The organism is Clostridium sp. K04 (assembly GCF_019734375.1).
Lineage (GTDB): Bacteria > Bacillota > Clostridia > Clostridiales > Clostridiaceae > Clostridium > Clostridium saudiense.
Genome location: NZ_JAASHD010000012.1, coordinates 57672 through 109472, shown reverse-complemented (window position 1 = coordinate 109472; position 51801 = coordinate 57672). Strand labels below are relative to the sequence as shown.

The following is a 51801-nucleotide window of genomic DNA, read 5'->3' as shown; positions in this document are numbered from 1 at the left end:
TTCTATAAATTTAAATTTAATTTCATATGATATCTTAGCTTTTCTTCCCATAAAAATTGCTCCCTCTATAGTAATGACAGTTTTATTATTTTAACTGTCTACTATAAAGGGAGCATATCAGTCCGTGTACTTCTATTATTATTTTATATTTCGGCAAATAAAAATCATATCTATAATTCTCTATCCATTCAAAGTACTTTTTATTAAATTGCGCTATATACTCAATATTCAATTGTGTTAATATGCTAGCAACAAACTTCTCTGGATAACTAAAACCATCACTACACCTAGGACATGAGAAACCTCTAATATACAAATCAGCAACTCTCATACTTTTTTTATAATTACAATCCAAGCATTTACACATTATACTTTTATGACTTTTATTTGAATACTTTATTGCATCAGAACTATTAACCAAAAATTTAATTAAATGTGGCGCTGTAATGGAAATATCATTTATTCCAGGCATTACATCACGTCCACTACATACTGCACATCCCACACTATTTAACAAATGTTCTTCTCTAATCCACTTTTCATATCCATCAACATTACAATGGTATTTATAATATTTTTTATTCTCCTGTATAGTTCTAACCTTTTTCCGTACTTTATCGTATTTTTCAATTTTCTTAGTCCTAATTTCACGCTCTATAATTGTAATATTTCTATTCTCATCTACAAATTTTGTGCCTATTTCAATTTTAAACTCCTTTGTGTAAACATTTAGATAGCTACCCAATGACCCTCTTTTAAAATCTCTAAATCTAATTCGATACGTTTCAAAATTTTTATATTTTATTATTAGAAACTCTCCATCTAAATCACAAATTTTAATTTTACCTTTAATGTTTTTATAGTTAAAATCCACGTAACATCCTACGGAATTTTTCCAATCAATGACCTCTTTATTACAATTACTTCCTCTACCTCTTTTCCTTGGTAATGAATCTAAACATACATATCTCTCCATCATCCCACCCCCAATACAATATTCACCAATTAAATTATAACTCATTTATTTAATATTGCTCAATGGTGATGTTTTTCTACTCAACTCAATAATTGATTCATCCTGTATACTCTGTAGATATATCTTTGTAATATCTATTGTACTATGTCCTAGTAACCTTGATAAACTGTAAACATCCAATCCATTTCGCAATTGAGCCTGTGCATAGTAGTGCCTAATTGTATGTGGCGACACTCTAATACCTTTGATACCTTCTCCACATATCTTTACTATTCGCTCTATTCCCTCCACTGTGAGGGGTCTGCACCTGTAGGATAGAAAGTAGTTATCATAATGCAATATATTGTCCTTCAAATAACCTTCTCTCACTCTTTCGTACTTTATCAGCAATTTCTTGAGCTGTGGTGATATTGGTACTATTCTTTCTTTTCTGCCTTTACCACGCACAAATACAACAGTTTCTCTCACATCTCCTATTCTCAAGGCACACAACTCACTGTTTCGCAATCCTGTATCAACCAACATTGATATGATAGCCTTGTTCCTAATCTCCCTAAAGCTATTGCCCTTGTAGTAATTCAGCATCTTCTTTATTTGTTCATCGCTAAAGCTTTTTATTAATGGCTTCTCTTCCTTCAACCATCCAATTTTTGAAGCTACATTCCCACTATATCCTTCTTGATAACAGTATTTGTAGAAGCTTCTGATATTCTTCAGTATGGTGTTAATATACGTTGTGCTCAACCCTCTTGCCTTCAATTGGTTGAGATACTCTTTTATATGCTGTGGTCTAATTTCCTCTAGCTCCTCAATCTGTTGCTCTACTGTTAAATGCTTTGTAAATTTCAATAGATTGTTTTTATATCCCTTGATAGTCCTTTTAGTGTAATTCCTACATTGGATTTCGTAAATATACTCTCTAACTGCATCTTCTAATAACATAAAAAATACCTCCTGTTATTACATCAGTAACAACAAAAGGTATGTCATAGCCAAATGACTATGGTTTTCCTTGGGTATTCCATAGTCAATTCAGTTTTCACCCATTTCTAGAACTACTAAATTTACTTAAAAGTCCTATTCATCCCATCCTTCTGGGAATTCAGCATTGTGGTAAACTTCTTGAACGTCATCATCATCTTCAAGTAAATCTAACATCTTTTGGAATTTCTTAGCTGCATCTTCATCAATTTCAGTATATGTATCTGGAATCATTTTAACTGCTGCTTCTAAGAATTCTAATCCTTCAGCTTCTAAAGCTTCTCTTACTGTACCAAAATCTTCTGGTGCAGTTGTGATTATGAATACTTCTTCTTCATCACTATTGAAGTCTTCAGCTCCAGCATCTAATGCCATCATCATTAATTCTTCTTCATCAAGGTCTCCCTTTTCTATAACAATTTCACCCTTTTCTTGGAACATAAATCCTACACATCCTGTAGTTCCCATGTTTCCACCACCTTTAGTGAAAGCACTTCTTACATTTCCTGCTGATCTATTCTTATTATCAGTTAAAGTATCAACAATAACAGCAACTCCTGATGGTCCATATCCTTCATAAACGATTCTTTCATAATCAACTGCTGATAACTCTCCTGAAGCTTTCTTTATTGATCTTTGTACTGTATCATTTGGCATATTAGCTGCCTTTGCTTTTGCTATTGCATCTCTTAATTTAGGGTTGTTATCAGGATCTGGTCCTCCATTTTTAACAGCTATCATTAACTCTCTACCTATCTTAGTAAAGATCTTCCCTCTTTTAGCATCTGCTTTACCTTTTTTGTTTTGTATATTATGCCATTTTGAATGTCCTGACATTATTTCATCCTCCTAAATCTTAAAATAATCTAAAAATCTTTTTTATTATATCATAATGAAAAATATTAAACAATTTTTGTGTAAATATATGAATTATAAAATTTTAAATAATCTATTTTCTTCCTTAAAATAAATATCTTTTTCACTCTTTTCAACAATAATCTTTCCATTACTTGCTTCAATTGCTTCTTTTTCAATTTCATCTGCAACTGAAACTTCTGCCAAAATATGAACTATAACCTTATCAGTATATTCAGTATCTTCAATATGCCAATTGTTTTGACCACAGAAATACTGTACTTTACCTATCATATCATAATCTAAATGTAGAGATACTTTTACACCTTGAACTTTCTCAACAACTCCACCGGCTTTTAATGCTATAGATGCTCCTTTTGTATATGCCCTAGTAAGCCCCCCTGCACCAAGTAATATTCCACCAAAATATCTTGTTACAACTACTGCACAATCTGTTATATCAGACTTCTTCATAACCTCTAATATTGGAATACCTGCTGTTCCTTGTGGTTCTCCATCATCACTATATCTTTGTATTCCCATATTTTCGCCTATAACATATGCCCAGCAATTATGTCTTGCTTGTTTATGCTTTGACTTTATTTCTGCTACGAAAGCTTTTGCTTCTTCCTCATTTTCTACCCTTTTAGCATATCCAATAAACTCTGATTTTTTTTCGATAAAACTATCTTCACCATATTCCCTAATCGTTATATATGCCACTGTTGTAATTCCTCCTTAATAATGTCAATTCCCCTTAATATTTCATCTTCATTAACTTGAGAAAAGCCTATCTTAAAATAACTTTCTCCCAAATTTAATCCCCTATAAAATATTGTTCCTGGAGTAATATAAACACCTTTTTCCTTTAATTTATAAAATAATTCTTTTGATTGTATATTTTTATTTTTTATATTTAAATAAAAACTTAATCCTCCCCTTGGATCCATAAATGCTACATAATCCTTAAGTTTTTCATTTAATAGCTTTTTCATTAATTCATATCTTTTTATATAACCATTTTTTAAATCATCTATATATCCAATCCAATAGCCTTCTTTAATATACATCTCTAATGCTCTTTGCATTAGTGTAGATGTTGCTATATCTGTATTAATTTTAGAATTTTGAATACTTTCTCTAAATTCCTCTGGACATATTATATAACCAAGTCTTATTCCAGGCAAAAATATTTTCGAAAAACTCTTTATATAAATAACCCTATCATTAGTATCTAAAACTCTGAAAGGTTCATGCTTTATATTCTCATCAAATATTAATTCTGATAAATAATCATCTTCTATTATATAAAAATCATATTTATTAGCTAACTCTAAAATTTTAAGTTTTTTTTCTTTACTATAACTAATACCTGTTGGATTTTGAAAATAACTCATAGTATAGAAACATTTTATTTTATTTTTCTTAAGGACTTCTTCAAATTTTTTAATATTTATACCATCTTCCTCAATTGGTATTTCAAATACATTAGCTCTTCTAAACTTAAATACAGATAATGCACCAGCATAAGTTGGCTTTTCAACAATAACATTATCATTAATATTTAAAATGGCCTTAGATGCAATATCTATTCCTTGCTGAGCCCCTGATACAATTAATAAATCTTCAACATTTAAAGAATTATCCCAAAATACTTCATTAATTGTGCTTCTTAACTGTGAATATCCAAAAGCTTCTTCTTTAATCAAAGCTTCTGCTCCATCTCTATCTAAAACTTCATTAATAACTTTTTTAAATTTATTTATTGGGAAATTAACTATTCTTGAACTTTCTCCAGTAAAATCTATAATATTGCTATCATATTTATTTTTTATCAACTTTATTTCCTTAGAATACTCTTTCTTAAAATAATCTACAATTTCTCTCTTTTTTGCAAATGTTCCTGACCCCATCTTTTGATATGCATAGCCTTCAGAAACAAGCTTATTATAACAATTTACCACTGTTACATTATTAACCTTTAAAGCTTTAGATAATTCTCTTATAGGAGGAAGTTTATCTCCATCTTTAATAATTCTAGAATTAATCAATTTTTTAATATTTTCTGCTATTTGAACATATTTAGGTTCATAATCATTAAAATCAATACTATACTTTTCCATATTATCCCCCAATAAATTAATACCTCAAATCGTACTCATACAATTTATTATAAAAAATTTAATATCCTAGGTCAAATAAAAAGGTTGTATCAAAATGTAAACTTATCTGATACAACCAACTATTTAACTTAACTAACTATTTATCATTAATAGCCTCAAATGTATTTTGAATAAATACACCTAATGATAGTAAAACACAAATGAATAGTGAAATCCCACCAACATAAGGTATAAATGTAATTATCTTTACAATTAAAGTAAATATAATTGCTGAAAGATATTCATTCATATTTTTTAATATAAATCTACCAAGTATTATACCTGTAAACACTGGTGCTAAATATATAAGTATTCCATAAATAATTAAACTTATTACAGAAATAGGAATTCCAACAATTGTAATACATAATAAAACTGCAGCTATCGGTAAAACAATTAAAGTTGCAAATCCAATTAAGAATGGTAACCAACCTCTATGCTCTAGTTTTTCACAAGCTCTATTGTTATACCTACTACAAAATAAAGTTATTAATATACAAAAAATTATTGCAGTTATAAGACTTATAATTTTCCCTGCAATATTAATTCCAGCAAATAAACTTTCATTGTCATAATCAGTGATTATTTTATCAAAGGTAATTTTACTACTATCAAAATCCCCTAATATAATAGGTTCTTCTTCTCCTCTTACTTCAAATGTTCCATCTACCCTTGCATTTTCACCAATTATTAATTTGCTACAATTAACTTTTACGTTACCAGTAACTGTTCCATTTATTGTAACTGTATCAGCATTAACAAATAAATCTTCTGCTTCTCCATTAAAATTTACATCTCCACTTGCTACATATATACCTTTTGCTTTTGTTCCCTCTTTTATTTCAACACTAGCTGCGGCAGCATTTATATTTCTTTCTACATTTGAATTAATTAATATTGTTGCTCCAGCAACTCTAATACTTCCCCCTACACTTTCTGTTTCAATAGTAATGTTATTTCCAGCTGCAAGAATATCTGCTTCAACCTTCCCTGCAAACTTTAGATTATTTCCTATTGCATATACGTCAGATTGTGCATCTAATGTTTCATTAATATTATTATTTGTAAAAAACTTATTTGATGCGCTATCTAAAGTATCTGCATAAACACTAAATGAAAAACTGCTTACTAATAAAAATCCAATAGCAAATAGTATAAAGCGTTTTAAATTTACCCTCATTAATAATTTACCTCCTAAATTTTCCTATACATTATAGTATATCATACTATAATGTAAATTTCTTCATAATCCAAACTGCTACACTTCCATTTTTAACTTTAAAATTACCATATCCATCATTATCAATTAAAACTTCTTCATCACTTCCCCCTAGTGCATCAATAAACTTTTCACCGGCATATTTTTTACTAATATACATTTTCTTTTCTCCACCTAATCTATTAGTAAGCAAAACTGCCAATCCTGAGTTTTCAACCTCATCTATTCCCTCTCTGGTCCATCCAATTAAATTTTTATCATTAAAATAATCATGCTGTTCTCCATAACTTAAGTTTTTCCTAATCTTCAATAAAATATCCAAACATTTTCCAATTCCATAATACGCAGAACTTGGAATCCCATAATAATCTCCATAAAATACACAAGGATATCCTTCAATTCTTAATAATATTAGTGAATATGCAATTGGCTTAAACCAAGGTTCTACCCAAGATTGCAAAGAACTACCTATTTGCGTATCATGATTATCAACAAATGTTACTGCCTTTGTTGAATTTCTCTCGACAAGTGTTCCTTTAAAAATATTTCTCATATCAAAATCCCCATTACTCCTTGAGGCCTCATAAAAATTAAAATGTAAAGGGACATCAAATAAGGACATTACATTTTTAGTATTTTTTATATAATTTAATAAAACATCTACATTTGAATGCCAATATTCACCCACAGCAAATAATTCTTTTCCACTTTCTTTTCTTAAATACGTAAGCCAATTAACAAAAAAATCATAACTAATATGTTTAACTGCATCTAATCGAAATCCATCAACACCAGTAAACTCTAAATACCATTTGCCCCAAGATTTTAATTCTTCTATAACCTCTCTATTTGAAAAATCTAAATCTGCGCCCATTAAATAGTCATAATTTCCATTTTCATTATCAACATACTTATTCCATTCTTTGCTTAAAAACTTATATATACTATTTCTTTTTGTTTTATCATCATAATCAATTCCATCAAAATCACTCCAATCCCATTTAAAAGACGAATACTTATTATTTCTTCCCGGGAAATTAAACCTTGTCCAAGCTTTAATAATTTTTGCTCCACTAACTGGTATATTCCTATTAAAAAACTCCTCTTCACTTGCTTCAACTTCTTCAACATCATCTCCACCCATTTTATGATTTACAACAATATCAGCATAGCATTGAATATTATTTTCTTTTAACTTTTTAATGGCCTGTAGATATTCATCCTTACTTCCATACTTTGTTTCAACTGTTCCCTTTTGATTAAACTCTCCTAAATCATATAAGTCATATGCCCCATATCCAACATCATATATTCCACCAATACCTTTATATGCAGGCGGAAGCCATAATGCAGTTATTCCTAACTCTCTCAAATTTTCTGCTTCATTTAATGCTTCATTCCACAATTTACATTTTGGCAGTAAGAACCACTCAAAATATTGCATCATAGTTCCATTAAACATGTAAAACCCTCCATAATTTACTAACTTCATTATAAAATTAATTAATATAAAAGATGGCCCTAATATTGTTAAATATTAATTATTCCTTTAAGTACCTATGAATGGATTTTTGAAATTTAGTACTATTAAAATAATTAATATTTTTAAAATAACAATATTAGGACCTATGTTAAAAAGAGACTACTTAAAATTTATTTATCTCATTGTTACAAACATGGATAATCTCACCTCATCTTTAGTATATTATTGAACTCCTATTTATGGACACTTATACTAAAACTAAGAATCTTTTAATCTTAAGTAATCTCTTATTAACTATTACATTATTATATTTATGATGTAATCCTTTGATTTATTATAACTTTCGTCATCAACTTCAACAATCATAAAAGTACCATCATCTCTATATTCTTCTTCTAAAACTCTTCCATTTCTATGAAGAAAAGAATTCATGTCACTTCTATCGTATGGTATTAAATACTCACACTTCTTCATTTTATAAGGAAGATTTTCTTCAATAAGCATTAATAATTCTTCTAAATTAATACCTTCTCTTGCTGAAATTTCTATTGTATCATATTCTGCAGTTGCTTCTTTAATTGCTTCTATCTGCTCTTCTGTAGCCTTATCAATTTTATTTAAAACTAATAATGTTTTCTTATCCTTAGCTCCTAATTCAGCTAAAACTTCTTCAACTGCTCTAATTTGCTCTAAAGCTGTGTCGCTTGATGTATCAACAACATGACATAAAAGATCAGAATATATAACTTCTTCTAATGTTGATTTAAATGCCTCTACTAAATCATGAGGAAGTTTTCTTACAAAACCAACTGTATCAGTTAACGTAATTACTCCCTTATTTTTAAGAACTATTGCTCTAGTAGTTATATCTAATGTAGCAAACAACATATCTGCTTCAAAGACTTTTTCTTTGCCTACAACTTCCTTTTGAGCTGCTACATCACAAAGAGCATTTCTTAATGTTGATTTTCCTGCATTTGTATATCCAACTAAAGATACCTTTGGGATACTTTCCTTATTTCTTTTCTCCCTTTGAGTTTCTCTTATCTTTTTGATTTTCTTTAATTCATCATTTAAATCATATATTTGTTCTTTTATATGTCTTCTATCAGTTTCTAACTTCTTTTCACCAGGTCCTTTAGTACCAATACCTCCACCAGTTCTTGACATTATAGTACCTAAACCTTGAAGTCTACTCATTCTATATTTTAACTGAGCAAGTTCAACTTGAATCTTAGCTTCTCTAGACTTTGCTCTTCTTGCAAATATTTCTAGTATAAGCGTTGTTCTATCAATTACTTTAGCTCCAATTGCAGCTTCTAAGTTTCTTACCTGTGATCCTGATAATTCATCATCAAAAATAACTACATTAGCTCTTAACTTTTGTCTTAATTGGGCAATTTCAAGAACCTTTCCTCTTCCAATATAAAATGCTGCATCAATTTTACTTCTGCTTTGATATACACTTTCTAGCACTGGTATATCACAAGCTTTTGTTAATTCCTTAAGTTCTTCTAAACTTTCTCTTGTATCAGAACCAACTAAGATTGCCTTTTCTTCATCATCTTCAATTATCTCTTTTTCTTTTACTAAAGAATCAATATAGCTTATTTTATTTAAAATATGAATTTTTGTAATTTCCTCTAAAGATATATTACCAATTTCCTCATAATCTAATTTATCATCTGTAACTGTAAGCATTCCTAATGAGCAATCTAAAATTTTATCTTCATAAATTCCAATTGCTACAATAGCATCCAGCTTTAATTTAATTAATGCACTTATATCTAGTGCAGACAAATTACTCATTCCATTTGGATGTGTATGAATAATTCTTACTCCTGCTAATCTCTTTTCACGAATATCTAAAGCTTCAATTTCAACAGATGTTGAATCACCAATGGCTATAGATTTTATGTTTCCCCTTCTATCAATAGCAACACTTACTTCTCTTTCAATAAATGCTGATACTCTAGAAATAACTTCGATTATTTCCCTTGAGCAAACTTCATCCTTCGGGCATTTTACTTTATATAATCTATCTAATTCTTCTATAGCAGATTTTTTTACTCCATCTATATTTCCATATATCATATTTTCACCTCAATTTAAACATTGTTTATATATCACTTTAACAAACTCATTAATATTTTGCCCTATGATATGTAAACATATAATTTTTCATGAAATTTTATTCAATTCCATATTTCACTATATTTTATCTTATTCTAATTTAAATGTAAATAATTCTATCCTTTAATAGTTATCAAATTTTGAGTTGCAAAACGTATAAAAACTTGTTAAAATTTATATTATTATTAAAAATATTGTCTAAAAAGATATATATTTTTTAGTTTCTTTTTAATATCTGATTATTAGAATAGTTTTTTTCATATAATAATATAGTAATTATATCGTAATGGAGGGTTTTAACATGGAAGATAAAAAACGTAATATTCTTTTCTCTGAAGAACAAATCAAAGCTAGAGTAAAAGAACTAGGTGAAGAAATAACAAAAGACTATGAAGGTAAGGAAGTTTATATATTACCTTTATTAAGAGGAAGCTTTGTTTTTGGAGCTGATATCTTTAAAGCTTTAGATTTAAAAGCAAAAGTTGGATTCATGACAACTTCTAGTTATGGTCATGGTGAAACTAGTACTGGTACTGTAACTGTTGTAAATGATATTCCAGATAATATTGAAGGCCTTGATGTAATAATAGTTGATGATATCATGGATACTGGATATACAATGGAGTTTGTTATAAACCATGTAAAGAAATTAGGTGCTAAATCTGTTAAAACTTGTGTTTTACTTGATAAACCTTCTAGAAGAAAAGTTGATTTAAAACCTGATTATTGTTGTTTTGAAATAGAAGATTTATTTGTAGTTGGTTACGGATTAGACTACGAAGGTTACTATAGAAATGTTCCTTATGTATTTAATTGGGAAAGCAAATAATTAATAAACATAGTTAAAGCTAGTGATTACAATGCCTTCACTAGCTTTTATTTTAATAAAAATTATTTATTATCTGTTTTATTTTGAAAACTTTCATTGTCAATTATAAAACGTTCATGGATACCTTCACCAATTTTATCACGTTCATCAAAAGCTTCGACCTTAAATACAAGCCTTCTTCTATCAACTTCAATTAATTCACTTTTTGCAGTTACATTCATTCCAATTGGTGTACTAGCAAGATGTTTTACATTCATTAGTGTTCCAACACTACCTTTTCCTTCTTCTAATTCACCTTGAATGCTTTTATAAGCTGCCTCTTCCATAAGCGCAATCATTGCAGGAGTAGCATATACCATTAACTCTCCACTTCTTAAAGTCTTAGCAATATTATTTTCACTAACAATATCTTTAGCCTCTCCTATTATTCCTACTTCAATCACTTTATGTCCTCCTCAACTGTTTATATTATTTTTCTATTAAACCTTATTTATAAATATTTTTCAATAATACTTTGAGTCCCCATATCCTCAAATCCATCTTTAGCTAATTCTTCATACATCTCAAGTACTTTGTTAAGTATAGGAAGCTCTTCTCCCTTTTCATCCATTACCTCCTTAGCAATTTTCATATCTTTTATAAAATGCTTATTAAAAAATCCTGGTGCATAATCTTTTTCAATCATTTTATATCCATTATTTTGCATTTGCCAACTTCCTGCTGCTCCTTTAGATATAGCATCTAAAACAGTTTTTGTATCAAGTCCTACTTTTTTTGCATAAATAATTGATTCAGCTACAGCCGCAACTGTCCCTGCTATAGCAATTTGATTGCATGCTTTACAATTTTGTCCACTTCCTATTTCTCCAAGATATATTATATTTTTACCTAAACACTCAAATAAGCTATACATAGAATCAAAATCTTTTTTGTCTCCACCAACCATTATTGATAAAGTTGCATTTTTTGCTCCAATATCTCCACCAGAAACAGGTGCATCTAAAACATTAAATTTCTTACCTAAATCATATATCTTCTTAGCTAATAAAGGAGATGAAGTTGTCATATCTATTAAATATGTACCTTCTTTTGCATATTTGAATATGCCTTCTTCCCCTAAATACACTTCTTCAACATCCTTTGGATATCCTACGATAGTAAATACAACATCTGCGTTTTCTACACATTCTTTAATAGTACTAGTAACTGTAATCCCAAATTCTTTTAAAGGCTCACATTTAGAAAGTGTTCTACTAAATGCATAAACATTATACCCATTTTCTGCTAAGTTTTTTGCCATAGAACTTCCCATAACGCCTGTTCCAATCCATGCTATATTCATATTTTTAATTCTCCTTTTTATTTCCATATTATTTATATTTAAATTATATGTCATACTTTATATTAAAGCAATTTGGTATTTAATAAGATAATTAATAAAACATTGAAGTTATAGTGTAATTAAATTATATCCATTTACATAGTAAACCTTATATAATTAAACATATTTATATTTTATAAAAATAAAAAAGTGGCTTTCACCACTTTTTTAAATTAATTAGATCCATTCATATTTATTGCTGTATCTGGTATTTTCCCTACTATTATAGTATCAGAAACTGGAATCTGAGTTGTAACTTCTATTTCATCACTATGAAACGGTACAACAATTCTCATTTTCGCTTCTACATTTAAATAAATTTTATGTCTTGTTTGGTTAATTCCAGCGCTTTCAAACTCTGATTCATATGATGTTGTTATATTACCTACTTGTTGCATTTTCACTGTAATTTTAGGTCCTATATTATAAAACATAATATTATTAGTTAAATACCCTAATGGTATTTTAACCCCCAAATCACCAAGTTCAGATAATTTTTCATCACAATTTAATACGACTTGAGATGCTAAATAATTTTGTTTAACAGTATCTGCTCTTACCATAGTTATATTTCCTTCACTATCTTTTTCTATGTTTATAATATCCTCATAATTAAAATCCTCAGAAAAAACCTTAACACTTTCTTCATTTATAATTCTTACTGCTTCAGACTTCATCTTAACTTCTCCAACACTAAGTACAGATGCTAATATCCTCTTGCTAAACATATAAAAAACTCCATTAAACACCATAATTAGCAAAACAATTATTAACAATCCATATGGAAACTTACTTCGCTTAGTATTTATTTTATAATGATACTTAGGTTTCTTTGTATAATACTTCATACTATCACCCTAATAGTTATTATTTTACTATTACAATTAATATGCTATAATTGAATTGAATATTATATTTTATATAAATAAAAGGAGGAACTAATGGCTAAAGATTCTAATAAATCAAAAAATCCAAAAGAAAAAGTAGTTAAATCCAAAAACACGAAAAAAAGCTTAAAGAAAAAGCCATCGAAAATTAAAAGATTTTTCAAATACTTTTTCCTTACAATATTAATTCTAGGATTATTAATCGGTGTTGTAGGCGTTGGATATGTAGTCGCTGTAATTAAGACAACACCTTCATTAGATGTAAATGCTATTTATAATTTAAATCAACCATCAGTATTATATGATGATAAAGGTGAATTTATAGATGACTTACCATCAACTGAAATTAGATATATTATTTCTTATGATGAAATGCCGCAAAATTTAATTAACGCATATATCGCAATAGAAGACGAGCGTTTTATGAGCCATGGTGGAATTGATATCAAGAGAATATTAGGAGCCGCTGCTAGAGATGTAATGGTAATATTGGGTAAACAAAATGGAATACATGGTGCTTCTACTATTACTCAGAAATTAATAAAAAATACTATTTTATCATCAGAAGCCGCTTCAGAATCTAGTTCAATAGATCGAATTAATAGAAAAATAAAAGAAATAGTTCTAGCTGTTCAATTAGATAAAGAATTAAGCAAAGAAGAAATTATAAGAACTTATTTAAACACTATCCCTTTAAGTGGTCATATTTATGGTGTAGAAGCTGCTTCAAGATATTTCTTTGGTAAACATGCAGAAGACCTTACATTACTAGAATGTGCTTATATTGCAGGTATTACCCAAGCCCCTACTACTTATAGTGCTTATAATACTGGTGCTTCAAATTATCCTAATGGATATATTAACAGAACTAAAACAGTGTTAAGCAAAATGCTTGAATTGGGTTATATTTCTCAAGAAGATTTTGATGTTGCTTATGCAGATGCTGAAGCTAATAACTTTAATTTTAAAAAACTAAATACTGACTCTCAAGTAAATCATGAATGGTTTGTATACCCTGCAGTTGAGCAAGTAAAAGAAGACTTAATTGAAAAATACAAGTATACAGAAGATGAAGTAGAAAAATTATTAGTAAACGGTGGATTAAAAATTTATACTACACTAAATGTTGAAATGCAAAATGCAGTACAAGAAATATTAAATGATAGATCAAACTTACAAGTAGATGATACTTCTGTTGATGAAACTGATAGTGATGGTGTTCCATTATTACAAGCATCAGCTACAATAATAGACTATAAAACCGGTCAAGTTAAGGTACTTATTGGAGGTCGTGGAAATCAACCACCAACTTCACTTAATAGAGCTTATTTTGACTTAAAATCTATAGGATCAACTACTAAACCATTAACAGTCTATGGACCTGCCATTGATACAAAATTAATAACTGCAGGTACTCCACTTGACGATACTTCAGTTTCAGATGAAATACTAAAAAAATATAATTTTGGATCTGTAGTTCCTAAAAACGCTAATGGTTCTATGGCTGGATATGTTACTGCAAGAGAAGCATTAACATATTCAAAAAATCTAACTTCAATTAAAACTGTTGATATGCTAGGTTTAGATACCGCTCTAGATTATGGTGAAAAATCTGGGCTTAAATATGCATCTGAATCTCATACAATGTCTGCATTAGCACTTGGTCAATTTGAACAACCAATCGGAAACAGAGATGGTGGTAATACTACTATTTTAGCTTCAGCATATGGAGCTTTTGGAAATAACGGTGTAAGATATGAACCAATACTTTACACTAGAGTAGAAGATGCTAGTGGTAATGTATTATTAGAAAAAGAACCTGAGACAATTAATTTATTCTCACCTCAAACATCATATATTATTTATGATATTCTAAAAGGTTCTTCTAGTAGTGCAGAATTTAGCGATATTCCTGTTGCTGGTAAGACAGGTACAACTAATTCTTCAGATAACTTCTGGTTCGCTGGCTTAACTCCATATTATTCTGGATCTGTTTGGATTGGATATGATAATCCAAAGAGAATGAGTGGTAAAAGTTCTAGTGCTGCATCTTTATTTGGTAAAATAATGGCTGTAGCTCATGAAGGATTAGAATATAAAGATATCGATGCTCCTTCTGGTCTAGTTCAAGCAAAGGTTTGTAAAGATTCTGGTAAATCTCCTACCGACCTATGTTATGAAGACCAAAGAGGTAACAGGGTTAAAACTGAGTATTTTATTAAAGGTACTGAGCCAAAATCAGTATGTGACGTCCATGTTAGCGTTGCTGTAAATAGCTCAAATAACAAACTAGCTACTGAAAATACTCCTGCTAGCCTTTTAGTAAATAAAGTATTTATCAAAAAACCTAATGCAAATCCAAATGCAGATGATTATCCTTTTGTTGTACCAACTCAAGAAGATGATACACAAGCAGAAGAGTATATTGACCTATCTCAAATAGGATTAAGAGCAAATATGGATTTATTAGATGCTATTGTTATATTAAATAACAGAGGAATCAAATACTCATTCAATGGCCTTTCAGTTTCTGGTAATATTACATCAGGACAATATACACTAGTTTCATATACAGAAAAAATTAAGTCTGATGAAACTGTAGAACTTAAAATAAAAGCTACTACTAATACTCCTGATGAGGATATTGGTAATAATGATAATACTAACGATACTACAAATGATAACACTAGCCCAGAATCTGATACAGATGTACAAAGAAACTCTATAACAAATATAATAAATGGAATATTTAATTAATAAAAAATAAAGGCAGTCCTTGAACTGCTTTTATTTTTTTAGTTTTTTGAATCTCAACTTGCACTCTTATTCATTTTTTTTTAACAATTATGTCATTTTTATATTTTAAAACTGTTTTTTTGAATAATTCTCTTTGTCTTCTTGCATTTTTTCCTTTTTCATTGTATACTATAGAAAAAGAACGCGAATTATCTCATAACGAAGGAGGAAAAATATATGGATTTTATAAATGATTTTATCTTATCTATTAATGATTTTATTTGGACTTATATCCTTATTGCAATGCTTATAGCAATTGGAGTATATTTCACATTTAAAACTAAATTTGTTCAATTTACTAACTTTAAAGAAATGTTTAAATTACTTGGCGAAGGTACTAATTCAAAAGAAAAAAGCAAAGGACAAGTCTCTTCATTCCAAGCATTTTGTATAGGTACTGCATCAAGAGTTGGTACTGGTAACTTAGCTGGAGTTGCTTCAGCAATTGCTATAGGTGGTGCTGGTGCTGTTTTCTGGATGTGGCTTATTGCTCTAATAGGTTCAGCTTCAGCTTTCATTGAATCAACTTTAGCTCAAATCTATAAAGTTAAAGATGGTGATAGCTTTAGAGGTGGCCCAGCATACTATATGGAAAAGGGATTAAGGAAAAAATGGATGGGTGTATCATTCTCTGTTCTTATTATTGTTTGCTTTGGATTTGCATTTAACTCTGTTCAATCTAATACAATTACAGCTGCATTTAGTTCATCATTCAATTCAAATAAACTATTAATCGGTATTATATTAACAGCATTAACATTAATAATAATATTTGGTGGAGTAAATAGAATAGCCAAAATTTCAAGTATTTTAGTTCCAATAATGGCTGTTGCTTATATAGTTATTGCTTTATTCATCATAGTAATTAACTTCAAAGAAATACCAAACTTATTTAAAACTATATTTGAAAGTGCTTTTGGATTTAAGCAAGTAGTTGGTGGTGGTATTGGTGCAGCTTTATTACAAGGTATAAAAAGAGGTTTATTCTCTAATGAAGCTGGTATGGGATCTGCTCCAAATGCTGCAGCTACTGCTACAGTATCTCACCCTGTAAAACAAGGTTTAATTCAAACTTTAGGAGTATTTACTGACACATTAATCATTTGTACTTCTACAGCATTTATCATTCTATTATCTGGAGCACCATTAGATGGATCTGTTAAAGGAATAGAACTTACTCAAATGGCATTAATTTCTCAAGTTGGTTCTTGGGGTGGAACATTTATAACTATCTGTATATTATTATTTGCTTTCAGTTCAATTATAGGTAATTACTACTATGGTGAAACTAATATACAATTTATCTCTGATAAAAAGATATACTTATATATCTATAGAATCTTAGTTGCTGCAATGGTTCTATTTGGATCAGTTGCATCAATGGATTTAGTATGGAACTTAGCTGACGTATTTATGGGCTTAATGGCTATCTTAAACTTAATTGCAATAGTAATGTTAAGTAAGATTGCTATCTCTGCATTAAATGATTATATTGCCCAAAAGAAAGCTGGAAAAGACCCTGTATTCTATGCTTCTTCTATAAAAGAACTTGGTGATGAAGTTGAAGAATGGCAAGAAGATGCTGAAGAATATATAGCATAAAAAAAAGCTTTATCAAAACATAAGTTTTGATAAAGCTTTTTTAGCAACTACTAAATACACTTATGCATAATGTTATATGTATTTATTTTTTCTTATACCACACTGCACAATTTGAATTACTCCTAACTAAATATCCTCTTAAATAAACTAATCTATTTATAATTATATGTGAGTTATTCAATATTTACCGTATAATTGTATTGTATTATACAAAAAGGGGGTATATATATGGATTTTGGAGAGATATATAAATATTCTGAAGGCCATACATTTCATGAAGCCGATGCGAACTTTAAAATTATAGAGTTTGATTTATTAAAAATATCTGAAAATTGTGTATTAGCAAAATATAAATTGAAGAAAGAATTTATTAAAGATAACATAACCATTAAATCTATTAGAAGTTCAATATGGACATATAATGATAAATACTGGAAAATTATTTTTCATCAAGGAACTTTGATAAAATAACTTTTACTAATACACTATTAAAATAGAGCTATAAATGTAAATACATTTATAGCTCTATTTTATGTTATTTTATATTATTCCTACTATTTCATTAATATCTTTAATACCTTGATCTCTGCAGAATGCTTCCATTTCTTCGATAATTTCTTTTCCTGCCATTGGATTAAAGAAGTTCACTGTTCCTATTTGAATTGCTGAAGCCCCTGCCATCATGAATTCTATGGCATCTAACCCTGTTGTTATTCCACCTAAACCTATTACAGGTATTTCTACTGCCTTAGCAACTTCATGAACCATTCTTAAAGCTACTGGCTTAACTGCTGGTCCTGATACCCCTGCATATACATTATTAAACACAGCTTTTCTCTTGTATGGATCTATTGCTAATCCCTTTAATGTATTAATTAATGATAAAGAGTCTGCTCCTGCTTCTTGACATTTAATAGCCATATCTACGATATCTTCTGCATTAGGAGATAACTTAACCATAAGTGGCTTATCAACTATCGCTTTAACTTTCTTAACAACCTCATAAGCAACTTCTGATTTAATTCCAAAAGCCATTCCTCCACTCTTTACATTTGGACATGATATATTAAGTTCTATCATGTCAATAGCTGTTCCTCTAAGCTTATCTAAAGCAATTTCATAATCTTCCATACATCCACCACCAACATTTGCTATAATGTTAGTTCCTAATTCCTTCATCTTTGGAAGTTCTTCTGATATAAATCTATCTATTCCTGGATTTTGAAGGCCAACTGAATTCATCATTCCTGATGGAGTTTCAAAAACTCTTATACCATCATTTCCTGCCTTTTCATTTAAAGTTAATCCCTTTGATGAAATACCTCCTAAAATTCCTACATCATAAAAATTGTTATATTCTGCTCCAAAACCAAAGGTTCCTGATGCCGCTATTACTGGGTTTTTAAAATCTAATCCATTTATATTAACTTTTAACATTTTATCTTCTCCTTTGGTCTTTTATAATTCTACATAGTATCCATCAAATACTGGACCATCTTTACAAGTTCTTTTATTTCCATCTTTAGTCTTACAAGTACACACTAGACATGCTCCTACTCCACAAGCCATATGTTTTTCCATTGAAACATATACTTTTACTTGCTTTTCTTTACACATTTCTACAACTCTTTTCATCATAACTTCAGGACCGCAACATAATACTGTATCATATTTATCTAAATCTAATATTTCTGTTACAAATCCCTTATGACCATATTTTCCTGTATTTGTAGAAACAAAGCTTTTATCAACAAATTCATTTATTTCATCTATTAAATATACATCATCTCTAAATCCTGCATAAAGATCCATTTTTATATCTTTATTCTTTTCTCTTAGCCTTTTAGAAAGTTCTAACATTGGTGCTGTACCAATTCCTCCACTTACTAAAGCAACTCTTCCATAGTCCTCTTCTAAGTTAAATCCATTACCTAAAGGCCCATTTAAACTTATTGTATCTCCCACTTTTAGCTCTGCATATTCCTTAGTTCCAGCACCTACAACAGCATAAACAAAAGTAAGTGTTTCCCCATCAGTTTCACATACACTTATAGGCCTTGGAAGAAGAGTTGCTCCATTATGCTTAAGCATATAAAACTGACCTGCTTTTGCTTCATTTTTATCTTCAACAACCATCTTAAAGATTCCATTTTGAATTTCTTGATTTAATAATATTTTTCCTTGTGTGTACTTCATAAACTCCATCCTCCTAAAGACTATTAACTGCGTTTCTTATTTCATCTCTCATTCTTATAGCTTCTCTTCTTGCACAAGCAGCAAATTCTTCTGGTTTATTTTCCTTTTTATATGCTAAAAGAATAGCTCTTGATGAGTTTACAACTCCACCATTTCCATCTCTTAAGTATAAAGCTACATCTTCTGCCTTTCCACCTTGTGCACCATATCCAGGTATTAAGAAGAACATATCTTTATATCTTTCTCTTATTTCCTTACCTTCTTCAACATGAGTACATCCAATAACTCCACCTATTGCTGAATATCCACATTCACCTTTTACAGACTCACCCATTTTAGTAAGCTTATCACCTACAACTTTATAAACCTTACTATTATCTTTTGTATCTATATTTTCTATATCTTCAGCCCCTGGGTTTGAAGTTCTAACTAATACAAAAACACCCTTATTTCCACTTTCCATATATGGCATATATGGTTCTATACTATCCATACCCATGTATGGACTTAATGTAATAAAGTCTGCTTCAAAATCCCCACTAAAATGCCCCTTAGCATATTGAGTTGCAGTTGCCATTATGTCTCCTCTTTTTATATCTGCAATGATAATAGCATCTCTTTCTCTTAAATATTCTAGTGTTTTCTTATATGCCATAAGTCCAGCTAATCCTAAAGCTTCATAATATGCTATTTGAACTTTAAAGCAAGCTACAACATCTAAAGTTTCATCTATAATTGCTTTATTATATTCAAATATTGCATCTTCTAATGATCTTCCTTCTAAAACATGTGTAGGTATATACTCAACAGCTGTATCTAACCCTAAGCACACAACTCCTCTTTCTTCAACTCTTTTATATAATTTATCCATTATAAAACTTTTCATATTCACTTTCACCTTTCTCCACTTATGATAATACTAAACCTATTTACTATATATTACTTTACCGCCTCTTATAGTCTTTATAACTTCTCCAAAGTATTTTCTTCCTTGGAAAGGAGTATTTTTACCTTTAGATACAAATGTTTCTTTGTCAATTGTTACTTCTTTATTTAAATCAACTAATACTAAATCTCCATCTTTTCCAACTGAAATTGTTCCTTTGTTCATTCTAAGGATATTGGCTGGATTTTTAGACATTAATTCACTTAATTTATTTATAGATATATTATTATTTTTTACTAATTCTGTGTAACAAATACTAAACGAAGTTTCTAATCCTACCATTCCTGGCGCACCATTTTTCTTATCTTCTTCAGTATGCGGCGCATGGTCTGTACCTATACAGTCAACAGTCCCATCTTTAATTCCTTCTATTATTGCATTAACATCTTCTTTTTCTCTTATTGGAGGATTTACTCTATAATTACTTATATCTGTTGTTAATCCTATATGATGTGGTGTAACCTCACAAGTTACATTTCCACCTTCATTTTTAGTTCTTCTTATTGCATTAATTGATTCAACTGTACTCACATGGGCCATATGTAATCTTGCACCTGTTACTTTAGCTAAATACAAATCTCTTATAGTCATTAAGTCTTCTGCAATTCTCATATCTATTTTAGAAAATGTTTTGTCTTCAGCATGAGACATTACAATCCAATTGCTTTCTTTTGCTTTTTCCATAGCTTTCATCATAACACTCGAGTCCATAACCCCAACGCCATCATCAGTTATAGCCACAAGTTCTTTATCATCATTAAAAGCTTCTAAGTGTTCTATAGACTTTCCACAAAAGTTTTCTGTAATTGATACACATTGATGAACATCAATTAATCCAACTTCTTTAGCTCTATTTCTAACATACTCTACAACTTCTTTTGTTGAGCAAATCGGATTAGTATTTCCCATTAAACATACTCCAGTATATCCACCTTTTGCTGCAGCTTTAGAACCACTTTCTATATCTTCCTTATGCGTTAACCCTGGCTCTCTAAAATGAGCATGAGTATCTATAAAAGAAGGCATCACTGTATATCCCTTTGCATCAATCACTTCAATACCCTCTTTATTTATTTCTTTACCAATTTGATTAATTATTCCATCTATTATTAATATATCGCCTTGAAAATTTCCATTTGCATCTATGACATTAGCATTCTTTATTAATAAACTCATAACTTTTATACCTCACTTGGATTTATAATTTGTTCACAATATTCACATTTATAGCTTCCTTTTTCTCTATCTAATAACTTAAAGCTATGTGGTATATAATTTTCTACCGAAGTAATACAATTAGGATTTTGGCATGTTAATATATCTTGAACTTCTTCTGGAAGTTCTGGTTTAACCTTACTTATAATAACTTCATTTCTTACTTCATTTATTGTGATACCTGGAGAAAGTAATCCAAGCACTGTATAATTTATATTTTCTAAATTTTCGATTTTTATTATATCTTTTTTACCCATTTTTTTGCTATCAGCATTTATAATTAACGCAACTTGATGTCCAAGTTCATCTAAATGTAAATATCTAAATATTTTAACACCCATGCCAGCTTTTATATGGTCTAACATAAATCCATTTTTTATACTAGTTATTTGTAGCATTACATTACCTCCAACAACTTAACTATTAAAGCCATTCTTACATACATTCCATATTCTGCTTGTTTAAAATATACAGCTCTGTCATCACTATCAACTTCTGTTGCAATTTCATTTACTCTTGGAAGTGGATGCATTACTATCATATCCGGTTTTGCTTTTTGCATTTTTTCATTATTTAATATATAGCAATCTTTTAGTCTTAAATATTCTTCTTCATTAAAGAATCTTTCTTTTTGGATCCTTGTCATATATAGTATATCTAATTCTTCAATTACTTCTTCTATATTTTCTACTTCTCTAAAAGATATATTATTTCTTTTTAGCACTTCTTCTCTTATATATTCTGGAATTACTAATTCTTTTGGAGATATAAGTATAAATTTAGTATCTTTATATCTAGACATGGCCATGATTAAAGATTGAACTGTACGTCCGTTTTTTAAGTCACCACATAATCCAATTGTGTGTCCTTCTAATTTTCCTTTTTGTGATTTTATAGTTAACAGATCTGTTAATGTTTGAGTTGGATGTTGATGTCCACCATCTCCTGCATTAATAACAGGAACTGATGAGTACATGCTTGCAACTTTTGCTGATCCCTCTTTAGGATGTCTCATTGCAATTATATCTGAATAAATTGAAACCATTCTGATTGTGTCTGCCAATGTTTCACCTTTTGCACTAGAGCTTGAGTTTGGTTCAGAAAATCCTAATATTTTTCCTCCTAATCTCATCATTGCAGCTTCAAAGCTAAAACGAGTTCTTGTACTTGGTTCATAAAAAAGTGTGGCTAAGATTTTGCCATCACAGATATGTGAAAATTCTTTTGGATTTGAAATTATTTTTTCTGCTAATTCGAAAATTTCATTAAGCTCCTCTTTAGAAAAGTCCATAGGGCTTATTAAATGTTTATTTTTCATTTATAGTCACTCCTTTTTAACATCACGGTGTTAAATTTAAAGAATACAAAAAACCTTCCTTAAAATATAAGGAAGGTATAGTAATCTTATAATATGGGTATTATTACAACTTCCTTATGAATCTCTCGGATTCTCTTAAAGGTTCTTTTTTGTTAGAATAACATTACATTCAAATTTTGTCAATGTAATTTAATTCCAGTTGTTCATTACCTCATCCCACATCATTTTACCACATTTAGCTAAAGATACAGTTCCATAAACACTATTTGGTATATCTTGAGATAATACTGTAAAAGTGAATTTTCCTTTTGGTAATTCTAAGTAAGCAGTATCATTCTCAACACCTTTTTTGTCTCCAGTTTTACTTGATATCTCTATTTTTAAATCATCAGGAATGTATAATGCTAATTTATTTTTAATTTGCTGTCTTCTTAAAATATCTATAAGCATCTGACCATTATCTTTTGATAAAAATGTTCCATTGGCTAAGTGTTTCCATATTCTTGATAAATCATAAGCAGTAGTTATGTTTTCAACATCAGTAATTGCTGTTCTTTCATCATTTGTCTTTCTATTTAACCTTGTATTCTTTAATCCCATAGCAATTATATCTTCATTAATTTGTTCCATTCCAACTATATCTATAATTTTATTTGCTGCAGTATTATCACTTTGTATTAACATTATTACAAGAAGTTCAAATACAGTATATTCTCTTTCATTAAATTCATGAATAATTCCTGTTCCGTAAACCTTATCTCCACTTTGGATTTTAACCTTATCCATAAAGTCCACTTTCTTATCTTCTACTGCTTTAATTAATGAAACAGCTATTGGAAGTTTCATACACCCAGCGGCAATCATAGGAACGTTTTCATTGTATCCATACACATAACCACTTTTTAAATCTTCAAAAAAGAAACTATATTTCCCGATTCTTGATTCTAAATATTTCTTTATCTCTTTCATAATACCCTCCTAAATCCACTGATCAATAAATTTCTCTTACTTTAATATAAGTATATCATATTGTCAGAATATTTTGAAGTATTTCACTAAAATTTTTTCCATTTTTGCACATCATTCAAATCTATCTAACTTAATTTAAATACTTATAATCTTAACCTTAAAAATAGTGACAATACTACAAAAAATAATCACACAATATAAAATCATTTTTTGCATTTGTCACTATTTATATTCTTCAATATTTATTTATTATTCTGCAAAAGATATTCCTATCTTTTTAGCAACTTGTACTAATTCACCTTCTGGATTTACTTTCTTAGTATTTTGTCCTATTACATTTTCTAATGTATCGCTAGTTATAGTATCTCCTTTTAAGCAAACCATTCTTCCAAACTTTCCTTCCATCATCAATTCAACAGCTGCTACCCCGTATCTTGTTGAAAGAATTCTATCGTAAGTAGAAGTATTTCCCCCTCTTTGAACATGTCCTAAAACAGTACATCTTACTTCATGTTCTTTAATTAACTTTTCTAAGTCATCAGCTAGTTTATTACCAATTCCACCTAGTCTTATTGGATCAGGACTATCTGCAACTATCTTAGATACTACAACATCACCGTCTTTAGGTTTCGCTCCCTCTGCTACTACTATAATAGTAAAGTTTCTTCCTTGCTCTTCTCTTTCTTTTACTTTTGCCGCAATTTTATTTATATCATATGGTATTTCTGGTAAAAGAATTACATCTGCTGAACCTGCTATTCCAGATTCTAATGCTATCCATCCTGCATTTCTTCCCATTACTTCACAAAGCATAATTCTATGGTGTGATTCTGCTGTTGTATGAAGTCTATCTAAAGCTTCTGTAACTACATCTATTGCAGTATTAAATCCAAATGTCACATCAGTAGATGCTAAATCATTATCTATAGTTTTAGGAACACCTATTACATTAATACCTTTTCTAGCAAAATCTCTAGCTGATGTTAATGTTCCATCACCACCAATTACAACTAAAACATCAACACCTTCTTTTTTCAAATTTTCAACTGCTACATCAGATACATCTCTCTTAACCATTACTCCATTTTCTTCTACAAGATAATCAAATAAATTATCTTTATTTGAACTATAAAGAATGGTACCTCCTCTATGTAGTATACCCGATACTGAATCTAAGTTTAAAGAAACAAAATCATTATTATATAATCCTCTATATCCAAATTTATACCCGATTACTTCGATACCATAATTTAATATTGCTGTTTTTGTTACGGCTCTAATTACGGCATTTAGGCCTGGACAATCTCCACCACCTGTTAATAAAGCTATTTTTTTAATTTTTTGTTCCATTTTAAATTCCTCCCTACCCATATACTTAAACCAATAATATTTCAGCATTTTTTTCAAATAGCCTACCTATTACTACATAGTTTTTCATAAAATTCAGAATATTCCTTCTTATAATATAATATCATATATTCAAATAACTGGAAAGATATTTTTTAAATTTGTACTTTTCTCCAAAATAAATGAGAGATGATATTTATCATCTCTCATTTTTCTAATATGCTAATTCTAATCCTTGAACATCTACTATTGTATTTTCATCATTAACATACTTATCATATACTTTTTTAATAGCATTATAATTATTAGTAATTAGTTTTTTTGATTCACTATCAATAGAACTTGGCATGTCATTGTATGCTGATTCAATATTTGAATATGCTCTCCATACATCTTTATCTACTGTAATATAATAACATGCTGCATTATTTAATGCTAAAACATCTTTTTCATTAAGCGAATATGCTTTTCTTATATTTTCAATAGCTTTATCATATTCCTTTTCATTATAGTAAATAGTACCTAAAGCTCTATAATAATCACTTTTATCTTCATCTATAGCTATTGCTTTATTTAAATCTAAAATTGCATCATCAACTTTATCCATCTTTAAGTTTAGAAGTGCTAAATCATAATATAATTCATCATTATTTTTATTTAAAGTTAAAGCATAATCATAATAATACTTTGCCTTATCTAAATTAGATAATTTATCTTCATATAACTTAGCAATATTTACAATTAAATTGTAATTATACGGTTCATTAAATATAGCTTTTCTAATATAACCTTCGATTTTATCTGAATTTTCTGTAGCAATTAATATATTAGGCATTAACATTCCATAAGTATTTTCATAATCACTATTAGCCAATATCGCTTCATTAGCAAATTCTTTTGCTTTATCATATTGACCTTTATTATAGTTCTCCCAAGCCTTAATATACAAATCTACATATGAATCTTCTTCTAATTCGTCAGTATTTATATTATTCTTTATTTCATCAATTACATTTTTACTAAAATCAATATTTTTTTCATCAAATGAATTAATTTCATTAATCCACGCCTTATATGCTTCAACTTTCGGATTTTCTTCTGATAATTCTGTTACTTTCTTCAATAACTTTTCTTTATCAAATTGACAAGCTTCCATTATAACATCATATGATTTTATTTCATTTTTATCAATCTCATATGAAAGTCTTAAGTTTTCTAAACCATTATCATAATCATTAATCATTATTTGCATCTTAGCTAAAGTAGCTAAATCATAAGCACTATCTTTATCCACCGGATAAGAGTTTACTATTCCTTTTGCTAAGTCTTTTTCATCATTTGCTAAATAAACAGCAAACATTGTTTTTAATAAAGGTTTATATGTATTATAACTTTCTAAATAATATTCACCTAAGCTCTCTGCTTGTTCTAAGTCATTATTCATATAAAAAGTAAATACTACTTCATTTATTAATTCTTTATCTTGCTCTAAGTACTCATCTCCATTTTCAAGCATTAACTTATCTCGTTTTACTATAGCTTCTTTTAATAAGTTATTTGATTGAGTTATATCACCTTGGATTGAGTATATTTCTGCTACTCTAGCTGTCCAAATTGGCCATGCATCTTCTTTTTGCATTGTCATATATTCATTTATAGCTTCATCATACTTACCATCATAGTAATACTCTTCTGCTTTATTATTCGTTATTGTAACTGTCTTTGTTCCCATCATGCTTTGTATTGATATTAATACTACAAAAGCAAATAAAATAGAAAGACCTATCGTAATTATTGGCTCAACATATTTGTTTTTAATTAACTTCTTGTTAGACTTTAAGGAGTCATTTTTTTTATTTTCCATAATCCCTCCATTTGTTAAATAAATATTCTTAACAACAATTCTAACAAAAAATTATATTTTTTTCAAATAGTAATTTATAATTTCGACATTATACACTAATTTATGTAATTAAAAATGGCAAATTATTTAATAATTTATTTTTTATTATTACATACTATTTTAAATTAATTAATCTGCCATTTTTAAATTAATTAATTTGCCATTATTAACTGAAATTATTGTCTTTTTTTAATTAATCTATTTTCTATCAAAGCTACAATCTCATACATTATAAAAGCAATAACTGATAGAATTACTATACTCATCATAACCATATCTAATTGGGCTATTTGTCCACCATATATTATTAAGAATCCCAATCCTTCTCTTGCAACTAGGAATTCTCCCATTATAACTCCTACCCAAGAAAGTCCAACATTTATTTTTAATGCAGAAATAATAACTGGTACAGAAGCTGGAAAAACTAAATATCTTAATTTTTGCCACTTGTTTGCTTCAAAGGTTGTCATTAATAGCATTTTCCCTTTATCTACCTCATTAAACCCTGTTAAAACACTTATTATTGTAGTAACAATTGAAATTAGCAATGCAATTGTAATAATTGCTGATGTACCATTGCCAACCCAAAATATTATTATTGGAGCAAGTGCTACTTTTGGTAATGCATTTAATACTACTAAATAAGGATCTAATACTTTTGATGCTGTTTTTGAAGCCCATAATAATATTGCAATAGCTACTCCTAAAACTGTACCTAGTGTAAATCCAATTATAGTTTCATAACAAGTTACCCATATATGCCTAAATAATGTGCCTTCATTTATAAAACTAACTAATGATTTAATAATTCTACTAGGACTTGAAGTTAAAAATGGATCTATCCATTTTAATTGCGCTGCAATTTCCCATAGTGCAATAAATGCTACTAAAATTAAAATTCTTATTGCTCTTACTTTCCATTTGTCCCTTTTAACTTTTCTTAAATACAATTCATGCTCTTTTTCCATACTAATTATCCAACTCCCCCCATAACTTTCTAAAGTACTCATTGTACTCTGGTTCCTTTCTCTTATCGAAAGGAGTTGCATCTTTATTCTTAAACTCTATATTAACATCATCCTTTATATAAGCTGGCCTAGAAGTTAAAATTATTACTCTTTTTGACATTACAATAGCTTCACCTAAATCGTGTGTTACCATTATTGCTGTTTTCTTTTCTTTCTTAATTATCTCATAAACATCATCTGTCATTTTTAATCTACTTTGATAATCTAATGCAGAAAACGGTTCATCAAGTAATATTATTTCTGGTCTTAAGACTAATGTTCTAATTAAAGCTACTCTTTGTCTCATACCCCCTGATAACTGTGTTGGCTTATGTGACTCAAATTTTTCTAATCCATAACTTTTTAGTAATTCATCAGCAAATTCTATGTTTTCTTTTGTATATATTTTCTTAACTTTAAGTCCTAATAATACATTTTCTCTAACAGATAACCATGGAAATAAATAATCTTTTTGAAACATATATCCCATTTTATCTAGATTATTTTTTACATCTGGATCATTAAATTTAACTTCTCCACTTGATGGAGTTAATATTCCACTTATAATATTAAGCAATGTTGATTTTCCGCATCCTGAAGGACCAATTATACTTATAAATTCCCCATCATCTACTGAAAAGCTGACATCTTTAATTGCCTCTGTAGCTCCTTCCATAGTGTGATAGTTCATATTTATATTCTTTATTTCTAAGAGACTCACTTTACCACCACCCCATAATAATTTTATAGTTATAGTTAGTAGTTGTTTGTTTATTTTTCTAAATTAATTTAACTTATTTTCTTTTAACTACTAACTAAACTATTTATAGCATTAGTTTATTTTGTTGCCTCTTCTGCAAATGAGTTATTTACGATAACATTAAAATCTGGTCTTGTTTGAATCAAGCTTGAATCATATCCTTGAATAATATCCATTAGCTTATTTAAACCATCTTCACTTACTTCAGGAGTTTCTGAAAATGCATCTATACTCTTATAATTATCTATTACTTTAACTATTACATCTTTATCAGTTCCTGGGAAAAATGAACTAATAGAATCAGCAATTTCTTCACTTGTATGTTGTTGAACCCATAATTGACCTTTGTAAATTGCATTTGTAAACTTTTGAATTATTTCTGGATTTTCATCCATATATGATTTAGTTGTATAGAAGCAAGTATAAGCAATATTTCCTGCTTGTTCTCCTACTGAAGAAACTATACTACCACCACCATCATTTTCTAACATTGTAGCTGTTGGTTCAAATAATGCAACATAATCACCAGTTCCAGATTTGAAAGCACCTGCAGTAGCTGTAAAATCAACATTTGTAACCATATTCACATCATTTTCTGGGTCTAATCCATTTTCTTTTAGTACATACTCAAGAGCCATTTCGGGAATTCCACCTGGTCTACCACCTATTATTTCTTTACCTTTTAATGATGACCAATCAAAATCTTCTTCTGCTTCTCTTCCCACTAAAAATGAACCATCTTTTTGTGTTAATTGTCCAAATACAACTGGATAATCTTCTCTTCCTTGGTTATAAATATAAACAACTTGCTCTGGTCCTGAAAATCCTATATCTGCATTACCACTTAATAATTGTTGCATAGTTTTATCTGCAACCTATTCTAAATAACAGTATATGTCCACTTTTATTAATTCCTTAAATGCTCTCTTAACATATTCCTTAAGACACCTTTAGGAGTGCCCTTGTTACCAGCTATTAGATTTAATAATTCAATGTCTTCGCTTGTTAATTTAACCTCTAAATTTTCAAGTTTAAGATTTTCTAATCTCTTTTTATTCAATTCTTCTCTTCTTTCATTTTCTTCATTAGCTAAATATCTTTCCTTGCCTTCATCCCATGACTGGATAAGTTTATAAATAGTAATTGCTATAAGACAACTTATAAACGTAATGGATATCAAAGTTGCTATTGTTTCTACTATACAATTTAAATCAACATACACTATTCTTCCTCCTCATTAAATTTACTAATAAAAGGTTTATGAATACAAAAATATCTAACATAATCACTTACACTCATCCCTCTACTTTTTGCAAGTTGAATTATTTTTTCCTTTTCCCTCTTAGATACTTGTACAGTTAATCTATATATTTTTAATTCATCTTCGCTCTTTCTTCCCAAAATTTCTTTTTCTTTAAATCCTAACATTTCCTAACCACTCCCCTACTCTCTCCAAATCTAATCGACCATATATCGGTGATTTACCGAGTACTTTTTGGCTATTACCACCACATTACCCCACTATTAGCTTTTCTTATTAATTTTCTAGTAGTGTGGTAATAGTGTGGTATTTATATATCCATTAAATCCTCATAGTCTTCATTTTCTGAGCTTACCTCTGATACAACTTTAATCTCTCCTGGTATTGGTAATAATCCTCTAAGAACATCTTTTATATATGCAGCAGGATTACTATAGTTTTGTAATTTCTCATAAAGATTCAATTCTTCTTTTCTATTCTTATTAAACTCTATAGTTATTCTTAATCTCTCCATAACTTCTCCCCTACCTTTTTATATCCTAAAGCATTTGAAAATAAATTATCTTCTATTATTTGAGCTGATGGATATCTCTTTTTTATAGACTTAAAGAAGGATCTTCCCCCTCCACCAGTAACAAGTACAGGAGTTGTTCTAACCGGATAGCTTATATTTAATTCTTTGAATACTTTTTCTATATTATTTCTTATAATATTTTTAATAAATGTAGTATCTTTCTTTTCTCCATCTACTTCTAACCCATTTTTTATTATGTTCTCTGCATCTTCAAGATTTAAACATAAAGTATATAAACTATTTATTTCATTAATTAGGTCATTGTATATATTAATCATACCTACATCTAAACTTGTACTTTTAGCAACACTTCTTTTTTTACCAGCTTTAAGCAATGCTATATCTGTAGTTCTTCCTCCAATATCTAAAACAATTAAATCTTTCTCTATTAACTCTCTTCTCTTATCCACATCCAACGAATAATATGTTGCAACCCCTTCTGGAAATATTGCAGCTTCTTCAATATAAATAGTTCTTTCTATTCCATTTAACTTAAAATTTAATATTTTATTATCTTCAATTACTTCAATCATTTTATCTTTTTTACTTCTATATTGATTTATAGGTAATCCTAGTACTATTCTTATAAATTCTTCTTTAGTACTTAACCCTAAAGCTAAACATAGCATTGGTAAAAGATTTTCTTTAGATATTTTATCTAGATTAGTATCATAATCACCTTCTCCAATAATTAATATTTCATTGTTAAACTCTAATTGATATCCTGTACTTATTAAATAATTTTCTCCCCTTGTAATTAATGAAGGTACTATTATTCCCTTACTTGTCTTAATGTTACAATTGCCTAAATCTACGCCTATTGTTTCCATGTTATCCTCCAAATACATTATTTAAGGCTACTTTGTTGCCCTTTGTTATATATGTATTCTCAATCATACATTTTATTCCTATTTGAAAATTATTTTTTCATTCTCGAATTTTAGATATAAAAAAAGGACCTAATCTACTAGGTACCAAATATCTTCTACCTTTCGATTAAGTCCTTTAGCGATTAATAATATAGTTTCAGCATTTCCTTGCTTAACATTGTTTTCTATTGGGTTATAAGTGCTTGGACTTATTCCTATTAGTTTACAGAAATCTTTTTGATTAAGCATATATTCTCTCATACGAATTTCTTTTAATTTATTTTTAACCAATTTTTCACCTCAAATTTGTAAATATATAATTATTATATCATATATATGTAAATAATTCCCATAAAGAAGGAGAGTTATGAAAAAGAGTTTTGTAAGATGTAATCTATTAATACTTTTATCTTTAATAGTTGTAATTTTATTATTTCTAACAAAATATACTTTATAGATTGTTTTAGAACATATATTCTGATATTCTTCTATTAAAGATGGTGTTTTATGAAAAAATGTATTATTCAATATAAGTATTCTAATGAAAATTATAATTGCTGGTGTAATAGTAGTTGCTGTGATAAGTGCTCTACTAAAGATTTAAGAAATGATAATTCTTGTAAAATTCCTATAGGTGGGTATTGTACTTGTAGACTTTGTGGTGTGAGAATGAAAAAAGAGTAGGTCTTCCTACTCTTTTTATGTAACAATATATTAATATTGCGAAGCAGAAGAGTATGCGTATTTGTTCCTACTTTATTTTTCTACTGGCATATATTTATCTAAATACTCAACGACAGTATCCATACATTCTTCATATATTTTATCATCATTTTGAAGTCCATGTCCTGAATGTGATGCTTCAAAATACTTATAATCTACATTATTCTCTTCTAATGCATTTACTAAATGTCTTGCAGTTTTAAATGGACATATTTTATCGTATTTTCCATAAGTAATTACAGATGGAACTGAATTTTCATTAACCCACGCATAAGCTGATATAGGTTTCATTATTTCCTGAAGCTCATCTGTTCCGATTTTATCTTTATCTATTTCGCTACCAAGCATTACTCCAAATAATCCAGCTGCTGCTTCATTATTTTTATCTAGGTCATAAGTGTCCCAATCTTCTGCAAAGAAACTTGCTGGTCCAACCATTTCAAATGGATTGAAGAATGGTTTTTAAGAGGAATGCAAGAATCAGGCGAAGAAATGACAAGATTACTGAAAAATAGAAAACTATGAAAAAAGCAGTTAATCTGTAAGATTAACTGCTTTTGAATATTAAATGTTAGACTGTAGATTATTAGTTAAAATATCTTTTACAGTATTCCAAGGACATGTCGATAAATTCCTGCATTTTATCTAAGTCATTGTACATTCCGTGGTTAGATTTAGGAAATTCGATATAATCGTATGAAATTTCATATTTATCTAAAGAATCTATAAGATAGTTCTTTTGATTCAATGGAACGCAATGGTCACGCAATCCATACCCAAGTAGTGTAGGAACAGTATTTTCATTGACAAGACCTGAAGGAGATATTTTTTTGACTTGTTCCATATAATTTTTCTCGTTCAAATCAAAACCTGTCATCATTTTTAAAAACTCTTCACTTGAATTCCAACGATTAACTTTCATCAACAACGTCCAATCATTTGGTTCAAAATATGTTGGAGCTGCTAGTTGAAAAACAAATTTAACAGGTATTACAGAGTTAGAATTATAAGCTAGGTTCATTGCTAATGTTCCACCAGCAGAAACTCCGCTTGAAGCCATTGCAACTACATTGTATCCCAGTTCAGTTGTCTTTACTTTGATAGCTTCTATTGCATTTTCAATTTCTTCATTCATTAAAAAAATTGAAGCTTCCTTACCTTGATTTTGTAAAGTATAATCGACGGTTGCAGTAATGTACCCTTTTGACGCATAGTACTTACACCATATATCACCATCTTCTTTTGAGCCAGAATTAAAACTACCTCCATGAATAAATAGAATCAAATATTGTTTTTTTTCTTTATCTAAGTTTTTTGGAATGTATAAATCATATTTATTTCCATTCTCATTTTTGTAGTCTAAGTCTGTATATTTTGTTCCCACATTTTCGTTCCAATCCACTTCTATTAGTTTCATAGGAGCACTACCTAATGAGTGAATTCTTAAGATTGCACTAAGGCAAAAAATAACAAAAAACGTAAGAGCAAATATAAGATATTTTACTGATTTTTTCATATAATCCTATCCAGTATTGCTTTGCCACATACTGCTCCTGATACTATGGCAAGTACAATAATAATTAAAAGTATTACAATATCTCTTTTCTTCATATAATGTTCTCCAAATATTTACTAATCTTCATTCTTTTAAACTAACTACTTTTTTGGTATAATTTATAAGAAAATGTGAGACAATTGTATCATAAGAATATCTTTTTTTCAATATCACAAATACAATTGAGACAAATACTTGAAATTTGTCTCAGAAAGGAAATATGTAAATGAATTATATAAAAGAACAACTAGCACTTACACTTTTTGATTTGATTAAAACAAAGGAATTTCAAGATATATCCATATCTGAATTGGTTAATAAAGCAGGAGTTGGACGTGCTTCTTTTTATAGAAAATATACTTGTAAAGAAGATGTGTTAAGTCAATATATTATTGAAAAACTTGAACAATGGAAAAAAGATTTTGACGCTAATCCATCAGGTGATTTCGTTGTAAGTCTCTTCAATTATTTTTATGAAAATAAAGAACTCTATCTGCTATTATACAAAGCTAATCTTTCTAATTTACTTTACGAAGGCATACGTATTGTTAGTGGAATAAACTCACCACCTGACAATATTTCAACTTATACGGTCGCTACTTTTGCAGGCACTTTATTTGGATTGACGGATGAATGGATGCGAAGAGGTATGCTTGAAACGCCAGAAGAACTGCACTATATGTTAAATATGAAATGATATAAAAGATAATATTTTTTCTACTTTAAAATTCGCACTAAAATACAATTACAAACTAATTATAGCATATTTTGTAAACATAATGCTATTAATTAAATATTATAAATCTAATATGTAAATATAGGTTGTAGTTCTTGGTAGACTTTTTAAAAAGTTTCATTATGATACTTTTAATTTTTATATGATAATAGAAGGGATAGTCAAACTTAATCCTAACTATCCCTTCTATCGTTCCCATATATATGTTTTATAAGTTCTAACATAGATTTACTAGAATCCTCTGGGAATAAACTTTTAACAACTATAATAAACACACCTACTATTTCAGCAAAAACACTTACTATAATTAATCTAAAAGTCCATTCTTCCAAATTCCATATTTTTGTACCTTGTAAAACTACCATAAGTGCTATTAATACGGCTTCTGCAAATATAAGCTTTATTAAATTTTTACAAACCATTTCCTTTAATCCTAACTCTAATTTTCTTTCTGATTTCCATATATTTAATATTTCTATAAAATCAGAATTTGAATTACTTGTATGTTCAGAGTTTAAATTATTTCTGTCTAATGTTGATTCTATAACTCCATCATCAGAACTCTCTACGTCATCTATCATTACCTCATCTAGCCTAGGATTATTTTCTTCCTCAACCTCTATGCAATCGTCATCTAAATTCTCTGTATTCACCATTCTTATATTAACCCCAAATTCTTTAATCTAAATTTTATCGCTGGCTTAGAGACAAAAAATCTTTCACTTAACCATTCTATTATAAAACTTTCACTAACTCCTAAATTGTTTATAGATTTATATAATTCTCTTACTTTCTTTTCCGGCATTAGAATAGCGGCTGCAAACTGATTAGCTTCCTTCTCTTTAGGAAGTTGTGTGTTATACCCTGTTCTTCTATGCATATCTACAAACTCTTTTTGTGAATTACATTCTAAGTGTAAAAAATAATGTCCTAACTCATGTGCAATAGTAAACCTTTTTCTTTCAATTGAATCTTCTTCATTTACATATATATTAATATTATTATCTTCTTTTTTTATGGCTCCAGATACAGTATCATTTGAGAAACTATTGAAGTTACGATTAAATACCTTTATATTTAACCTTTTAGCTATATCTATAGGATCTACTGGTATATCTAAAATATCATAACTAGATAAGATCTCATTTGTCTTTTTTTCTATCTCTATCTTTTCCATATTAATCCCATCTTTCCCATTTAAATATATTATTCTCCCCATATATTACACCTCATTTTATTAAAGTATATCCTCATTTCAATTTAATATACAGTATATGCGTAATATATGGTATTATTGCTTATTTATACTTTATCATTCTATTGGGAAATGGACAAGTATTAATAAGCAAAAATTTTATATTTTTTTAAGGTTTTTTGAACTTTTTTTAACTTTTTGATGTGATTTTATATTAAATTTCATATTTTATATTTGGAAATAAAAAAGGCTAGTAAGCAAGATTTATCCTACCTACTAGCCTTTTTGTTATTATAAATTTAATAGTTTTCTCCAAGTATTTTGTCCAACAATTCCATCTGGTGTTAATCCATTATCCTTTTGGAATTTCACCACTGCATTATAAGTATCAGTTCCAAAATCTCCATCTGCTCCATACTTACCTAAATCATAACCCAAACTTATTAGTCTTTCTTGAGCCAATTTAGTTATATTACCTTCTGCACCTTTTTTTAATGTCGGGCATCCTTTTAATGTTTTATCTCCTGGATCTCCATCAACCTTTTGATTAGAGAATCCCTGCTTATTGCATTCTGATTGTAAATCTCTTACCCATTGTTTAAAATTAAAAGAAGTATTAGAATTATTAGCACCTGTTAATTCATATAGCTTATCAAATGTATTAGGTCCAGCTAATCCATCAACTTTTAAGCCATTATCTTTTTGGAATTGAATTAAACTGTCGTAAGTACCTTTACCCAATATTCCATCAGCTCCATATCCACCACAATTATATCCTAATGATATTAATAGAGTTTGAAGTTCTTTACATCTACTGCCAACATAATTTGCATACTCGGAATAATCTTCAACTGAAGTTGTAGGAGTTGTAACAACTATATTTTCTACTATAGAAGTATCGCCTAATTTCTTTTTGAAATTAAACCATCTACCCCAGTTATTAGATGACCAATTAGGACAAATTTTTCTTGATGCATCATAATGTCTCACTACATTAGTAGTAGATATATTATATTTATCCATTAAACTCTTAACTAATTCTAATGCATTAGCTTCTGTTTTTTTAGAAACTTTACCATCTGAATTGCAGCACATTTCTATAGAGATAGAATTTTGATTTGTTATATTGTATTTTCCTTTACCATCACCAACTGACCAAGCTGAATTATACTCTTCTACTACTTGTACTATTTCATTATCATCAACAAAATAATGAGCACTAGCCCCCCTATTGCCACCACAAAAATAAGTTCCGTTATTTTTAGCAGTATCTCCTTTATTTCCTGTGTAGTGAAGAACTATATATTTTATTGAGTTGCCGCCCCTAGATCCATAGTTATAAATTGAAATCATTCTTACTATTTTACTCATTTAAATCACTTTCCTTTATTATATATTTTTATAAATTAAAAGAGAGCCTATTGGCCCTCAAAATTATTCTGATTTATTTAATTGTTTGTATGTTTGATTTACTCCAACAGCTACTCCCCAACAAAGTATTCCGTATAAAACTCCATTAACAATAGTATCTAAAGCTACTTTGTATTGGGTATTTATAATATTTAATAATACAGCTATAGTAATTGAGAATAACATTAATAATGAAGTTATAAACTTATCTGGTACAGTTTCTAGCTTTTTAAGAAATACACCTACTACATATGTTGCAACAATAACAATAATTAAAAATTCAGGTATAAAAGTCATTAAATTTTCCATGATTAACGCACTCCTCTATTTAAAATTTATTAAAAAGGCAATTACTGTACTTATTAAAGCACCAGCAATCGCTCTCCATAGCCATGTATTAGAATTTTCTAAGTCAGATATTCTATTATTTGCTACTTTAATTTTTTCTTCTTGTAGTTGAAATTTTAAGTCAGTATTTTCAGCATTGCTTTTTAATGTTGATTTTATTTCTGCTATACTTTCTTTAATTTCATAAAGAATATTTTCTTCTGCCATGCTTCACCTTCTTTTCTCCAATCACTTGGAATTTTAAATATAAAAAAGAAGCTAGATTTTACTCTAACTTCTGACTTATTTTTGATTTAGTTTTACGAACAATATTTATCAATTATTCATTAAATATCATATTCATCAACATTGTAGTTATACTGTACATATCTACTCGCTATCTGCTTAGCTATATACTCACCATGTTTATATGCTCCGTTACTATTTTCGTGAAGTCCGTCCCATAAATACCTACCATTACTTCCATTATTGTTTTCGTATAAACCACAAATACCACATTCACCACCTACGTCTAAAACTGGTATTGATAATCTGTGACAAACATCTTTTATTATTTTTCCTTTATCCCTTATAGAAGCATATTCCTTTATGCCTTGTGCGGCTTGATTTGGAGTACAAATAAATATTTGAGAATTTAACCATTTAGTTGTTAATTTTTCTACTGCATATCTTATCGCACCACTCCATGTCTTTAAGTCAACACTTGATAATGGTATATAGCTATTACTTTCATTAGTAAATTGTTTCTTTATATCTTCTGTAGTACCTCTCCAATCGTTAGTACCAGCACTAATAATAATTATGTCGGGTGTTGGATAACTTCCGTTAATAGCTTTATAAACTTGATTAGATATAACATTGTTATTTCCGCTAGTTGTTCCATCTACTATAGTGTCATCTTCATTACACCACTTAGCACCGCCAACAGCTAAATTAGTCCATGTTTTAGGCTTTATAATTTGTTTAAATCTTTGTACCCACCCAATTTCAGTTTCGGTTATACTATCACCTAAAACCATTATATTTTTATCTTCCCATTGTTTCTTTTTAAAAGTATCTGGTATAGTTATTGGAGTATATTGTCTTTCAAAACTTCTATACACTTCATTTCCTTGTGAGTTAATAACGTTTATACCAAGCTCATTTCCTATAACACCAGCATTTGTAATAATAGCAAGTGTGATACAATTTTTACATTCAGTTTGCCCATATATAACCTTTAATCTATTACTTTGAGGAAGTGATAAGTCTACAACTAACATCAATGTCCAATAGTAAGTTTGCATATTTGCAATTTGTTCTGTTATATCTAAAACTGTATTATAATCAGCACATTGAACATAATCATTTCCTCCACTAAAAACATAAAGAGGGTTTGCATTAACTCTTACTGTTTTATTTTTTAAATCTATTGTTATACTAGATGGATTATAAATGTTTCCCCAAGGTCTCTTTAATCTTTGTTGGTCTATCTCTCCATCAGCTATATGTGTTTTTAAAATAGAACCATCACCTATGACTTTTCCTTGGTACTCTCCACCTTCAACCCATGAAGTTCCGTTATGATAACACCATTTAGTACCAGCTATATACATTTTCCCATCATCTGTTGGATGAGCTTGTTTTAACGCTTCTAAATTATCATAAACTCCACTCGGTCTACTTTCTCTAAGGGCATTTATTTTTGTATTTAATGCTTCTACTGTTATCTTATCAGCTTTATCGTTAGCCAAAGTATTCACTTCACTTTTTTTAGCATAATTATTTTTCATTTCTTGAACATTATTATCCAATTGTTCGTCAATTTTTTTTACTTTTGTAAGTAAATTAGCCTCTCCATCTCTAGCTGCAGCTATCTCTCTTTTATAATTATCATATTCATTTAAAGATGATAGAGCAGTAAGTAAAGCTCCAAATTCATTTGTACTTACTACAGCTTTTTCTGAATTAATACTTTCCTTAACATCCATATAAAAAATACTTGATGTTAATTTTTTATCTTCTTCTATAACCATTAATTCTAGTTTAACAGTTCCAGCTACTGCTAACATTTGGGTAGTAAGCTCTAAAATACAATAACCTTTAGCTGCATCAGTAATTATTAAATCATTAAATACTTCTGTCCTATCTGGTTTAACTGCATAGACTCTAACACTTCTGTTTTCTAAACTAAAAGGTATAGATCCATCTAGTAAATTAAAAAGCAAGAATCTACTTTTAGTATCTCCTTGCTTAGCTATCAAAGTATTATATAAATTTTTATTTATATCAAATTTAATTATCTTTGTATTCATTTTCTTCCTTTCTATAAGCTTTGCTTTAAGCTATGCTTATTTCTATATTCATTGTTATTTCTCTATCTGTTTCAATAATAAATCTATTTTCTTCTTTAGAAATTATTGCATAATCGCCGAATCCAAACTTAGCTACACCAACAATATCATAATCTCTCCCTAAATATTCATTTGGTATATTCAACACAATTTTATTATCTTTACTAGTAATATTCTTATAAACATATCTAATATTATCTGTACTATTAGTTTCTAAAGCACTAACTTCTGCTATTGTTCTAGTTTCAGTATTTGCATAAGTGTTGGTTAATGTATAATTTGCTAATTTTACATTATGAAGGGTATAAGCTTGAAAATTCCAATTTCCAAAGCTTGTTATAGTGTCGCCTGTACCTGCAAAACATTCCTCACTTACTATTAATCTAGCAGTAAGCGAATCAGCATTTTTATATCCTAAAATTACCCCGTTATCCCCATATAATCCTAGTAATTTTTTAGTTATTCCTGTCCCATTGTTATAGGTCGATGTTCCTGTAATGGTTGCATATGAGTTATCTGAAGCTGACTTTACTCTAATCCCACCATTAAAAAAGGCTCTTGCATAAAAGGAAATACCTTTATTTTTTTGAAAACCATCAACAAGTTGGTCTGAGCTCCACATTTCTAAAAAATTGTATTGTGTATCACTTGTGGTCCAGCCATCATTTAGATTTTCTTTATCTATATGAGAGAAACCAATAAAATCTGAATGCCTCGGCATTGCAAATACAATACCGTTCATATCTCTATTTTCAGTAAAATTAGCACTTGCAACCCTTAATACTTGCTCTTGCCTGTGCCAATCTTGAAAAGTTAATCCACCAGCATTTAAACCAACCCATTCATCACCATTTGCACTTCTTAATTCTCCAGTAATTTGTGCTTCACCAGTATCTAAATTTATCCAAGACTCCCCATTTAACGCTCTAATTATCCCTGTTTTAATTAGATTTGCATTCAATACTCCAGCTACTATATAATCTGCATAAAAACCTTGTCCTGTTCCGAATGTTTTAAAATCCCATTCTTTAGTTCCAGGTTTAAAAGAACTTGCTATCTCAAACCCCATAGTCCCTAAACACATACAACCAAATGTAGGGCTATCTTCTACTCTATCTTCAAAAATTATAGCTCTTACATCTTGTGGTTGTGCTATATCTTTAAGAGCCTTAAATTGAGTTTTTATTGCATTAATAGCTCCTTCAACAGTTCCAGCATTAACGCTCCCATTATCATTTAAAATATTATCCACTTGACTTTGTATATCAGCTTGTTTATTAAAAAAATTACTAACTGCATTCCCTAATTCTATAGATGTATATTCTCCAGTAATTAAATCTCTTTCATAATCTATTACCCTTGCTTTAACATCTATATCTAAATGCTTTATATAACAAGTTACTGTATCTCCTTTGTTAACTTCAACAAGCATTTTAAAATCTTTATATGCTGTAGTATTAGCTAGATTAATCATATCAATTTTATAGTTAACTGTTGGTTTATCTATATCATTTTCATAAAGTAAATTACATTGTCTAATTAATTCAGCTCTAGCTTCTTCTATTGTGTCAAAACCTTCTTCATCATCAGAACTCTCCTTAACTTTTACATCAGAAAATTCTATAACCCTCATTTTAGGTTGAGTATATTTATTTATTAAAGGACTATCTACCCATGGAGTTTCACCATCTAACATTATTCCATCATATCCAACTGGAATTATCCTAGTTACAACTTCTTCTATATTTACATCTTCTTCTATTTCATTAAGATTATATCCAAATTCAACTCTTACTCCATTGTCAGAGCCGATTTTATCATTTATGTAAACATCAAAGTTTTCACAATAGAACTCTCCACCCCACCTATTTAAGAAAGAGTTTTCTTCATTACCTAAAAGAGCTTCTACAATGTTTTTCCTAACATAATAGGCTGTACTTAAATTTGAAATATTACTATGTCCTGTAAATCCTGTATCTGCTAAAATTATATCTAAAGCTTCTTGCCCTATTTTATTAGTAGGTCTTACATCTAATAAAACTTTATCTATTAAATCATAAAAAATAGGCCTTGCATAAGCTGTTACACTATACAATTCCCTAACTACATTATATATTCTATAAAATTTTTTCTTCCCGTTTTCTTCAGCAGCAATAACATTTTCAAAATTAATATACTTCCATCTTCCGTCTTCATCTAAAAAATGTTCTAAGGTTAATTCCTTTTCACTCTCTTTATAAGTACATGAAGTTGGATCTAATGTTATATCTCCGTTTTTATCATAATTAGTATTAGTTTTTAAATATATTTCTATCATTACAAGCACCTCAAATTAGGAGTAATATAAATTACAAATCCCTCTGTCCAAGAAAAAGTATTTTCTCCTTCTAATAAATACATATCTTCATATCTACCTTCTAAAGCTACATTATCTACTATTCCTTCTCTATAACATAAACCTTTATCAGTATCTATTATTAACTCTTGCCCTATATTAGCTTTGATAACGTTATTGTTTATATTAAGAGTTAAATACCCTTCTCCTAATATTCTATAAACAGGCTTAGAAATTAAATAATTATTACATAGAAATGAGCTTAACTCTCTTTCATTTTCATCTATATAAACATATGGCTCACATGTAAATATAGCATTAAATTTACCTATCTTTTTTATTGACCTTTCAGGAGTATCTATGGTTACTTTATTAACTCTATAAAATACTTCTAGATCATCACTAAACTTTAATTTACTGTTAACTTTGCTTAATAACCATTCTTTTATAATTCTAAAATCTTTATCCCAGGAATATTTAGACATAAAATTAAATGATATAGGTATCTCTATATCATTGTAGCCTTTTTCTCTATATAAAGTTTTTCCACCCGGAACTTTTATCTCCTCATATTCCATAACAGGTGAAGGTTTATATGGTTTGCTTACTATCAATAAATTAACATCTAAATTAGTTTTATCATTATAAATAATAAAATATTTACCCAAATGTTAAACCACCTTTGCTCTTTTTATAATTGTTAGTACTTCTTCCTACAGATTTAACTACTTGTTTAGTAGTCTTTTCTATAATTTCCTTTTCACCTAAAAATACATGAATTTCTATATTATTAGAATTTTCACTAGTTACTAATCCAGCTATAGCCTTAGCTGTTTGAATCGCTGTATCTTTTATCATATTCTCACTCTGTAAGTGATTTTTTATTTTAGTTCCTCTAGGTAATTCAACTACTTCATACCCTCTTTCATTTATTGAAGTTAATCCCCCTTGGAAATATGAAGTTCCTAAAGCATTAGCTCCTATTGTAGCTCCACTCATTTTTTCGGTATAAGTAACAGTTTTCATATACTTTGTTTCTGGTTGCCAATTACTCCACCATCTTTTTATCTTATCCCAAGCCGTTAATACTGTTCCTGTTTGAGTGTTGACTTCATTATCTAAGTCAGAATTAATTTCTCGCATTTTTTCTATTGCATTTAATCTTGTCTCTTCTGCCTTTTCAATAACTCCATCTCTTTGTCTTTTAGCATCTTCAATCATTTTATCAGCTTGTTCTGCACTAATTACTCCTGATTCATCTCTTAATCTTGTAATAGTAGCAATTCTTTTCTCATACTCATCATTAGCAGTTGCTACTGCTTTATCTCTACTCTCATTTAATTTAGCAATATGTTCTGCTGCTTGCTCTGCTGTGATTCTTCCATCATAATCTTTCATTCTTTGAAGTATTACTTGGGCTTCAACCTCATTTTCACTTAATGCTTTTACTGCATTTTCTCTCATTTGATTTTGAAGTTCTGTTATTTGTCGAGTTTCTTCTTGTGTTAAAGCTCTTTTTTCTTGACTAGCAGTATTTATAATCTGATTTATTTGATTTTCAAATTCCTGTGTTTGAATTTTTTTATCTTCATAGAAAGTTCCTGTATTAGCTATAATATTAGCTTGCTCCTCAGCCGTTAAAGTGCTTTGTAAACTAAACATTTCTTGTAATTGAGCTATACTATCATTTTTTTGTTTCTCATAACCAGAAATTATTTGAGTACTCATTTCATTAAATTTAGCTGTCATATCAGTTTTTATTTGTTCTGAAATAGTAGTAGAATTAATATATAAGCTTTGCATTTCATTTCTAGCACTATCATCTAACTCTATGTAAGCTCCAACAGCTTCTTTAGTTGAATCACTTATTTTAATTACTGTAGCTTCTAGTGAGTTAGCCATATATTGACCTGAAGAATTAACTGTATTAGCTGTATATTCAACTTTATCTGCAAATAAATCAACTTCCGGAATTACTTCTTCATTAAGCCCCTTGTAAACAAGATAAACAGCTCCTGCTATTGCTGCTCCCGCTGCAACATAAGGCGCAGCCGCAACAACTACTCCTCCCAAAGAACTTGCAAGTCCTGCCATTCCACTAACTCCACCAGCTATTCCTGCAGCACTTCCTACAGCGCTAGTTGCAGTTGATGCTACCCCCAATGTAGATGATAAAGTCCCTGCTAATTTTGTAACACTTCCTATCCCTTGAGCGAGTTTCCCTACAGTACCTATTACTGGCCCTACGGCTGCACTTAAAGTAGCAAACTTGATTATATTCTCTTTAGTTGCAGGGCTTAAATTATTAAATTTTCCAATTAAATCCTTTATAATAACAAGTCCATCTTTTACAACTGGAAGTAATTCAACTCCTATCTCTCTTGCCATATCAACTATTTCATTTTTTAACATTTTAATTTGACTTTCAGTAGTAGCATATCTCTGATTGGCTTCATTAGTTAATGCAGTATTTTCTTCCCATGCTTCTGTTCCTAACGCTATTGTTTCATTAAATAAATCACTAGCACTACTAGCTCTTAATAAGCTATCTCTTAATCTAACTTCTGTAATTCCCATATCATCTAAAACTTTAATAGAACTGCTTCCTTGCTCTTCCGCTTTTGAAAGTCCTTGAATAAATGATATTAACGCTCCAGTAGCATCTTCCTTAAATGCTTTACTGAACTCATTTGTTGTCATTCCCGCAACACTTGCAAAATCTTTCAAACTATCATTTCCAGTTTCAACTGCCAATTGCATACTAACCATAACTTTAGAAAATGCACTACCTCCAGCTTCTGCCTCAATACCTACACTAGATAAAGCCGCTGCTAAAGATACTATATTTGCTTCTGTCATTCCAACTTGAGTACCTGCTCCAGCTAATCTCATAGCCATAGAAACTATATCAGCTTCTGTGGTTGCTGAATTATTACCTAGAGCAACAATTGTGCTCCCTAACCTATCAAATTCAGTTTGTGCCATTCCTGTTATATTAGCAAATTTAGCAAGCTGACTTGCTCCTTCTTCTCCTGTTAAATTTGTAGCATTTCCCAAATCTATAATAACCTTAGTAAATCCCAAAATATTATCTGTTTGTATTCCTAATTGTCCTGCTGCTTCTGCAACTGCTGCAATCTCTTCAGCGCTTGAAGGAAGTTCTTTAGACATATCTTTTATACCTTGTTCAAGTTCTGCTATTTGTTCTGTTGTTCCATCTACTGTCTTTTTAACTCCAGCAAATGCACTTTCCCAATCAACTTGTGCTTTTATAGCCGCTGTACCCATAGCAACTACTGGTAGTGTTACAGTTTTAGTTAATGCGCTTCCTATTTTAGTAGACTTTTCTCCAAAGTTAGAAATATTCTCTCCTGCCTTTTGAAGGCTTTCTCCAGCCTGTGCCCACTTCGAATTTTGCCTATCTAACTCTTCACTTGTACTTTTAAGTTGGGATTCAACTCTAGTCAATTGAGCTTCTGCTTCATTTAATTTAATTTTATGATTATTAACAGTTTTAATATTTTTATCTACTACATCCTTTTGTTCTTGATACGCTTGTCTACTCTCATCTAGTTTCTCTTTATTTTTTTCTACGGCATTAGAAGCTTCCTCTAAAGCCTTCTTCTGTTCTTTTACTGCTTTAGACCCCTCTATAACATATCTCATATGCATTTGTGCTTGCGAACTATTTTTGCCTTGCTCTTTTGTAACTTCTTCAAGTTGTTTTTTCCAGAATTCTAAACTATTTTCAGCTTCATCTAATTTCTTTTTTTCTTCGTCATATACTTTTACAGATTTTCTATATTCATCATTTAAATTAGATTTTGTTTTCTTTAATTCATTAAGTTTATCATTATTTTCTTTAGCTTTGTTACTAGCTTTTTCTATACTATCTTTATATAAATTAATTTTATCTTTAAGAGTTTCTGTTTGTTTAACTAAAGCTTGTTGCTTGTATGTTAAATCGCTTGTATTTTTCCCAAAATAATTTAATCTTTCACCTGCAAGCTTTATTTCACTTTGAGTAAGCTTATACTGTGAATTTATTTCTTTTAACTTTTTATTATGCTCGTTATCATCTATTGTAAATATTGTGCTGACTTTTCTTATAGATTCACTCAATTTCCCACCCCCTTTTTAAAAAAGTTCTGAAAAGCTTTCTACATATACCTCTTCCTCTTCTTGTTTTGAATTTCCAAAGATAGAATCAATAGTTTCTCCAACAATTTCTCTTAAATTATTTTTGAAATAGTTACTATGTAATTCTTCTAAGATTAAAATTTGTCTTAATGTTGAATTTAAAAATTGATTTTCTGACATATTTAATTGATGTATTGCAACATAATAAAAATAATCTAAGTTAAAATCTTTAATCTCTACTTCTTTTCCTTGATTTTTTGATTTTTTTTTACTTCTGATTTAACTTCAAATTCTGATACTCCAGTTAACTCTTGATCAAGTAAATCTAAAGTTATATTGCTTAGAGTTTCAATTGTTTTTATATTAATCAACATAGTATTTTTAACATCTTCTTCTGAAATATCCTTATTGGCCATACATCTTATAATCGCTGGTAGCTTTTCAAAATTATTTTCAAAGGCATATTGATAAATTAATAAGAATGCATTTCCATATTCTTTATGCATTTTTATTAATGCATTAAAATCTAGTTTTAATTCTATTTCCTCATCTTTTATTTTTATCTTATAACTTTTAATTTCATTTACTAACACAATTACCTCCACTAATAAGGTAGCCTAAGCTACCTTTAAATTTTTATTAAACATCTGAAATAACTTTTTCTGTAGGTATTACCACTGCCTTTCCCCATTTCTCAGCATGAGTTTCTAAATTGAAACCTTCATCACTTGTTTTTACACTATGTTTCCATATACCATTTTCTAAAGGCATAAACAATCCAGAAATTGAAACAGTTTGATACTCTGTTTTTCCTTCTTTTGTTTTGGCTTTATCCTCAGGAATACTTAATTTACCTTTAAATAGTGTTAAATATTCTTTAACACCACCACTCAATGTTTTTTCTACCATTAAAGCAATATATGGTGGTTGGTCATCAGCACTTTCTATGATCCCTCCATCAGAAGCTATCTTTTTACCAAATAAAACAGCATAGTTAGCTGTATCTATTGAAGCAAAATCTAATGTAACTTCAATATCCCCTAACGAATTTTCACTATCATACAATCTATTTTCTGCATACATAGTAGCTTGTTCTTCATTTGCTGTTACAGATATTTCTCTTAAACCTGGTAAGTACTTAGCGGTTTCATAAGTTGGAGAATCTCCATCTGTAGTTAAAACTGCATAATACGCTTTCTCTACACCTGTTGTAATTTTCTTTGCCATTTCTATTCCTCACTTTCATAATTAAATCTCAAAATATAATGAAAGAGCTTGGGATTTTCTTCGTATAAAGAACCTCTAAACTCTTTTATAAAGTCATTTTCTTTCATTACATTTTTTATAACCTTAACTATTGATGCATAACTTCCTTTTGTAAATACATCAATTTGTATTCTATAATTTGTTTCTATTTCTTCATTTTCCGCAAATAGTGAACCTTCTTCATTTAAAATTTCATATTCAATATAAGGAGCTATTGTATTATTAGGAGCTTTTAAAAGATATATTTTATCATTAACTAAACTTGATATTCTTTCATCAAATAGAATTTTTCTTAATAATTCTTCCATCTACTTAAGCACCTCATTAGCTATAATTTTTACTGCTTTATCAGATACTTTATCTACAGCCTTACTAAAGAATCCTATATGTTTTTTATTATCACTAGATCCAAACTCATTATATATATCTTCTACTGTATCACCTCTTATTTCAAAACCTAAATTTCCATCAAATCTTTTTATATTGCTTTTCCATCTCTTTTTCATATTCCCAGTTGCAACTGGAGAATTATCAATTACAGCTTGTTTTACTATTTCAGCACCTTCTTTTAATGCTGCTCTCTTTTTTTTATCAGAGATATTCATATCATCTAAATCTTTAAAAATATCTTCAAAACCCCTTATCTCAATTGCCATTATTAATCACCTGCAATTTAGCCTTTATTTTAAGCTCTTTATTTAAATATTTAATATTATCAATTTCTAATATTTCATATCTTTGTTTATTGAACATAATAAAGCAATCCATATCGATATTTTTATAGTATCTAGTATAGAAACTCGTTACATTTTCAGATATTACTTGTTTACTATTCCAATATTCTTTACCATAAAGATTATTAATATCTGCCCAAGCTTTTTGAAAAGTAACATATTCCTCTATTGGAAACCCCTCCTTATCATAGGTTGTTTCTAATCTTTGAAATTCAATTCTATGTCTTAAACTTCCTATATTCATATAGCATCACCTTGAGTATATTTCAGCTGAACGATTATAGTATCTAATCCAAAAGCTATTTTACTTACATTTTTTCCTGCAGTTTCAACAGCTCTATTTTCATACCAATGAGATATCAGTATTTTTATAGCAAGCTTATACAACTCTTTAGTGTAATCCTTCTTTATACCAGCATTGGTTAGATACTCTTCCGCTGCAATTTGTAATCCTTCAATAAATGAATCTTCCTCTTCTCCATCTATTCTAAGAAATAATTTTAATTCTTCTAAATCCATAATTCACCTCTAAAAAAGAATGAAATTTAACTCTCACTCTTTATGATTGGTTCATATATCCTTTTGCTTTTAAGTCTGCAATTAGCGCATTATATGCCGTCGCTATTTGTTCAGCGCTAACAGAATTTGTTTCTAGTTCAGCTATATTATCTAATTTAGTAATAACAGCATCTTTACCCTTTGCACCGGTTTCTCCTTTGTCACCTTTTGGTCCTGTTGCTCCTTGTGGACCTGCTGGCCCTTGAGGTCCAGGGGTAAGTTCTATATTAAAAATCCCTTCCTCAATATGATCCATTTTTTCTTTAGTTATAATATCGCCATTATTCCATGTTTGTTTTTGATAAGCCATTGTTATTCACCTCTCCCTATTTCAGCTTTACCTATCTTAGCTTTACCAATTGTAGCTATCCCCTCATTTTCAGAGGGTTTACTAGGGTGTTATATCAATATATCCATTAACTATTGCTTTACTATCTCTTATAGTAACATCTTCTCTTTCGATAGCCCTAAATAAAGTTAAATCTTCTTCATATGCATTCAAGTCTCCAATTACAGCAACATCAGAAGTTTTAATATTCATTAGCTGTCTATCCCAGAAAACAATACCCTCTTTTAAATCACCTATAATAAATGGTACTTTATTTGTATTAGTTGCCATATCATCATTAGGTATTACCTCTATCGGAATAATTGTAGCGCCAGCACAAAGTCTCATTTCCATAGGGTTGCTTGGGTTAGGTTGTAATAAATATTTACCATCTGTATCTTTTAAAGTATCTAAATATTGTAACCCATCATCATTTGTAATTATCTTACTTGTTGCCTTAAATGCTTGCCCTAAAGTAACATTTAAAGCTTTCTTTATATCATCAATTCCTTCTAGTTTAACTTCATTTAAAGTTGCTATTTGTTCCAATATTAATTTATTAGCTGTAACCCTTGATTCATCACCAATCCACTCAATTAAAGTGTTTGTTATATTTGCGTCTGAATCACTTAATAATTCATTTGTAACAGGAAAATATCCAGCATATTTATCTATTTCATAAGCAATTCTCTCAAATTGTGGTGTGCCTTTTACTCCTATCTTCCCACCTTCACCAACTTTAGTAAATCCTGTTTGTTGTGATCTCTTTTTAAAAGTTCTTTGTCCTTTATTTGTAGTAACTTTTTCTACTTTAACTAAATCCTTTAAAGATTTTTTAGATTCTTTATAAGTATTAATTCTTGTTAAAATATCTTCTGGTACAGTATATCCTCCATCTACTAATGTTCCTTCTGACATTTTATTTGTAACTCTAAATCCATTTCTTGCAGCATTTGCAAATTCTTTAGTTGAATCTTTTATCTTATTAGTTGCTTCTTTTACTTCTCCAGCTTCAATTTTATCTTTTATCCCTTCTTCTGCTTCAACTTCTAAGTCATAAAGTACATCAAACTTAGCTTGAAGTTTTTTCAACTCTTCCTTAGCAGCTTGTGCTTCTTCAATTTTATTTTCGTTTGCTAAGTTTTTAACCTCTGACTTCTTAGCATTAATTTTATCAAGTAATTCTTTTAACTCTTTATTCATGATTTATCCTCACTTTCACTTTAAAAAATTTAATAAAAAAAGACTTAGATTAAATCTAAATCCCATAAAATTGCCTTCTTTTCATTTTCTAATTTTTCTACGTCTTCCTTCTTGTTATTTTTAACCTCTACTTGATTTAAAACATAATCAACAGGAATATTTTTATATTTATTTAATAAATTTAAGTCAAACTTAGCAGCTATATTTTTATCTTCACCAACTACATCACATAAGCCATAATTATAACATTCTTGTGCTGTAAGCCATGTTTCATTATCCATTAATGTAATTAAAGTTTCTTCATCTAACTTATCACCAGCTTTATCTAAATAAGTTTGTCTTATACTTGCATTAACTTTATCTAAATCATCAGCTAATTTTCTAAATTCATTAGAATTTCCTGCAGCGTAAGTCCATGCATTATGAATCATCATCATAGAGTTGCTTGGCATTATTATTCTGTCTCCAGCCATAGCAATAACACTTGCTATACTTGCTGCTAACCCATCTATGTATACATTCTTAGTGCATTTCTTACGCTTTAACATGTTCATTATAGTGTTACCTTCAAATACATCTCCCCCCGGACTATTTATATATATATTTAGAGTATTTATTTCTCCCAGATCATCTAACTCTTCTTTAAAACTTTGCGCAGAATGTGCTGCATAACCAGCTCCCCAACTTGCTACTTCAATATATAAATATAAATCAGCTTCTGTTGATGTTTGATTTTTAAATTCCCAGTATTTATTACTCATTCTTATCACCTCCTTTCGCATATTGTTTTCCTACATCTGTTATAGGTATATAGTTACCATTCATAACAAGTTCATCTCCTCCTTTTCTTGAAGGTTTATCCATATACTCTCTTGCTTCATTTGGTGTATATATACCATTATTTACAGCTTTAGACAATGCTTCTATTTGAGTTTTACTATCTGTTCTTAAGATTACTTTTTCATTAAACTTAAAGAATAGTCCCTCTTCTATTTCTTTTTTACTTAATAATTTATAATTAAGTTCCTCTTCATACTGCTTTAATATAAATAGCATTGTATCTACATAAAAACTTAATTGTTGCATTTCAGAGTTAGCATAGGAGCTTTTCTCATAATCATTTATTTGATTTGGTTTAATTCCTAGTGCCCCTGCAATTTGAAGCGCATTAAATTTTTTTAATTCAAAAAACTGACTATCTGTAAGTTTAATATCTAATGGTACTAATTTCATTCCTAACGGTACAGGAATTATCTTCCCAGAATTTT

55 protein-coding genes and 1 pseudogene (1 of these 56 cut by a window edge) are annotated in these 51801 nt (G+C 29.2%); 6 read left to right on the top strand and 50 right to left on the bottom strand.

Annotated elements, in window-relative coordinates; translation table 11 throughout:
- Positions 1–85: 85 nt before the first annotated feature.
- From HCG70_RS07100 to hflX, 8 genes are all read right to left on the bottom strand, one after another.
- Positions 86–976, bottom strand: coding sequence for a hypothetical protein (locus tag HCG70_RS07100; RefSeq protein WP_221697607.1), 891 nt, complete (start codon positions 974–976; stop codon positions 86–88).
- Positions 977–1021: 45 nt separating this feature from the next.
- Positions 1022–1918 (bottom strand): tyrosine-type recombinase/integrase, encoded by an 897-nt coding sequence (locus HCG70_RS07095; protein WP_221697606.1) that lies wholly within the window; start codon positions 1916–1918, stop codon positions 1022–1024.
- Between the two features lie 135 nt (positions 1919–2053).
- Positions 2054–2794, bottom strand: a complete 741-nt coding sequence (locus tag HCG70_RS07090; protein WP_042393627.1) for a YebC/PmpR family DNA-binding transcriptional regulator — start codon at positions 2792–2794, stop codon at positions 2054–2056.
- 93 nt (positions 2795–2887) lie between these two features.
- Positions 2888–3535, bottom strand: coding sequence for a YigZ family protein (locus HCG70_RS07085; RefSeq protein WP_042393625.1), 648 nt, complete (start codon positions 3533–3535; stop codon positions 2888–2890).
- On the bottom strand, positions 3523–4935 hold the full coding sequence (locus tag HCG70_RS07080) for a PLP-dependent aminotransferase family protein (protein WP_042393623.1): 1413 nt from the start codon (positions 4933–4935) through the stop codon (positions 3523–3525). The genes HCG70_RS07085 and HCG70_RS07080 overlap by 13 nt, the downstream gene beginning before the upstream one ends.
- Positions 4936–5071: 136 nt before the next feature.
- Positions 5072–6154: a polymer-forming cytoskeletal protein gene (locus HCG70_RS07075; protein WP_042393621.1), complete on the bottom strand. Its 1083-nt coding sequence runs from the start codon at positions 6152–6154 to the stop codon at positions 5072–5074.
- Positions 6155–6200: 46 nt separating this feature from the next.
- Entirely contained in the window at positions 6201–7655 is a 1455-nt protein-coding gene (locus HCG70_RS07070; RefSeq protein ID WP_078061260.1) for an alpha-amylase, read from the bottom strand.
- A 318-nt stretch (positions 7656–7973) separates the two neighbouring features.
- Entirely contained in the window at positions 7974–9770 is a 1797-nt protein-coding gene (gene hflX / locus HCG70_RS07065) for a GTPase HflX (RefSeq protein ID WP_042393617.1), read from the bottom strand.
- Between the two features lie 340 nt (positions 9771–10110).
- Between hflX and hpt the strand changes: the two genes are divergently transcribed.
- Positions 10111–10638, top strand: coding sequence for a hypoxanthine phosphoribosyltransferase (hpt, locus tag HCG70_RS07060; RefSeq protein ID WP_042393614.1), 528 nt, complete (start codon positions 10111–10113; stop codon positions 10636–10638).
- A gap of 62 nt (positions 10639–10700) precedes the next feature.
- Here the strand turns inward: hpt and HCG70_RS07055 are convergent, their stop codons facing one another.
- The 3 genes from HCG70_RS07055 to yunB all read right to left on the bottom strand — a co-directional run bounded on the left by HCG70_RS07055 (position 10701) and on the right by yunB (position 12867).
- Positions 10701–11081, bottom strand: coding sequence for a thioesterase family protein (locus HCG70_RS07055; protein ID WP_042393610.1), 381 nt, complete (start codon positions 11079–11081; stop codon positions 10701–10703).
- 47 nt (positions 11082–11128) lie between these two features.
- Positions 11129–12007 carry an NAD(P)-dependent oxidoreductase gene (locus HCG70_RS07050; protein WP_074431740.1) on the bottom strand — a complete coding sequence of 293 codons (879 nt, stop codon included), beginning with the start codon at positions 12005–12007 and terminating at the stop codon, positions 11129–11131.
- 185 nt (positions 12008–12192) lie between these two features.
- On the bottom strand, positions 12193–12867 hold the full coding sequence (gene yunB, locus HCG70_RS07045; protein ID WP_042393605.1) for a sporulation protein YunB: 675 nt from the start codon (positions 12865–12867) through the stop codon (positions 12193–12195).
- A gap of 93 nt (positions 12868–12960) precedes the next feature.
- Between yunB and HCG70_RS07040 the strand changes: the two genes are divergently transcribed.
- From HCG70_RS07040 to HCG70_RS07030, 3 genes are all read left to right on the top strand, one after another.
- The gene (locus HCG70_RS07040; protein ID WP_221697605.1) at positions 12961–15663 is read left to right on the top strand and encodes a transglycosylase domain-containing protein; all 2703 of its coding nucleotides are present in this window, start codon (positions 12961–12963) and stop codon (positions 15661–15663) included.
- Positions 15664–15879: 216 nt separating this feature from the next.
- On the top strand, positions 15880–17304 hold the full coding sequence (locus HCG70_RS07035) for a sodium:alanine symporter family protein (protein ID WP_055291127.1): 1425 nt from the start codon (positions 15880–15882) through the stop codon (positions 17302–17304).
- A gap of 228 nt (positions 17305–17532) precedes the next feature.
- Positions 17533–17775: a hypothetical protein gene (locus tag HCG70_RS07030; protein WP_052330556.1), complete on the top strand. Its 243-nt coding sequence runs from the start codon at positions 17533–17535 to the stop codon at positions 17773–17775.
- Between the two features lie 69 nt (positions 17776–17844).
- On the opposite strand, the gene HCG70_RS07025 is transcribed toward HCG70_RS07030, so the two are convergent.
- The 17 genes and pseudogenes from HCG70_RS07025 to HCG70_RS06945 form a co-directional block, all read right to left on the bottom strand.
- On the bottom strand, positions 17845–18741 hold the full coding sequence (locus HCG70_RS07025) for a dihydroorotate dehydrogenase (protein ID WP_042393597.1): 897 nt from the start codon (positions 18739–18741) through the stop codon (positions 17845–17847).
- A gap of 21 nt (positions 18742–18762) precedes the next feature.
- Positions 18763–19500 (bottom strand): dihydroorotate dehydrogenase electron transfer subunit, encoded by a 738-nt coding sequence (locus HCG70_RS07020; protein WP_042393594.1) that lies wholly within the window; start codon positions 19498–19500, stop codon positions 18763–18765.
- Between the two features lie 13 nt (positions 19501–19513).
- Complete coding sequence (pyrF, locus tag HCG70_RS07015) at positions 19514–20386, bottom strand: orotidine-5'-phosphate decarboxylase (protein WP_042393589.1); 873 nt, start codon at positions 20384–20386, stop codon at positions 19514–19516.
- Between the two features lie 39 nt (positions 20387–20425).
- Positions 20426–21622: a dihydroorotase gene (locus HCG70_RS07010; RefSeq protein ID WP_055291126.1), complete on the bottom strand. Its 1197-nt coding sequence runs from the start codon at positions 21620–21622 to the stop codon at positions 20426–20428.
- A 5-nt stretch (positions 21623–21627) separates the two neighbouring features.
- Positions 21628–22059 (bottom strand): aspartate carbamoyltransferase regulatory subunit, encoded by a 432-nt coding sequence (locus HCG70_RS07005; RefSeq protein WP_042393583.1) that lies wholly within the window; start codon positions 22057–22059, stop codon positions 21628–21630.
- Positions 22059–22979, bottom strand: a complete 921-nt coding sequence (pyrB, locus tag HCG70_RS07000) for an aspartate carbamoyltransferase (RefSeq protein ID WP_042393580.1) — start codon at positions 22977–22979, stop codon at positions 22059–22061. Before pyrB ends, HCG70_RS07005 begins: the two co-directional genes overlap by 1 nt.
- 189 nt (positions 22980–23168) lie before the next feature.
- The gene (locus HCG70_RS06995; RefSeq protein WP_042393578.1) at positions 23169–23948 is read right to left on the bottom strand and encodes a serine hydrolase; all 780 of its coding nucleotides are present in this window, start codon (positions 23946–23948) and stop codon (positions 23169–23171) included.
- 249 nt (positions 23949–24197) lie between these two features.
- On the bottom strand, positions 24198–25298 hold the full coding sequence (locus HCG70_RS06990) for a 6-phosphofructokinase (protein WP_042393577.1): 1101 nt from the start codon (positions 25296–25298) through the stop codon (positions 24198–24200).
- Positions 25299–25509: 211 nt separating this feature from the next.
- A complete protein-coding gene (locus tag HCG70_RS06985) occupies positions 25510–27159 on the bottom strand; it encodes a tetratricopeptide repeat protein (RefSeq protein WP_221697604.1) in 1650 nt (549 codons plus the stop codon).
- Between the two features lie 215 nt (positions 27160–27374).
- Complete coding sequence (locus tag HCG70_RS06980; RefSeq protein ID WP_042393575.1) at positions 27375–28166, bottom strand: ABC transporter permease; 792 nt, start codon at positions 28164–28166, stop codon at positions 27375–27377.
- Between the two features lies 1 nt (position 28167).
- Entirely contained in the window at positions 28168–28926 is a 759-nt protein-coding gene (locus tag HCG70_RS06975) for an ABC transporter ATP-binding protein (protein WP_042393574.1), read from the bottom strand.
- 116 nt (positions 28927–29042) lie between these two features.
- Positions 29043–29837: pseudogene (locus tag HCG70_RS06970) on the bottom strand (ABC transporter substrate-binding protein); the annotation flags it as partial.
- Between the two features lie 35 nt (positions 29838–29872).
- Entirely contained in the window at positions 29873–30187 is a 315-nt protein-coding gene (locus tag HCG70_RS06965; protein WP_055277800.1) for a hypothetical protein, read from the bottom strand.
- Complete coding sequence (locus HCG70_RS06960; protein ID WP_055277799.1) at positions 30187–30393, bottom strand: plasmid mobilization protein; 207 nt, start codon at positions 30391–30393, stop codon at positions 30187–30189. The genes HCG70_RS06965 and HCG70_RS06960 overlap by 1 nt, the downstream gene beginning before the upstream one ends.
- A 143-nt stretch (positions 30394–30536) precedes the next feature.
- On the bottom strand, positions 30537–30740 hold the full coding sequence (locus HCG70_RS06955; protein WP_195952600.1) for a hypothetical protein: 204 nt from the start codon (positions 30738–30740) through the stop codon (positions 30537–30539).
- Complete coding sequence (locus HCG70_RS06950) at positions 30728–31630, bottom strand: ParM/StbA family protein (protein ID WP_221697603.1); 903 nt, start codon at positions 31628–31630, stop codon at positions 30728–30730. The genes HCG70_RS06955 and HCG70_RS06950 overlap by 13 nt, the downstream gene beginning before the upstream one ends.
- 129 nt (positions 31631–31759) lie before the next feature.
- The gene (locus HCG70_RS06945) at positions 31760–31960 is read right to left on the bottom strand and encodes a helix-turn-helix transcriptional regulator (RefSeq protein ID WP_260457799.1); all 201 of its coding nucleotides are present in this window, start codon (positions 31958–31960) and stop codon (positions 31760–31762) included.
- Between the two features lie 216 nt (positions 31961–32176).
- Between HCG70_RS06945 and HCG70_RS06940 the strand changes: the two genes are divergently transcribed.
- Positions 32177–32353, top strand: coding sequence for a hypothetical protein (locus HCG70_RS06940; RefSeq protein ID WP_221697602.1), 177 nt, complete (start codon positions 32177–32179; stop codon positions 32351–32353).
- Between the two features lie 72 nt (positions 32354–32425).
- Here HCG70_RS06940 and HCG70_RS06935 read toward each other — a convergent pair whose 3' ends face one another.
- Both HCG70_RS06935 and HCG70_RS06930 read right to left on the bottom strand, forming a co-directional pair.
- Positions 32426–32830, bottom strand: coding sequence for a S9 family peptidase (locus HCG70_RS06935; protein WP_221697601.1), 405 nt, complete (start codon positions 32828–32830; stop codon positions 32426–32428).
- Between the two features lie 148 nt (positions 32831–32978).
- Positions 32979–33908: a S9 family peptidase gene (locus HCG70_RS06930; protein WP_221697600.1), complete on the bottom strand. Its 930-nt coding sequence runs from the start codon at positions 33906–33908 to the stop codon at positions 32979–32981.
- 265 nt (positions 33909–34173) lie between these two features.
- On the opposite strand from HCG70_RS06930, the gene HCG70_RS06925 reads away from it, so the two are divergent.
- The gene (locus HCG70_RS06925) at positions 34174–34644 is read left to right on the top strand and encodes a TetR/AcrR family transcriptional regulator (RefSeq protein ID WP_221697599.1); all 471 of its coding nucleotides are present in this window, start codon (positions 34174–34176) and stop codon (positions 34642–34644) included.
- A 212-nt stretch (positions 34645–34856) separates the two neighbouring features.
- Here the strand turns inward: HCG70_RS06925 and HCG70_RS06920 are convergent, their stop codons facing one another.
- The 20 genes from HCG70_RS06920 to HCG70_RS06825 all read right to left on the bottom strand — a co-directional run.
- Entirely contained in the window at positions 34857–35339 is a 483-nt protein-coding gene (locus HCG70_RS06920; RefSeq protein WP_221697598.1) for a hypothetical protein, read from the bottom strand.
- Between the two features lie 2 nt (positions 35340–35341).
- Positions 35342–35902 carry an ImmA/IrrE family metallo-endopeptidase gene (locus HCG70_RS06915; RefSeq protein WP_221697597.1) on the bottom strand — a complete coding sequence of 187 codons (561 nt, stop codon included), beginning with the start codon at positions 35900–35902 and terminating at the stop codon, positions 35342–35344.
- A 267-nt stretch (positions 35903–36169) separates the two neighbouring features.
- A complete protein-coding gene (locus HCG70_RS06910) occupies positions 36170–37249 on the bottom strand; it encodes an N-acetylmuramoyl-L-alanine amidase (RefSeq protein ID WP_221697596.1) in 1080 nt (359 codons plus the stop codon).
- Positions 37250–37312: 63 nt separating this feature from the next.
- On the bottom strand, positions 37313–37597 hold the full coding sequence (locus tag HCG70_RS06905; protein ID WP_154821211.1) for a phage holin family protein: 285 nt from the start codon (positions 37595–37597) through the stop codon (positions 37313–37315).
- A gap of 15 nt (positions 37598–37612) precedes the next feature.
- Positions 37613–37843: a hemolysin XhlA family protein gene (locus HCG70_RS06900; protein ID WP_154821212.1), complete on the bottom strand. Its 231-nt coding sequence runs from the start codon at positions 37841–37843 to the stop codon at positions 37613–37615.
- Positions 37844–37962: 119 nt separating this feature from the next.
- Complete coding sequence (locus tag HCG70_RS06895) at positions 37963–39930, bottom strand: SGNH/GDSL hydrolase family protein (RefSeq protein WP_221697595.1); 1968 nt, start codon at positions 39928–39930, stop codon at positions 37963–37965.
- A gap of 25 nt (positions 39931–39955) precedes the next feature.
- Complete coding sequence (locus HCG70_RS06890) at positions 39956–42286, bottom strand: phage tail spike protein (protein WP_221697594.1); 2331 nt, start codon at positions 42284–42286, stop codon at positions 39956–39958.
- Complete coding sequence (locus HCG70_RS06885) at positions 42286–42972, bottom strand: distal tail protein Dit (protein WP_154821056.1); 687 nt, start codon at positions 42970–42972, stop codon at positions 42286–42288. Before HCG70_RS06885 ends, HCG70_RS06890 begins: the two co-directional genes overlap by 1 nt.
- Entirely contained in the window at positions 42965–46426 is a 3462-nt protein-coding gene (locus HCG70_RS06880; RefSeq protein ID WP_260457798.1) for a phage tail tape measure protein, read from the bottom strand. Before HCG70_RS06880 ends, HCG70_RS06885 begins: the two co-directional genes overlap by 8 nt.
- A gap of 15 nt (positions 46427–46441) precedes the next feature.
- The gene (locus tag HCG70_RS06875; RefSeq protein WP_055277089.1) at positions 46442–46624 is read right to left on the bottom strand and encodes a hypothetical protein; all 183 of its coding nucleotides are present in this window, start codon (positions 46622–46624) and stop codon (positions 46442–46444) included.
- Between the two features lie 56 nt (positions 46625–46680).
- Complete coding sequence (locus HCG70_RS06870; protein ID WP_055277087.1) at positions 46681–47037, bottom strand: hypothetical protein; 357 nt, start codon at positions 47035–47037, stop codon at positions 46681–46683.
- Between the two features lie 46 nt (positions 47038–47083).
- Positions 47084–47671 (bottom strand): major tail protein, encoded by a 588-nt coding sequence (locus tag HCG70_RS06865; protein ID WP_154821058.1) that lies wholly within the window; start codon positions 47669–47671, stop codon positions 47084–47086.
- A gap of 2 nt (positions 47672–47673) precedes the next feature.
- The gene (locus HCG70_RS06860) at positions 47674–48018 is read right to left on the bottom strand and encodes a prohead protease (protein ID WP_221697593.1); all 345 of its coding nucleotides are present in this window, start codon (positions 48016–48018) and stop codon (positions 47674–47676) included.
- Positions 48019–48366 (bottom strand): HK97-gp10 family putative phage morphogenesis protein, encoded by a 348-nt coding sequence (locus HCG70_RS06855; RefSeq protein ID WP_055277081.1) that lies wholly within the window; start codon positions 48364–48366, stop codon positions 48019–48021.
- Entirely contained in the window at positions 48356–48688 is a 333-nt protein-coding gene (locus HCG70_RS06850; RefSeq protein WP_055277079.1) for a phage head closure protein, read from the bottom strand. Before HCG70_RS06850 ends, HCG70_RS06855 begins: the two co-directional genes overlap by 11 nt.
- On the bottom strand, positions 48685–48963 hold the full coding sequence (locus HCG70_RS06845; protein WP_055277077.1) for a head-tail connector protein: 279 nt from the start codon (positions 48961–48963) through the stop codon (positions 48685–48687). Before HCG70_RS06845 ends, HCG70_RS06850 begins: the two co-directional genes overlap by 4 nt.
- 40 nt (positions 48964–49003) lie before the next feature.
- On the bottom strand, positions 49004–49312 hold the full coding sequence (locus HCG70_RS06840) for a collagen-like protein (RefSeq protein ID WP_221697614.1): 309 nt from the start codon (positions 49310–49312) through the stop codon (positions 49004–49006).
- Between the two features lie 81 nt (positions 49313–49393).
- Positions 49394–50533: a phage major capsid protein gene (locus HCG70_RS06835; RefSeq protein ID WP_055277072.1), complete on the bottom strand. Its 1140-nt coding sequence runs from the start codon at positions 50531–50533 to the stop codon at positions 49394–49396.
- Positions 50534–50577: 44 nt separating this feature from the next.
- Entirely contained in the window at positions 50578–51294 is a 717-nt protein-coding gene (locus HCG70_RS06830; protein ID WP_055277070.1) for a head maturation protease, ClpP-related, read from the bottom strand.
- Positions 51287–51801 carry the 3' end of a phage portal protein gene (locus HCG70_RS06825; RefSeq protein ID WP_396020995.1) on the bottom strand. The gene runs 757 nt beyond the window's last position, so only the last 515 of its 1272 coding nucleotides appear in the window; its start codon lies beyond the right edge, outside the window — the gene reads right to left on this strand; its stop codon occupies positions 51287–51289. The genes HCG70_RS06830 and HCG70_RS06825 overlap by 8 nt, the downstream gene beginning before the upstream one ends.

What these genes read in the sequence shown, in the direction of transcription:
- HCG70_RS06865 (WP_154821058.1), bottom strand. Translation starts at nt 47,671, where the DNA reads ATGGCAAAGAAAATTACAACAGGTGTAGAGAAAGCGTATTATGCAGTT.
- HCG70_RS06950 (WP_221697603.1), bottom strand. Translation starts at nt 31,630, where the DNA reads ATGGAAACAATAGGCGTAGATTTAGGCAATTGTAACATTAAGACAAGT.
- HCG70_RS06920 (WP_221697598.1), bottom strand. Translation starts at nt 35,339, where the DNA reads ATGGTGAATACAGAGAATTTAGATGACGATTGCATAGAGGTTGAGGAA.
- HCG70_RS06960 (WP_055277799.1), bottom strand. Translation starts at nt 30,393, where the DNA reads ATGTTAGGATTTAAAGAAAAAGAAATTTTGGGAAGAAAGAGCGAAGAT.
- HCG70_RS06860 (WP_221697593.1), bottom strand. Translation starts at nt 48,018, where the DNA reads ATGGAAGAATTATTAAGAAAAATTCTATTTGATGAAAGAATATCAAGT.
- HCG70_RS07040 (WP_221697605.1), top strand. Translation starts at nt 12,961, where the DNA reads ATGGCTAAAGATTCTAATAAATCAAAAAATCCAAAAGAAAAAGTAGTT.
- HCG70_RS06890 (WP_221697594.1), bottom strand. Translation starts at nt 42,286, where the DNA reads ATGATAGAAATATATTTAAAAACTAATACTAATTATGATAAAAACGGA.
- HCG70_RS07020 (WP_042393594.1), bottom strand. Translation starts at nt 19,500, where the DNA reads ATGAAGTACACACAAGGAAAAATATTATTAAATCAAGAAATTCAAAAT.
- HCG70_RS06900 (WP_154821212.1), bottom strand. Translation starts at nt 37,843, where the DNA reads ATGGCAGAAGAAAATATTCTTTATGAAATTAAAGAAAGTATAGCAGAA.
- HCG70_RS06915 (WP_221697597.1), bottom strand. Translation starts at nt 35,902, where the DNA reads ATGGGGAGAATAATATATTTAAATGGGAAAGATGGGATTAATATGGAA.
- HCG70_RS07075 (WP_042393621.1), bottom strand. Translation starts at nt 6,154, where the DNA reads ATGAGGGTAAATTTAAAACGCTTTATACTATTTGCTATTGGATTTTTA.
- HCG70_RS06875 (WP_055277089.1), bottom strand. Translation starts at nt 46,624, where the DNA reads ATGTCAGAAAATCAATTTTTAAATTCAACATTAAGACAAATTTTAATC.
- yunB (WP_042393605.1), bottom strand. Translation starts at nt 12,867, where the DNA reads ATGAAGTATTATACAAAGAAACCTAAGTATCATTATAAAATAAATACT.
- HCG70_RS07005 (WP_042393583.1), bottom strand. Translation starts at nt 22,059, where the DNA reads ATGCTACAAATAACTAGTATAAAAAATGGATTTATGTTAGACCATATA.
- HCG70_RS07100 (WP_221697607.1), bottom strand. Translation starts at nt 976, where the DNA reads ATGGAGAGATATGTATGTTTAGATTCATTACCAAGGAAAAGAGGTAGA.
- HCG70_RS06905 (WP_154821211.1), bottom strand. Translation starts at nt 37,597, where the DNA reads ATGGAAAATTTAATGACTTTTATACCTGAATTTTTAATTATTGTTATT.
- HCG70_RS06925 (WP_221697599.1), top strand. Translation starts at nt 34,174, where the DNA reads ATGAATTATATAAAAGAACAACTAGCACTTACACTTTTTGATTTGATT.
- HCG70_RS07010 (WP_055291126.1), bottom strand. Translation starts at nt 21,622, where the DNA reads ATGAGTTTATTAATAAAGAATGCTAATGTCATAGATGCAAATGGAAAT.
- HCG70_RS06940 (WP_221697602.1), top strand. Translation starts at nt 32,177, where the DNA reads ATGAAAAAATGTATTATTCAATATAAGTATTCTAATGAAAATTATAAT.
- HCG70_RS07050 (WP_074431740.1), bottom strand. Translation starts at nt 12,007, where the DNA reads ATGGAAATAAAAAGGAGAATTAAAAATATGAATATAGCATGGATTGGA.
- hflX (WP_042393617.1), bottom strand. Translation starts at nt 9,770, where the DNA reads ATGATATATGGAAATATAGATGGAGTAAAAAAATCTGCTATAGAAGAA.
- HCG70_RS06835 (WP_055277072.1), bottom strand. Translation starts at nt 50,533, where the DNA reads ATGAATAAAGAGTTAAAAGAATTACTTGATAAAATTAATGCTAAGAAG.
- HCG70_RS07030 (WP_052330556.1), top strand. Translation starts at nt 17,533, where the DNA reads ATGGATTTTGGAGAGATATATAAATATTCTGAAGGCCATACATTTCAT.
- HCG70_RS06850 (WP_055277079.1), bottom strand. Translation starts at nt 48,688, where the DNA reads ATGAATATAGGAAGTTTAAGACATAGAATTGAATTTCAAAGATTAGAA.
- HCG70_RS06985 (WP_221697604.1), bottom strand. Translation starts at nt 27,159, where the DNA reads ATGGAAAATAAAAAAAATGACTCCTTAAAGTCTAACAAGAAGTTAATT.
- HCG70_RS06830 (WP_055277070.1), bottom strand. Translation starts at nt 51,294, where the DNA reads ATGAGTAATAAATACTGGGAATTTAAAAATCAAACATCAACAGAAGCT.
- HCG70_RS06840 (WP_221697614.1), bottom strand. Translation starts at nt 49,312, where the DNA reads ATGGCTTATCAAAAACAAACATGGAATAATGGCGATATTATAACTAAA.
- HCG70_RS06910 (WP_221697596.1), bottom strand. Translation starts at nt 37,249, where the DNA reads ATGAGTAAAATAGTAAGAATGATTTCAATTTATAACTATGGATCTAGG.
- HCG70_RS07080 (WP_042393623.1), bottom strand. Translation starts at nt 4,935, where the DNA reads ATGGAAAAGTATAGTATTGATTTTAATGATTATGAACCTAAATATGTT.
- pyrF (WP_042393589.1), bottom strand. Translation starts at nt 20,386, where the DNA reads ATGAAAAGTTTTATAATGGATAAATTATATAAAAGAGTTGAAGAAAGA.
- HCG70_RS07095 (WP_221697606.1), bottom strand. Translation starts at nt 1,918, where the DNA reads ATGTTATTAGAAGATGCAGTTAGAGAGTATATTTACGAAATCCAATGT.
- HCG70_RS06845 (WP_055277077.1), bottom strand. Translation starts at nt 48,963, where the DNA reads ATGGATTTAGAAGAATTAAAATTATTTCTTAGAATAGATGGAGAAGAG.
- HCG70_RS07025 (WP_042393597.1), bottom strand. Translation starts at nt 18,741, where the DNA reads ATGTTAAAAGTTAATATAAATGGATTAGATTTTAAAAACCCAGTAATA.
- HCG70_RS06980 (WP_042393575.1), bottom strand. Translation starts at nt 28,166, where the DNA reads ATGGAAAAAGAGCATGAATTGTATTTAAGAAAAGTTAAAAGGGACAAA.
- pyrB (WP_042393580.1), bottom strand. Translation starts at nt 22,979, where the DNA reads ATGAAAAATAAACATTTAATAAGCCCTATGGACTTTTCTAAAGAGGAG.
- HCG70_RS06955 (WP_195952600.1), bottom strand. Translation starts at nt 30,740, where the DNA reads ATGGAGAGATTAAGAATAACTATAGAGTTTAATAAGAATAGAAAAGAA.
- HCG70_RS07035 (WP_055291127.1), top strand. Translation starts at nt 15,880, where the DNA reads ATGGATTTTATAAATGATTTTATCTTATCTATTAATGATTTTATTTGG.
- HCG70_RS06995 (WP_042393578.1), bottom strand. Translation starts at nt 23,948, where the DNA reads ATGAAAGAGATAAAGAAATATTTAGAATCAAGAATCGGGAAATATAGT.
- HCG70_RS06895 (WP_221697595.1), bottom strand. Translation starts at nt 39,930, where the DNA reads ATGAATACAAAGATAATTAAATTTGATATAAATAAAAATTTATATAAT.
- HCG70_RS06935 (WP_221697601.1), bottom strand. Translation starts at nt 32,830, where the DNA reads ATGGTTGGACCAGCAAGTTTCTTTGCAGAAGATTGGGACACTTATGAC.
- hpt (WP_042393614.1), top strand. Translation starts at nt 10,111, where the DNA reads ATGGAAGATAAAAAACGTAATATTCTTTTCTCTGAAGAACAAATCAAA.
- HCG70_RS07090 (WP_042393627.1), bottom strand. Translation starts at nt 2,794, where the DNA reads ATGTCAGGACATTCAAAATGGCATAATATACAAAACAAAAAAGGTAAA.
- HCG70_RS07070 (WP_078061260.1), bottom strand. Translation starts at nt 7,655, where the DNA reads ATGTTTAATGGAACTATGATGCAATATTTTGAGTGGTTCTTACTGCCA.
- HCG70_RS06930 (WP_221697600.1), bottom strand. Translation starts at nt 33,908, where the DNA reads ATGAAAAAATCAGTAAAATATCTTATATTTGCTCTTACGTTTTTTGTT.
- HCG70_RS06990 (WP_042393577.1), bottom strand. Translation starts at nt 25,298, where the DNA reads ATGGAACAAAAAATTAAAAAAATAGCTTTATTAACAGGTGGTGGAGAT.
- HCG70_RS06855 (WP_055277081.1), bottom strand. Translation starts at nt 48,366, where the DNA reads ATGGCAATTGAGATAAGGGGTTTTGAAGATATTTTTAAAGATTTAGAT.